Genomic DNA, 57,671 nt, shown 5'->3' with positions numbered 1-57,671 from the left:
CTTACTTTAGTGGTAATATTAAGATTTTGTGTAGGTATTGACTATACAATATCGATGTGGGATAATTTTAAGAGTAATAAGAAAACGCTTTATTTCGTTCAATAACGATTGGGTGCGGAGATCATTGAGACAACCCAAGAGACGAACGGACCGTGTATACTTATGCCGGCCCCTCTTTGTTTCTTGTGCTCTCAATGCTCTCCTTTTTGCATCTTTACTGATGGTTGAATGAATACGATTCTAACAAATTGATAGAAGAGAAAGGGGTATTTTAACAATGAAATTGAATAAATGGCTTTCTGTACTCACTGTTTCTTCCATGTCCTTAGGCTTGGCTGTCGGGTGCTCTAACAATGCTGCTGAAAAAACAACGGAGGTCGCTAAAGCTCCAGTAGCAGACAATTCGCCGATTACTATTCAATATTGGCATTCTCATGCGGAGCCACAGATTGCTGCCTTAAACTACATGATTGCAGAATTTCAGAAGAAGTATCCCAATATTACGGTGGAGCCGGTTTTCCAAGGCGGGTACCCTGATTTACATAAAAAGCTGCAGGCAGCCGTTGCGGCCAAGGATGTCCCTGCGGTGACGAACGTGGAAGTATCCGTTCTTCCGAACTTTGCCGATGGCGGTGTGTTTGCGGATATGACTCCTTACATCAAGCGGGATAAAGTGGATATGAACGATTTCTCCAAAGGGATGCTGCAGGCGTATGCTTATAATGACAAGCAATATGGATTTCCGTTGATCGTCAGCACGAGCGTCTTCGTTTACAATAAAACGATGCTGGATAAACTGGGCGTGAAGCCTCCAGCAACATGGGCCGAAATTGAGGACTTCAATAAAAAGGTGACGGTGAAGGAAAATGGAAAGACGTCTCGTTATGCGTTTTCCGTACCGGGCTGGGATACATGGTATTATGATCCGTGGGTTTCCAATGGCGGCGGAGCTATCCTAAGTCCAGATCACAAAAAAACATTGCTCGATCAGCCGGACAGCTTGAAATGGATTCAAAATTTCCGTAAATGGATGCAGGATGGTTCCATGCAAATGGGCTATGGAAAAGGTGCATCGGATACGATGAGACAAATGTTCCTTGAAGAAAAGGTAGCCATGGTACAGCATTCCTCTGCAATTATTAAAACATACTTAGAAAACGCCAAGTTTGAAGTGGGAGTTTCGTTCATTCCTGGGGATAAAGAAAGAAAGTCGCATATCGGCGGCGCGGGAATTGTTATGATGGAAGGCGCACCAGCTAAGCAAAAGGAAGCGGCCTGGAAATTTGTTAGCTTTATGACAGGCGTTGAAAACAATATCAAATGGGCTGAGGGAACCGGATATTTGCCAACTCACAAGTCGGTTGTTAATACAGATGAAGGTAAGAAATACTTTGAAAAGCTGCCACAATATAAAGCCGTGTTCGAAAATTTCGACAATGTTGTAGGACGTCCGCAGCATCCGGCTTACCCGGAATTCAGCAAGCAATACATGGAAGTCGTTGGTAAAATGATTCTTGAAAATGCTGACCCGGTACCGCTTATGAAAGATAGCATCAAAGAAATTAACAGAATCATAGCAGATCAATAAAAATAATCTTTAGTCCGTAATGCGGGAGCTTAAAGAACCCGCATTACGGTTCATTATCGTAAGTGAGAGGGGAGTCGCGATGAAAGCGACGGACAGCAATTTACAGGTTGAAGTAGTCAACAAGACCAGCCGAAAGGCTCCATCAAAGTTTATGGAAGGGTTCAAAGATTTCGCTTTTGCTTTACCCGCATTAGTTATTTTAGTTTTATTTATTTATTATCCATTATTTAACTCACTTTACCTTAGCTTCACAAATTGGAATATGACCAAGCCAGTGAAGAAATTCGTTGGGTTTGATAATTACACTTATTTATTGACCAGTGATACATTTTACAATGTATTAAAAATAACGTTTACCTACACCGTTTTTGATGTATTTCTCACCTTAGGAATTGGACTTTTGCTGGCGTTGTTGTTCAATTCCGTTTCAAAGTTCTATAACGTGTTGCGTATGGTTATCTTTATGCCGCACTATATATCCATGGTTATCGTATCTATGATTTTCATATGGATTTTCAACGGGCAATTTGGATTGATGAATGAGCTGCTCAAGCTGCTGGGAATCGAGCCAGTTCTATGGTTAACCAATACGCGCACGGCACTATGGGTGCTTATACTGGTATCCGTCTGGAAAGGCGTCGGCTTCACAATGATCATTTTCATTGCAGGTCTGAGAAGTATTCCGGTTGAGTATTATGAAGCTTCCAGTATTGATGGAGCTACCAAATGGACTCAATTTTGGAAAATTACGATCCCATTATTGTCTCCGACCTCGTTGTTTCTAATTATTACCAACTTTATTTCGTCCATGCAGGTGTTTCAATCTGTGGATGTAATGACGAACGGTGGACCATTAGAATCAACCAAGGCTATGGTTTACTGGATTTACGAAATGGCCTTCAGTGAATTTAGAACAGGCAGAGCATCGGCCTTGGTCATTATATTCTTTATTATCATTATCATACTAACAAGCATTCAATTGTACATATCGAAGAAGAAAGTCCATTACGAAGGGTAGGTATATAAATAAATGAAGAGTCCAGTTTTAAAAACTACCCGTTTGATAGTCGCCATAGTTATCACGTTGATCATGTTCTTCCCGATCTATTGGATGATTGTGACGGCGCTGAAGACGCCTGCCGAATTAAGGTTGGCGGTTCCGAGCTTTTGGCCTGAGAAGCTGATGTGGGAAAATTTTGCGACAGCATTCAAAACAATTCCTTTCTATCGCTTTACAGTTAACACAGTTATTCAAACGGTTGGGATAGTGTTTCTGCAAATCAACATTGGCATTATGGCAGCCTATGCTTTTGCAAAGGGATCATTTATTGGAAGAGATAAGCTGTTTGTGCTTGTTCTAGCTGCGCTGATCGTTCCTGAGCAGGTTGTATTTGTTCCTATTTATGTGATGATGTCTGATCTTGGTTGGATCAATACTTATTATGCGCTAATAATTCCTCATGCGGCTTCGGCTTATGGAATTTTCTTATTGCGTCAAATGTTCAGATCTATTAATAATGATGTTATAGAGGCTGCTAAGGTAGATGGCGCGAGTCGGCTTCAGGTTCTATATAAAATCTTGACACCAATGGCAATGCCCACTGTAGTGACATTAATTGTTATTAGCTTTATTCACAGCTGGAACTCTTATTTCTGGCCGCTGGTTATGACCAACTCCAACACCATGCGTGTATTAACGGTTGGCGTAGCGATGATGCGTGACTCGATAGGTGGTAACGAGTCCTTAAATTTCCATCTGCTTATGTCAGCAAGCTTACTGGTGATTCTACCGATTGTAATCGTGTTTGTGTTCGCTCAAAAATATATTGTGGCCGCAATGGCGAATTCTACGTTTAAGTAAACAAGCATAAGAAGGGATGATTCGTAATGGGAACAAATCAAACTTTAGTCATTGCTCATAGGGGGGCCAAAGGCGAGGCGCCGGAAAATACATTAGGAGCTTTTCGGCTTGGGCTGGAGCAAGGCTGTGACGCTATTGAATTGGATATCCATTTAACCAAGGATGATGAAATCATCGTTATCCATGATTCTACTCTGGATAGAACAACAGATATGACAGGCTCCATCTATGATATGACGCTGGAGGAAATCAAGAAAGCTGATGCGGGCCGGTGGTTCAACGAGAAGTATGAGGGTGAACGGATACCGACGTTAGAAGAGGTTTTTGATCTTGTTCCTGCAGATGTGATGATTAATGTGGAAATTAAACATTCCACTCAAGGCATACTGGAACCGCTATTGCTTGAATTGATGAAGAGAAAGGACCGTATGCATAATGTGGTTGTCTCCGCATTTGATTATAGAAATTTGCTTTGTCTCAAGCAATTGGCGCCGGAAACGAAGGTTGGCTTGCTCTACGATGTCAATAATGGAAGCAATTCGGCTTTAATAGATAGCTTCGAAGCTGCAGTATATTCACTCCATCCGAATTATAAGGGAATTGATAAAGAGAAAGTATCCGATGCCATTGCTCTTGGATTACAGGTTTACCCTTGGACAATAAACGATGAAAGCGACATGGCTCAAGCTATTGATTATGGAGTATCAGGGATCATCACGGATTATCCGGGCAGACTGCGGGATTTATTGCAGTTAGCAATTCGGACGGGTGTGGCGGAATGAAGTCATCCTTACTGATGTCGGGGCTGATTTGTACGGTTCTCTTAGCTGCATCCGGCTGCCAAAAACAGCCAGCAGCGGTGGAGGTTAAACCGGATTCAGCAGCGGCTGCTGAATCCAATGCTGTAGTACAGAAGGAAAAGCCAGCAGTGGCTACAACGGGCATTACTCAGGAAGAGGCGGGAATCAAATACCGCGTTGATATGCCGGGGATAAAACCTTTCCTTCAGAAAGCCAAGCCAGGTCCTATTGTTCCGGCGTTATTGCAAAATGCGGTTCCACAGGGCTTGGCTTACATAGAGGATAAAAAGTGGATGCTGGTTTCCCATTACAGGGAGGATGGCAAGCCAAGTCTCTTGTCTGTCATTGATGCTTCTTCAGGTAAAATGGTGAAGGCTATCGAGCTTTACAAAAATTCTAGCACCCCCTATACTGGTCATGCAGGCGGAATTACAGCAAGTAAAAAGCACATCTGGATTTCTTCGGACCAGGATGTTTATTATTTGAATTTCGAAGATATTGTCAAAGCTGAGAATGGTGGTAAGCTCGCTTTTGCCGGTTCTGTGCAAAGTGAGACACGTGCCTCATTTACTGCTTATGAGGACGGGATTCTGTGGATCGGCGAATTTGCTCACGGAACCGAATACCCGACGGATAAGTCCCATTATATAACCAATAGGGATGACGAGCAGCATAAGGCATGGGCAGAAGGCTACAGACTTAACCCGGAGACGGATCTTCCGATGGTGAAGCCGGAGCAGGGTCAAGGCTCGGCTGCCCCGGATTATATTTTATCGCTGCCAGACCGTATTCAGGGAATGAGTGTGGCAAAGGACCATATTTGGCTGAGCCAGTCTTACGGTAGGAAAAATGCGAGCACGCTGTATCGATTTAAAAACATTCTGGCTGAGAAGCCTCATTCCAAAGCTTCTGTAAGATCGACTGAGGTTCCTATATGGTTTTTGGACAGCAAGAATCGAGTAGACCAAATGGAGCTGCCGCCTATGTCAGAAGGAATATTCGAGTCGGCTGGTCAATTACATATTTTGTTTGAATCCGGAGCGACCAAATACAAGACTTCATCAAGCTACGCATTGGACCGTATACAAATATTGCCTTTAAACGAATAGCAGCTTAATTGAAATGGGAGGAGAGACAGAAATGATTCTAGGATTAGCACATAGAGGCTACCCCAAGAAATACCCGGAGAACACGATACCTTCCTTTCAAGCAGCCATCGATTTGTCCATCAGTCACTTGGAGCTGGATGTGCAATTGACCCAAGATGGAGTTCCGGTAGTTATCCATGATCCAACCGTGAATCGTACTACAAACGGTCAAGGTCGAGTTATTGATTTTACGTTTGATGAGTTGCGTAAATTAGATGCAGGGGGAGGTTCGCCGATCCCGACATTGGAGGAAGTACTGAAGCTTGCTAAAGGGCAGGCATTGGTGGACATTGAATTAAAGCAAAGCGGCAATCTGTATCCTGGATTGGAAGAAAAGGTTCTTGAAGTCATTCGTTCCTGCGACGTTCTGGATCAAGTATTTGTAACATCCTTCGATCATTATTCGATCATTAGAATGAGGGAGCTCTCGGATGAGATCGAGCTCGGATTGGTTATCTATGGAGCGACTCCTTCGGTGTTCCCGCTTGCCGAGCAGATCAGAGCGTGCTACGTGTCGGTCAAATACATCTATTTAACCGATGATTTTGTGCGTCGCTGCGAGGAGCAGGGCATACAGTTGATCGCATGGACGATCGATAATGAAGAAGAGATGCGTGAATTGCGGAGCAGATACCCGAACGTATGGGTGTGTACGAATCAGTTGGAATTATGGAAGCAGTGTGTGGAGCAAGGGCAGCAGCTATAGATACCCATTCAGTTGTCCAGAATGGACGGCAAAGTTGGATATCCTGTAAAGGGTAAGTCTACTACTCTACTTACTTACGTCAGTGTCTAAGCTCTGCTGTACTCCATGATGAAAGAAAGCTGTAGCATACATACATATACGGATGCGGTGCAACGGCTATTAGGGAGTTGTACGGAACTGAGAGTTCCGTTATTCCATCTGTCGTTTCCAATTTAAGGCGATAGCGGAAGTCAGATTTCCGTTATTTAGGAAAATATGAGAACTAATACACAAAAACAGAGAGATAACGGAACTAGTAATTCCGTTATCTCTCTGTTTTTTGTGTTTTTCAGTCAATAGAGGAACAAGGACTTCCGCTATTGTCCTCCATTTCAGTTTTAAGTTGAATAGTTGATTAAGATTATCTAATGTCACTGAACAATATCGTTAGCTTTTCGATTATGCTCGGGTCTCCATTTGCTAAGGAAACTAAATAATTGTACATACCTTTAATAATGATTTCATTGGGCTGCTCTTTGTGGACCTCTTGAATAATGGCATCCAAGGATTGGAGCATCGCTTCGGCAGATTTTGAAGGATCAGTCTGATGAGCTTCAATCCAGTCCCTTACCGAATGAGCTTTTTGTAGCCAGGTTTCTTTAGTGAACGCTGGGGCAGGGTCGGGGCACATAAGAGCCGCATATAAAATTGGTGCCGTTGGCTTAGCCATAATTCCTTGAGCGATATCATCCAGTCGGTTCATTAAATATTCGGAAAACCGGTTAATGTCAATGGGATGAGCGTAAACAATATGGTAGAAGAAATATTCCTTCAGCATACCGCTTAACATACTGGCACAATCAAATGAATGAGCCTCTATACCCGGACCATAGTGCTCCAGTATTCGTTCTTCCTTCCATTTAACGGTTTGCATGCCATGCTCAATCATCATTTCCTTGACCGTGTTGTTCATAAAAGCAATTCCTTTTAGATGAAGCGAAAGGAAGTCCTGATCACTCATAATATACTGGCATTGGAATTCGATAGCCTTAATCAGTTTATCTCGTGGTGTATATTGACAATTTGTTTGGATCTCGTTCAAATGATTGCTGAGACCATCCATATAATGACGGAATATAGCAATGAGGAGTTCTTCCTTGGAATGAAAGTGCAAGTAGAAAGCGCCTTTGGATACTCCGGCCAAGCTAACGATATCCTGAACGGATGTGGTGTGATAGTCCCGGTCACCGAAGAGCTTGATTGCGGCTTGCATAATCTGCAGTTTTCTGTCATTCATGCCGGCACACACCTCATCATTTCTCCATTCATGATATCGAATGGTAGTAGTAAAGCCATTGTATACTTGGATTTAGATTATGTCAAACATGTGACCGACTGGTCAAATTTAATTAATTGGTCGTATTATGGAAAAAAACAGGTTGATTTGAAAGTGGGTTTTGAATTATATTATTTAAGGAATGACCAGTCAGTCAAAACGTTTGTGTTAAATGATTAGCATGATTCTTAATGATGGGAATGAAACTAACGGGAGGAGAAACCCAAGCGCCTATGTCTAACACCATTGAAGAATTGAAGCTGAATATTAGCAACTTTATGTCCCTTTACTTAGAACATGAAGGCTTTAGTCCGCTCGTCGGTAAGATGTATACATTACTGCTCTTTTCGTCAGAGCCCATATGCCTACAGCAGATGGCAGATGAGCTATCTGTTTCTAAGGCGGCTATAAGCGTTCAAATCCGAACTATGGAGCTAAAGAATCTGTGTCACAAGGTTCCGATCCAGAATGACAGGAAAGATTATTATTACATAACGGATGACTTTGGAGTCAATATCGTTCGTAATGAAATAGGAAAATTTAACTCTGTAAAACAAGCTGTAGATGGAGCATTGGCTGGATTTCCGGAACATTTCAATGTGAAATCAGAGGATAAGGTAGGCTGTCACGTCATTAAACAAAGATTCAAAGAAATGTCTATGTTATGTGAAATGTACATTTCACGTATGAGTGATCTGAATGAGGAATGGCAGCTGAGAAGACAGCTACCGTAAATGTTACTGAACCTAATATTCATAGACTACATATTTACAGTTGGGTTTGATGTAATTTGATGGAGGAGTAGAGAGATGAACAAATTTACTGATTTTTCTTTGAAAAATGTCGCAGCGATCATCATTATAAGCCTCATATTATTCGTTGCCGGCACCTTCTCCGCTACGACACTGAAACAGGAGAGTATGCCTGATATTTCTTTGCCTGTCGTATTTGTTAGTACGGTGTATCCTGCCCCTCCTAAGGATGTTATGGAAAATGTGACCAAGGTTCTTGAGAAGCGGATTGTTGGGATTGAGGGAATGAAGAAGGTATCTTCTACTTCCAATGACAATTTCTCAGCTATTACTGTTGAATTGGTGAATGGTCGCAGTCCTGATGATGCAAAGCGAGACATCGAAAGTGCCATTAAAGATATTAAGCTTCCTGTCGGTGCAAGCGAACCTAAGGTTTCCAAGTTCGGAAGCAGTGATTTCCCGGTTTACTTTGCCGCAGTTCATGGCAAAAACAACATGAACCAAGAAGAGCTTAATCGTATTTATGAGGATGTTATTGAGCCTACGTTAAGCGCAATGGATGGAATCGATCACGTGGATTCGGTTGGACAGCAAGAAGCAACGTTGAAGCTGAAGCTGAATATTAACGCGATCAACAACTATGGTTTGACTCCCGCTCTCGTATCGCAAAACATCCAAACTGCTCTGGCGACAAGCCCAGCAGGGAAGGTTGATTTTAGCGGCAGCTCACAATCGGTTCGAATCGAGAGCGATTTGAACACAATCTATGGCTTGGAGAACATGAAAATTTCCTCACCCAAAGGGGATACCGTACTGTTGAAGGATATCTCCAAGGTCGAAGCCATTTCGGACTCCAAGTATATTGCCCGACTTGACAGCAGTCCAGCGATCGGTCTGACTTTATTTAAAGGGAAAGATGCCAACACAGTAGAGTTCGCTGATGAAGTTGACCAATTATTTGCCGGATGGACGAAGGAGTATCCAAACTTACAATTTACACCGGTATATAATGCGGCTAATGATGTTAAAAAATCAATCAACGGCATGCTAAAGGAAGGTATTCTGGGGGCTATCCTAGCTTCCGTAATGATACTATTGTTCCTAAAAAATGTACGTATGACGATAATCGTATTGGTTTCCATTCCATTGTCGATCCTAACCACACTATGTGTTATGGCTTCTCTGGATATTACCCTAAACGTAATGACATTAGGTGGATTGACGATAGCCGTCGGCCGGGTCGTTGATGACTCCATTGTTGTTATTGAGAATATTTACAGCGAGCTGCAGCAAGCGCGTGATCGCAATGAGTCCGTTATTAAGCTGGCGACCTCACGGGTAGCTTCAGCTATAACATCCTCTACTCTTACGACTGCTGGTGTATTTTTACCGATAGCATTTGTCGGTGGTGTTCTAGGCGATATTTTCCGGCCTTTTGCTATTACACTTGTTGTCGCGCTATTGTCTTCTTTAATTATAGCTTTGACAGTGATTCCAATGCTCGCCATGCTGCTAGTTCTTAACAATAATAATATCAAGCACCATGATGAAGAGCATGTGGGCAAGTTCACTGCCAAATACAAGTCCGTCTTGAGCTGGTCATTAAATAACCCGAAGAAGACGGTTTTGATTGCATTTCTTGCGTTTGTCCTTTCGATTGGAGGAACGGTTCCTTTCCTTCCATTCGCCTTTATGCCTGACAGTGAATCCAACAAGCAGGTGCAGTACACCTTGAAGCTTCCTCAGGAAACTTCTATAGATTCAATGGATTTGAAAGTTAAAGAAATTGAGGCGCTACTAAAGGAAGCGAAGGATTCTACGGGTCAACCGGCCTTTGATTATTTTGAGTCAATGGTAGGCTATGATATGCAGAGCACAAGCGGGGAACGGGTTGCTTATCGTGCAAGTATTATTGCTTCTGTTTCCAAAGCATCTGACGCCAAAAAGATGGCTGCCGAATACAAGGAAATTATGCTGGGTATGGTTCCCAAAGGATCGGAAGTTGAAGGGGCGCTGCTGGCAGGTAATATGGGCGGCTCGTCGGCGGATTTTTCCTATCTGCTTAAGGGAGAAGACTTGAATCAGCTAATTGCCGGAGCTGAACTTATTAAACAGAAGATGAAGGAATTTCCGGAGCTTGAAGATGTTAAAGACAGCTTGAGCGAAAAGAAAACTCAGGTCGTGGTTAGTGTGGATCAGAATAAAGCTCGTGTCTATGGGCTGTCTTCCGCACAAATTACAGATACCGTTCGGATGTGGCTAGCAGAAGCATCGATTGGTGACATAAAGTTCGATAATGTAACCTTTGCTACGCAAGTTATGGTAGACGATGATTTCAAAAATTCCATGGATAAGCTTGGACGGATTACGATGACAACTTCCACAGGCGTAGTGGTAGCTTTGAATGATATCGCAAAAGTCCGGCAAGTTGAGGCTCCAGCAGCTATTACTCGTGAAATGCAGGAGCAATACGTTAAAATTACAGCAAAAATCGAAAGTAAAGATAAAGGCGGTACGAGTACGAAAGTAACAGAAGCCTTAAAGTCGGTCGAGCTTCCAGGTGGTATTCGTACGCAAGTGCAAGGTGTTAATGAAGACATTCAGGAAAGCTTCGGTCAAATGGCAGTAGCAATGGGTGCTGCGATCTTTCTCGTCTTCTTGATCTTGGTTATCGCATTCGGGAATGCGAGTGCGCCATTCGTTATTTTATTCTCCTTACCGCTTGCCGCAATTGGCGGATTTCTCGGATTATTGGTCGCAGGAGAATCGATTAATATTACCTCTCTAATTGGATTTTTGATGCTGATCGGGGTTGTGGTAACGAATGCTATTGTATTAATCGATCGGGTGCAGCAGCTGCGCAGTGATGGTCTGGATATGCGCGATGCCGTGGTTAAAGCTGGTTTAACAAGACTGCGTCCTATTATAATGACGGCGGGAGCTACAATCTTGTCTTTATTGCCTCTGGGGCTTGGGTTCTCGGAAGGTTCTCTAATTTCCAAAGGCTTGGCCGTTGTTGTTATAGGCGGCTTGGTTACATCAACCTTGCTTACACTAGTTGTAGTGCCTGTTATTTACGAAATTATCGATAGAATGAAGTCCCGAATTTCCCGGCTAGTCAATAAAAAGGGAAAACGTGTAGCGGCCGCTAAAGCTGCAAGTACCTTGCATTAAGTTGGGTCAGTAGATTAGAAAGATACGTAAAAAGGAGAAACGTCCAATGAAACCAGAAAATGCGAACAAGGTTCACAGAGGTGCGAAGATTATGGGCGCAATCGTTCTCAGCACGGCCCTTATTGCAGGCTGCTCGGCTGCACCTAAAGCTCAGCCTGCTCAAGCAGACGAGGTACAGATCAAGCAGGTTAAGGCTTCTAAAATTGAGAAGAAAAAGATTAGCGAGCCATTGGAGCAGGTGGCTGACATAGCATCGTCCATCCAGCTAGATGTACCTGTAAAGGTTGGCGGAGATGTGATTGAGCTATTGAAGAAACGCGGTGATATGGTAGAGAAAGGTGAAATCATCTTTAGATTGGATCCGACCGATATACTGATTTCCAAAGAAAAAGCGCAAATCAGCATCTCTGGTACAGGGCAGCAGCTGGCTAAAGCGCGTGAAGATTTGGTGAACAGCAAGCTGGACCTACAGAATGGCATCACTAAGCTCGAATCTTCTATTAAGGAAGCGGATAAAAATTACAGCAAGCTGCGCAATGATTATGATCTCGGTTTGGTAACAAAATTTCAATTGGAGCAAGCAGAAACTCAGTTGAATAACCAACGTCTTGATCTTGCAAGCAATCAACAGAAGCTGAAGACGCTGGAGACGACTAACTCCTTATCGCAGCTGGAGCAGGGGCTGCAAACCTCGGAAGTGTCTATTCGCGAAGCAGACCGGACACTTGAGCATATGGAAGTGAAAGCAAGTGTAAGCGGAGTGCTTACTGATCTTCCGGTAGAAGTCGGCATGACGGTAGCGGCAGGCTTCCGTGCAGCGCAGATTCAGCAGCTGGATCCGATAAAAGTTAAAGCCGAGCTTACGGAGGAAGCAGCGAAGCTGGTGCGCGGTAAGCAAGAGCTCTCCTTTTACATCTCGGGTTCTCCGGAGAAGATGAAAGGGAAAGTAAGCTATTTGGCCGATGTAGTAAGCGCCCAGTCTAAATCCTATTCATTGGAGCTGGAAGTGCCGAATGCAGACCGCAAGCTTAGACCGGGTATGAAAGCTCAGGTACTGCTTACCGAAGACCAGGATCAAATTGTAGTTACCGTCCCTACCTTGAGTGTTGTTCGAGAAGGTGGAGAAACCTTCGTGTTTATTTTGACTGGTGATACTGTGGAAAAGCGTAAGGTTGAGCTTGGCCGTCTCAATGAGACTTATCAAGAGGTGCTTAAGGGAGTTAAAGAGGGCGAACAGCTCGTTACTTCAGGACAACATCAATTGAAGGATAAGGAAAAAGTACAGCTTGCACAATAAATGCCTGATAATAGTTTAAATAGAGAGTAGAGTGGGTGCGCTAAGGTGCAGCTGAAGTTGCAATTTGAAATTCAGCTGCACCAATAAGCCCCGCTTGCTTGCAACAGGAGGAAATTAAATGAATAAGAAGTTGACCGTTACTTTAGCAACCCTTGTACTCTCTACATCGATCTTGAGCTACGGCAGTCAAGCCTTTGCTGATGAGGCAATTAGCGTTAGCCCCGTGCAAGCAACGGCAGCGGCCGTAGAGGCTGCAGCAACGGTTTATCCGTTAACTGAAACGTTGAATGTTGAAGTGAAAAGTGTACTGAATGAACGTATATTAGAAGGAACTAGAATAGGCGTAGTTGTAAAAATGGGGAATAACGGAGCTGCAGTAACCCGAGTACCGGAGTATGAGCTTCGCGCTGTAACAAGCGATGGAATTATGTATACTTTACAGCCGAGCGCATCCAATCCGAAGGCAATTCAACCAAAGGCAACGACGGATTTAAGCTATATGGTTGTATTGGACCGAACTGACAAGGTGACATTAAGCGAGGTTAATTGGACAGATGTGGACTATTACGTTTATCCCAAAAAAGAAACGTTGATCACCGCTGTACCGGTTACCATGCAACCATGGAGCGGGATTGATACGCCAATTACCGATCCGACAGCTGTTCGCAAGTGGGCGGACTTCTTCCGAATTCCTTCACTGGTGTCACCCATTCAATATACACCGGTTGATATCCATAAGGAATCTACAGCTCAAGGGAATGTGTTCGTAGTTCAACTGCTTGCCCAAAACCCGTCAGAACAACGGGAGACGATTCCTGAATTCAGGATCGATGGTAAAACAGAGGCTAAAGTTTTCTCAGGTAAAAGAGTAGAAGAAGGTGCTATCGCACTGGATGCTAAGGAAGAAAAGTACATCCATTACGTAATTCCAACGGATCAGGATACAGTGTTATCAAGTCTGAATCTACTGACGACAGAAAGCTTTGCTCAATCGGGAGCAGCTGCTACAAATCTTGTTCAGTATCAAGTGGGCCGGTTGAACATTTTACTGCCAGGAACAGCATCCGCTCAAACCTATCCATCCTATGTACTTGGCAATAATATGAATTTCGATAACCGCAGCGAATTGATTCATCCTGATATGCAGGTGTCGCTGGTTGAATTCCAAATGAGCGACAACGAAGATGAGGGAAGCAAGCAGGTAACAGCCAAATTCAAGCTGTATAACCGTAGTGATCGCCCATTAGCAGTTCCGGTATTTCAATCGGAGTTGGTTAGCTCAGACGGCTATCAATACAGTGGTAAGCGCCAAACGATGACGACTACTTCGGTGCTGCCGAATTCCGGAATTACCGTGAATTACGCTTATGTTCTGCCTTCCACAGAGACAGGTAATGGGTTAGCGTTAAAAATCCAAGATACAACTGGAACTACAGCTAATGGCTCCGCAGCTTTCAAATCAACGATTGCTGCTTACGGAGTTCAGCTTCAAGCACCTGCTGCTGAGGATAAGTTCAGTATTTATCCGTTTGATGTAGCCGTTGAGCATTGGGATATCTCGTATTTGTTCAATACCTCAACTCATCAATATACTTATAAAGGTAAGTTCTTGCTCGATATTCAGCGTCAAAAGGAGACTCAAGTGGATGCTAGCTTCCCGCGTCTTCAATTTGAACTGTATGATGCAACGGGCCGACTTGTAGCGACAGCTGCAAAATCATTGATAGGTCAAGAGCGGTTGGTTTCTGGTGAGAATAATCTCTCCTTTGTCGGGAATTCCGAGCAATTTGATACGCCACTCACCTTAAAGATCTATGAAGTGTTTACGACAGAGAGCGGCGATGCTAAGCGATTGGTGACCGAGTTTAGCAGGCCTTTTAAATAAGCTTAGTAGGATAAAAGCGGCAAAGAGCCTCGAAGGTTTTTAAATGAACAGTAGAGAGATTCTTTGTTCTCCTGCTGCCTCCAAATTAAGTCGATAGCAGATTCAGAATGCCCCGCTATTATGGGGGAATAGAAGCACTATACACATATTCAACATAATCAAAAACAGAGAGATCGTGGAACCAACTGGTTTCGCGATCTCTCTGTTTTTTCTAAAATTTATATGTATTGGGGTGAGTCAAGCTTTTCCTTGTTAAGTTTATGATCTTAAACTCTTAGAGTGGCATCCACTTTATTGTTCTAGCTGCTAACTATTATTTACTAGCCCGAACCTTTTCTTTTGTTCCTCTGATGGGAATGGGGAGGGAAGGGGACGAGAACTGGAAAGGGAACGGGAACGGGAACGGGAACGGGAACGGGGAAGAGGAACCGGGAAAGGAAAGGGAAGGGATGGAAAGGGAACCGGAACGGGGAAGAGGAACGTGGGTACGCTATTTTGCTATGAACACGTGCTCATTCAAGTTGAAGGGAAGTACGATCCTTTATTTCCATCAAAATGTGGCTTTAGGGGAGGTTGGAGACGAAATAGCGCATCGTAGTTCCGAAAAATCATGAATTCGATAGGATACAAGCAAATAGCGAACTGACGTTCTGTATAGCTAAGAGTAGAGTAGAGTAGAGTAGAGTAAGAGTAAGAGTAAGAGTAAGAGTAAGAGTAAGAGTAGAAGTAGAAGTAGAAGTAGAAGTAGAAGTAGAAGTAGGAGTAGGAGTACAGGAGAGATCCTCCAAGCTAGCAACTGTTTGGTGAAAGTTTTAAGTATGTCATCGTCCTCAAGGTAGAAACATTCCATTGAACGCGGAAGATACAAAAAAAGGGTGTTGGATATGAATACTGGATCGAAGAATGGTTAAGAAGTATGGGAGCAACGCAAAGTACTGAGGGAACCGAGGGCATGGGTGTGGGTTGGAGGACGCTCGCGTCCGCCCTAGTTGTCAGCTCTGGTGACTGCTCGGTAATCCAATCTCACTTGAAGTTGGTGCTCCCACTGTTGCAAGCTTACCATTCAAAGGAACACGACTTTAGCAACGGCCGGAATCCCACACGCATCCCAGCCCAAGAAGCAACCCAAGAGTGAAACCAAGAGGTGCCGCACCCACACACGCAGCCCTCCCAAGACCAACCCAAGACAACCCAAGAAGCAGCCCAAAAAGTGGCCCCATACACACACTCGGCCCCGTAAGCAGCCCCAGCCCCTCACGCGCCCTCCCTGCGCGCAAATGAATAAAGACCTAGCGGCGATCTGCTAGGTCTTTATCGACATTAATCTGTTTCTGAGTTTAGGGTAAGCTACGCTCGCCCCTTAGTTGTGCTTTCCTACTCCCAAGCCACACCTGCGTTATCAAGCAGCAGCTTTAAAGCCTGAATGGCTGTGACGACACGCTCTGGATTGCTGGCATCAGGCAAATAGTGAGTCAGATGCGGCTCTACGGAGAGAAAGCCTGAATACCCATTCTGCTTTAACTCATCAATAAGCTCAACCAGCTGTCCATCGCCTAAGCCTGCCGGGACAAATTGGCGTGGTTCGGCTGTTGCATCCTTGACGTGAACATAGTCGATATACGAGGAAACCTTAGGATAAGCCGCAGTCATCGGGATGACCTCGTTCATTATATAGTTACCTGGATCAAAGGCTGTTCGCAGATGCTCCGATTGGCAGTGTTTCAATATCTCAAGGCATCGATCATCCGTATTCCCGTACAAGTTACTGTCGTTCTCTAATAGCAGAATGATCTCTTCTTTGGCCGCAGCCTCCGACAACTCACGCATTCTACGAAGTACTTCCTCACTGTAGTTTTCAACGGGTTCATCTTTTGGCGTCCTAAATGAAAAAATACGAATATATGGCGTTTCGAAAAAATGGGCTGCAGCAATAGCACGTTCCAACGCCTCCAGCTGAGGCGCAAAAGGGTCCGTGATCTCATACTTACCAATAGGTGATCCTATCGATGAAATCCGAAAGCCGCGCTCCTGCAGCTTGACCCTTATCAGCTGCTGATCCTCCACTGTCAGATCCAGCACATTTTTGCCCCAAACGCCCCGAAGCTCCAGATAACGCAATCCTTCTTGCTCCAATACGGACAATTGTTCGTCCAATTCTGGTGAGATTTCATCAGCAAAGCATGTTAGTTTAACCATTCCTAGTCCTCCGTTCTATTTCTTGCTGGTGCTGAATGACTTGGTGAAATCACCGTTTTCCGTTTGAGCTGCTGCATTTGCTTGTGGCTTCACAAACTTGGAGGTACTAATCAAGTCCTTGAGCTTGCTTTCATATTCATCCGTATCGAAGGGAACTGCAACGGTTTGCTTTTTGAAGGAGGACAGCATAATACCATTGGCAAGCGTAAGGGAATTAACACCTTCTGTACCATGAGCAATCAAATCTCCTGACCCGGTCAGTATCCGCTGTACGAACTTCTGAGTTACCACTTTATGTCCTGATGGTGCGTTCGTATTTACCGGTATTTCGGTATACCAATTCTCAAGCTTTTCAAAGCGGTTTGGCGTTTCTTGGCTGTATTTAAGCATCGAAATGCGGTTGCGATAAAAGATGAGCTTCTCATCTTCATAGACTAGCTTGCCGTTTTCTCCGATAATTTCCATTCGGTTAGTGCCTGGGGATTCGGCAGTCGTGACGATTAAATGGCCGATCATTCCGTTAGCATGTTCAAAATATGCGGTAACCTCGTCCTCAACTTCAATATTATGATACTTACCGATATGCGCATGACCCGTAATTTCTTCAGGTAGGCCAAATAAGTATTGATACATATCCAAAGTGTGCGGACACTGATTGGTTAAGATGCCGCCGCCTTCTCCCGCCCAAGTAGCACGCCAATCTCCACCGTCATAATAAGCTTGTGAACGGAACCAGGCTGTATGAATCCATGTGGCTCTAGTAAGCTGTCCCAGCTCTCCGCTGCTTAATATTTCTTTTATTTTCATATAAAAAGGAAGGGTACGCTCTTGAAACATCAAGGCAAACTCAATATTCGGATTGATTTGTTTAGCGGCTTCGTAGGCGTCAATCGTCTGATAAGCATCGTTGAGATGAACGGCCAAAGGTTTTTCACACATAACATGAAGCCCGCGTTGAAACGCATCCACACTAATCGGCGTATGATCATAATGAGGAACTGCAATAATGACGGCTTCGAGGCCGGATTGGTCAAACAGCTCCTGATAAGTGTAGTAAGCGGTTGTGTTAGCCTGGGCTGCAGTTGAATCCGCTTTCACCTTATTCGTGTCACACACACCAACGAGCTCGATATTGTCCATTGTTCGTAAATATTGAACGTGATGGCTTCCGATGCTGCCCAAACCGATCAATCCGACTTTTAGCTTTGCTTGAACGCTCATGTGTATTCCGCCTCCATAATAGTGCTGATTTGATTTTCAATACTTAACAGAATATATTATAATTTATGCTAGTTCCTTGTCTTTTTTGATATAAATATTGTATTAATTGGTTTTATATTGACTGAAGTTAGAGAGGAGCAGGTACCCACTTATGTTCGCCGCCTATTTAGATAATATCGATCAAAACATCAAATATACGCATGTCCAACGTCAAGTATCCAAAATCGATTTTCATCTCCACCGCGGGTGCGAAATTTATTTCTTGCTGAAGGGGGATGTCAAATATTTCGTCGAAAAAACAATCTACCCGCTACAATTCGGGGATTTAATCATTACGAATGAGCACGAGATCCACAAGCCCGCGTTTTCCTCGGATGCGCTATATGAACGAATAGTGATTGAATTTAATCCTGCCATGGCTGCCTTGTTCCAGACCGCTGGTTTCGACCCTCTGGAATGCTTTTATAACCGCGCTAATGGAGAGCAGAACAAGATGTCGTTAACCCAGAAGGAAATTGCAGCGCTAGAGAGCCTTTTTATGAAATATGAATATGTACAAAAAAATCCTTCTGCCGGGTCGGATTTGTTGAAATTCAGTTGTTTTATGGAAATGCTTGTGTTAATCAATCAGATGTTTTTGAATCAAAAGCATTCGGATACCGGAATTAACATGCACCAAAAGCTATCGCCCATATTGGACTATATTGAACAAAATCTAGATCAGGACCTGTCGCTAGATCAGCTGGAAAAAGAGTTTTTTATCAACAAATTTTACTTGATTAAGCTGTTTAAGAAATATACGGGCAGCACAATTCATGAGTATATCATTTACAAACGAATCTCTTTGGCCAAAAAATACCTTTCCCAAGGCAGCAATGTAACGGAGGCGTGTATGAAGTCGGGCTTTAACGATTATTCCAGTTTTTTGAGAATGTTTAAGAAAAGAATTGGAGTAACGCCAAGGGAGTATCTTAAAAGCACGGAAAGTACGGTTTTCTAGAAAATACAATCTTTCCCATAGGGTCATCTAAAAAAAACACCAGCTATCCCTCGATAAAACGCTTACAATGGGCTTGGACGGTACGTGCGTACGTGAAAAGCTTAGCAAAAAAAGAATTGAGGGAGTGGTACTATGAAGTTTATTAGTATTAGAAGGCAGCTGCCTGTTCTGCTGTGCTTTGCTATGGTTATGTCGCTTGTGGCAATGCCCACATTAGGTCAGGCCGAGGCAGTTGAGATGGACGTTGGGTGGGTATTGCCGATAGATGATGCTTTGATTTACAGTAAGGCTCCAGCAGTTAATTATGATACTTGCTCTAATTGCCTGGGCGACGAGAATAATGCGCCAAAACCTAATAACATTGGGCTGTGGAACATCAGTACGTCGGGCTCAGACCAAAAGATTGCTTTTCTAAAATTTGATGTTTCGACTTTAAGTGATAGCTCGTATAAGTACTACCTGCAGGTCGCAGCCAAACAAGGGAGTGCCAAGAAGGATGTAACTTTTAATGTTCTTGGTTATCCGGACAGTGACTGGAGTGAGCAAACGATCACCTGGGAAGCTCCGGCCAAGGATATATCTCAAGCCAGCCTAATCGGGACTTATACCGTTGCTACAGCTGCAGCTGCGCCATATACAGTGGATATTACAGATTATGTAAGAAATCATCTATCTGAGGGAATGGTCACTCTGCTAATAACGGATTCTTCTACGGCAGGGGTAAGCACGGATCTGTATTCGAAAGAAGCTAAAGCTCAGAATAGACCCCAACTGATTGCCAAGCGTATCACTTCTGCTGAGGATGCACCCGCGATATCTAGCAATGATTCTCAGCCTCCAGTTTCCTCCCTTCCTGTGAAAGAGGTTAACGCTAGCAGCAATGACGGCAATGTGGAGAGCAACCTGTTGGATAATAATATGTTCAGCCGCTGGTCTGCTTCCGGTGATGGACAATTCGTAGACTTTGACCTGGGGGAAACCAAGCGGGTGGGTTATCTTGGAATCGCTTTTTATAAAGGAAATGAACGGACTACGGCTATTGATATCCAAACCTCGCTTGACGCTGTGACATGGACGAATCAGTTCAGCGGCAACAGCAGTGGTGCTAACGGCAATATGGAAGCATTCGATATCCTGGACACCGATGCCAGGTTTGTAAGGATTGTCGGACACGGGAATTCGATCAATACGTTTACCAGTATTACGGATGTGATGATTTATGAGCCTTATGCTTCTGGAGATACGCCGGTGGCTACTGTGCCTAATATTGTTCCTTTGGCGCCAGAGGGCACGCTGCCATTCACTAAGCCGGGTTTAACAAACCCTGATGGCACGGCACATGCTGTTCACACTCCAAATCCTGTAACAGGTCGAACCATTAATGTGACCAGCTTCGGGGCCGATCCGGCAGATAACAATAAAGATGATCGCATAGCGATTCAAAATGCTATTAATGCAGCTCAAGCGGGAGATGAAGTTTATTTACCGAATGGTGTGTATAATCTGTTATCGTCTCCAGACGGTTTTGTAAATCTCAAGCTAAAAACGGGTGTCAATTTCCGCGGTGAAAGCCAAGCAGGCACTATACTGAAATCATCCATTGATGATATTAAGAACAGCTCGGTTGTTAAGTCGTCGAGTCAACATGATATTTTAGTATCCAATATGACAGTCAGCTCTACCTGGGACCGGACTTTTACAACTGAGCATAGCACCAACAATCCCGAAGCCGGGGGTCCAGATAATGGAATTACTGTAGCTAACACAGGTGAGACTCCTTCGTATAACGTAACAGTCGATCATGTAACCGTTGAAAGGTTCAGACGGATCGGAGTTCGTATTGAAAATAGTCACGATGTTGTGGTACGCTATGCCACATTCCGCAATGCTACAGATTTGGGTGGCGGGGGTGCAGGCTATGGCACATCCATTCAAGGTATGCCCAAAGTCGACCGTCTAGGCTTCGCCAATGACACCTATTGGAATCTCGTTGAACATTCCAGCTTTGAAGGACCTTATCTTCGCCATGGATCTTTGATTCAGAATGTGGCCCATAACAATGTACTGCGTATGAATAAGTATATTCAGACGAAGCTCGATTCCATTGATCTGCACGGAGAGTTGGAATATTTGAATGAAGTTTATGGAAATGAAATTACTAATATTTTGACCGGCGGGGGCATCGGACTTGGCAATACTGGTGGTACGGCGCCTAGTAATCACAGTAAATCCGGCCCTTTCAACTACATTCACGACAATGTAATCAGCAACTCACGCGAGGGCATTATTGTGACTATGGGAACGCCAGATACGATTATTGAGAATAACATCATCGAGAACTCCACGACTATCAACAATGGAGTTGGCATCAATATTTTAAATGGTCCAAGGACAATCATACGGAACAATACGATACGGAACAATACGGCTCCTAATTATTGGGGGATCATGCTGGAGCATGACTCTGGTGATAAGAACGCCAAAAATATTGGCCAAGGTGACCCCGATAAGGTAGAAATATGGAACAATATGATCATTGGAAATACGAACGGGATCCTATTGGAAAGCGGGACGAATATTACCGTTCAAGATAATTTGCTGGACAATTTGGAGACGAATTATTCTGTAACAGAGGGTGTTACTGTAACGGAGGATGTTACGGAATAGATTAACCCGACTAATCCCAAGAACAGCGATGCCGATTATCCTTGATAAGCAGGAAATTATAAATACTGGATTTATCTTAAAGAGGTACATGCTAACCGCATGTATCTTTTTTTGAACATTTTTTTCATAAATTCGATTGAATTTGAATAACTATTGATTGAAATGATCGTTATGATGTTTTAGAATGAGGGGGAAGTTGTTGAAGCAATCGAGTTATGAAAGGAAAGTGGCTGTCCATGAACCAAGATTTAGGTTTATCTAAAGGTGAGAAGCGCCGGCAAAATATAATCAACGCGCTCAAACTGCGAGGTAAAATATCCATACAGGAAATTGTTCAATTATTCGATTGCTCGGAAGCTACGGTTCGTCGTGACCTTGATCTTTTGGAGAAAAAAGGGGCGCTTATCCGTAATTTGGGCGGGGCGGTATTGGATCAGCAATCGATAGTAAAAGAGCAGTCCTTTCAAGAGAAAAAGGAGCTGCTATGGTTCGAAAAGGAGGCAGTTGCACAAGAGGCTGCATCCCTTGTTGAAGAAGGCGATAGTATAGGCTTGACCGGAGGTACGACAACCTTTTTGATTGCACGGGCCCTTAAAAAGCATGAAGGAATAACGGTTGTTACGAACGCCGTCAATATTGCTATGGAGCTTGCAGACAGTGATGGGGTGCAGGTGCTTTTAACCGGGGGAGTGATGCGGAGAAAAAGCTACGAGCTTTGTGGACCCTTAGCGGAAAAAATGCTGGAAGGCATCAACATTAACAAAATGTTCATGGGAATCGACGGGATAGCTGCGGAACAGGGTGTGACCACGTACTCCGAGTTGGAGGCGGAAATTGCCAGATTAATGATTAAGCGCTCTTTACAAACTTATGCCGTATTTGATTATACGAAGCTGGGCAGAACCTCCTTATTTCCTATTGCTCCATTGTCTTCACTTCATGGCTGCATTACTAATGCGGGGGCAGATCATCCACTGATGGATCAAATGCGTGAGCAGGGAATGGAGCTTCATTTGACCAAGGGAGGACCGGAATGATAGAGATAGCGATATTGCTTGTGCTAGGCTCCGGTTTGCTTCACTCTGTCTGGAATTTGTTTACCAAGAAAAGCTTAAATAAAAATGTGTTTTTATGGACCATTCATTTGTTTTCATCAGCCCTGCTGCTGCCTTATTTGTGGACTGAGTTTGATCGTCATCCGTTAGAACCTGAAGGATATACCTTGCTGGGTATCTCCTTTATGTTTCAGATTGGTTACATATTTCTGCTGTCCAAAGCGTATCAGTACGGAGAGATGTCGCAGGTATATCCGATGATGAGAGGGCTGGGAGCTCTGCTTGTGCCTGTTTGCAGCGTACTACTGTTTCAGGAATCACTATCGGCTATAGGCTGGTTCGGGCTCGGATTAATTGTACTCGGATTATTTACGATAGCCTTTTACCGTATGGATCCTAAGAATATGCCTGTTAAAGCGATTACAGCGGCGGTAGGTGTAGGAGTATGCATTACCGGTTACACATTGACGGACAAAACGATTATGGAGCAGGGACATATGACTCCGCTTGCACTGCTCGAGATATCGAATCTTTCTTATGTAATTGCTTTGTTGATTCCAGCACTCACCTCGCGGCAAATCAAACAGGAGTGGGTTCGCAACTGGAAGCTAATTTTGGCTGGAACTTTTTGCTCTCCAGGCTCTTACTTCCTCTTTCTTTTATCTATGAACATAGCGCCATTATCACATATTTCTCCAATTCGTGAGATTGGTACGGTATTTGGTACCCTGTTTGGAATCTGGCTGCTTAAAGAGCAACAGGGATTCATGCGTGTTACGATGTCTGCGTGCATTGCATTGGGAATCATATCGATAGGAATATGGGGGTAGCGGATTATTAGCTGAAGCGGTTGGAAGTGGCGCATGGATACTTAAGTAAAGCTATGATGTATGCGCTTTCAAATATAGAAAAATGTATTCAATAAAAATATTGAAATGAGGCTGATTAACATGGGAGAGGTAAACCGGGTAATTGTGATTGGTTGGGATGGTGCAGGGAGCTTTGTGCAAAGTTCGGAGACACCGCAGCTGGATGCTTTTTTTCGTAGGGGGGCAAGTTCATTGACAACACAAGCTGTAATGCCAACCATCAGTGCTCAGTGCTGGGGTTCGATGTTCTATGGGGTTACACCGGATAAGCATCAGCTTGATAATACTCGTGCGGAAAAAGAGCGATTCCCTGACGGTTCGCCTTACACATCCGTATTTAAACTAGCTCGTCAGCAATGGCCGGATGCCAAGCTCGCATCGTTTAGCAGCTGGGAGCCGATTAATTATGGAATCATTGAGACCTCGGCAGGGGTTCATACCGTCTCAATGCCGGATGCGGAGCTGGCTGCTGCGGCAGGTGCGTACATTCAGCTGAATCCGGATGTTAAGCTTATGTTTGTTCATTTCGATCTGCCGGATGCAGGCGGGCATCGGCACGGCTACAACACGCCCGGACAATGGGAAGTGATTGCACAAACGGATCGGCATGTTGCAATTATCATGCAAGCCATTGAAGAAGCGGGGCTGCTTCAGGACAGCCTGATCATCCAGCTTACGGATCATGGTGGGGGCGGTGCGGCGCCAACTGATCACGGCAGCGATCACCCGCTTGACCTCACTATATTCTGGAGCTGTGCAGGTCCGGGCATTGAGCCGGGTTCCGAGGTTCCTGCTGAACTCGGTTTAATAGATACAGCCGCCGTCATCGCACATGCTCTTGGGTTGATGCCTTCTGATTCCTGGGATGCCAAGCTTCCGTTAGGCTTGTTTAAGTAATTATTAGATTTAATTAACGTTATTTCAATAATAAAGATTGAAATAATCAAAATAATGATTGAAATAATCATTTAATCGCGATATTATAAGTTTGACAAAGAGTTTAACAATCATTTTTGTGGAGGTAATGAACATGTCATTAGGAAAATTGACTATTTCTGAAATATCCGCTCAATCCGCTGCATTATCTGCTGCTGTGGAACAGCTTCAGCTTCAAGGTGATTGGGTAGAACGTTATCTGAAAGCGGAACAATTCGATGAAGTGATCTTTATCGGATCAGGCTCATCGTATTATCAGGCATTAACGATGGCGTCAACCTACAGGAACTGGCTCGGGCGAAGCGCTACAGCTCTGCCTTCCTCAGAGCTGTATTTATTCCGCGGGCAAAATACGGCTGCCAACCGAAATTATTTGGTTGTCGGGGTATCCCGTTCAGGAGAGTCCACGGAAGTCATCCTGGCATTGGAGTCGGTTCGCAATCTACCCCAATATACGATCTGCGGTATCACTTGCTATGAGCAGAGCACGATGGCTAGGTTGGCAGAGTGCCTGGTTTCCCCGCTTGGGAAGGAAGAAAGCACAGTGATGACCAAATCATTCAGCAGCATGACCTTTATGATGCAGGCGGCAATCGCATCTGCAGCTGAGCATTCGGGATTGCAAGCGGAATTGGATGCTGTGGTCGAAGCTGATGCGGATGTTGTCAAACGTGCCGATGTTTTCATTCAAAGCTTGGTTCAAAAGGAACAGCTGCATAAATATATTTATCTCGGTATGGGCGCCTATTTCGGAATTGCACAGGAAGCATGCCTGAAAATAAAAGAAATGTCTTATGTGTGGACCGAAAGCTACGGCACGCTCGAATTCAGACATGGACCTAAGTCTGTGGTTGAGCCAGGCACGCTCGTATGTGTACTTCTCTCAGAGCAAGCTAGAGCATATGAATTAAAGGTTGCCCAAGAAATGCAAGAGTACGGGGCTTATGTGCTTGTAGTAACTGCGGAAGCAGGAGAGGACACGGCATTTGCCGATGGTGTATTTGAAGTTGGCGGCAAACAGCTGTCGGATGAAGCGCGAACCGTATTGTACCTGCCGGCTTTGCAATATCTGGGATATTACACTGCTCTTGGCAAGGGAGTCGATCCTGACTCGCCGCGCAATTTAACTCAAGTGGTGAAAATTTAAATTGTTATTTGGTAGTGAGGACTTATACGGCTTGCTCATACGACACAGGATTTTACGATAATAACAAATAAGGAGTTCATTCATATGCCTCTTGTCTCGTCTACCTTTATGCTGCAGCATGCGCGGGAACATGGATACGCAGTTGTTGCTTTCAACGTTCATACATTAGAGATGCTTCAAGGTGTTGTAGAGGCGGCGGAGGAAGCTCAAGCTCCTATCATCCTGCAGTCCACTGTAGGTACAGTTAAGCATCTGGGGCCTGACTACCTTGTAGCGGCAGCGACTGTAGCAGCGAACCGTTCTCAAATTCCAATCGCCTTGCATCTCGATCATTGCTCAGATTTTGATCTAATTGTGAAGTGTATTCGTGCAGGATATACTTCGGTCATGATTGATGCTTCTCATCAGCACTTTGAGGAAAATGTTAGACAAACGGCCAAGGTCGTTGAAATTGCCAAGGCTGCAGGCGTTAATGTTGAGGCCGAGCTTGGTAAAGTCGGCGGAGTGGAAGATGATATCGTCGTAGCCGACCACGAAGCGCTGATGGCCGATCCGGATGATTGTGCTCGATTTATTGAACTGACAGGAGTCGATACTCTTGCACCCGCCATTGGTACTGCTCACGGGATTTATAAAGGTGAGCCCAAAATCGATTTCCAGCGAATTGAGCGGATTGCAGCCAAAGTGGACGTACCCTTGGTGCTGCATGGCGGCTCTGGCATTCCGGAAGCTCAGGTCAGACAATGTGTTTCACTCGGCATGGCCAAAATGAATGTGGCTACGGAACTGCGAATCGTTTTCTCCGATGCCATTAAAGCTGTGTTTGCTGCAAATCCGGAGGAGAACGATCCTAGAAAATATATGATTCCAGCTAAAAAAGCGCTGCACGCAGCCGCTATTGAAAAAATGAGGCTGTGCGGCACTATTGGCCGCGCTAAAGGTGGGGCATACAATGATCACAACAGTTACACTAAACGCAGCTATTGACAAAACGTATTATGTTCCCTTATTCACTCAGGATAGTGTGATGCGTGTCCAACGGTTTTATGCGGAAGCTGGCGGGAAAGGCATCAATGTAGCCCGTGTTATTAGTCAGCTGGGTAAATCGGTTCTGGCAACCGGCTTTGTGGGAGGGTTTAATGGCCGATTCATCCGTCAAGAGCTCGATCGACAGCGGATTCAACATGATTTTGTAGAGGTCGCCGGTGAATCGAGGCTTTGTTTAAATATCATCAATGAATCGGATGGTGGCTCCACAGAAATTTTGGAGCCGGGACCCGTCATATCTGATGAGGCTATGGAGCAATTCGGTGAGAAACTTAAGATGTTGGCCAAACGGTCTATTGTTGTTTGTTTTTCGGGCAGCCTGCCAGCGGGTGTACCCAAGGATTTCTATGCGGTGCTTGTAAGTATGGCGAAGCGGGAAGGTGCAATTGTGCTTCTCGATACAAGTGGCGAAGCCTTGCTGCGGGGAGCCGAAGCAGCACCTTTTATGATCAAGCCGAATGAGCAGGAAGCAGCGCAGCTAATAGGCGAGACATTAAGTAATGGCTTGGAAATTATGAAGCGATTGGCGACGCTGGAGCGAATGGATATTCCTTGTATCACCGTTTCTTTGGGCTCGGAGGGTTCACTTGTTTATTTCCAAGGAGCTTATTACCGGGTTCAGCCCCCTCTTATTGATGCTGTAAACACAGTGGGCTGCGGAGATTCATTCATGGCAGGTATGGCTGTATGTATAGCTGAAGGAAAGTCAATAGAGGAGTCACTCAGCTATGCTACGGCGGTCGGAAGCGCTAATGCTTTGAATGAAAAAGCGGGCTACGTTAATAAAGTCGATGTGGACGAATTGTTGAAGCTAGTTCAAATCGAGCGGTTGTAGTCGTGGGATTGATTATGATTTTGCATAAAAATAGTGTTGATTTATCCAAAAAAGTTAGGATCGTGCAAACATTTCTTTGAAAAGGTCATTTGAACCAACTGCTCTTTATTTTAAAGTTTAAGTAGGCAATATTAACTTACACCGTATGAGGAGTGTGTCTGGTTTTGAATGAAAAAGAAAGATTGCAATGGTTCAAGGATGCCAAGCTAGGGATGTTTATACATTGGGGGCCGTATTCCTTATTAGGCAGATGCGAATGGGCTTTCCGATTGGACGGGTATAAAGTAAAGGAATATGAACGGCTGGCCGATGCCTTCAGGGGAGAGGGGTTCGATGCGGAGCATATGTGCAATACAGCGGTGCAAGCCGGTATGAAGTACATCGTGCTAACTGCTCGACACCATGATGGTTACTGTTTGTATGACAGCCAAGTCAGTGACTTTACATCGGTAAAAGGAACGCCCAGACGAGATTTTATACGTGAATATACCGATGCGGCCAGACGTGCGGGGCTCAAGGTTGGATTGTATTATTCCTTAGTGGATTGGAGATACAAGGGTGCTTGGGATCATTACCGGTATCCGGAATCGGTATCTGCTATGGTACAGCAAACTCATGATCAAGTAAAAGAATTGATGACTAATTACGGACAAATTGATTTGCTGTGGTATGACGGAGCCCAACAAACGAGCTGGAAGTGGAGAGAAGATGAAGATGTTGCAGCTTTTTGGAGGAGCCGCGAGCTCAATGACAGTGTGCGTTGCCTCCAGCCTCATATTATCATCAACAATCGAGCCGGAATAGAAGAGGACTTCGCGACACCTGAACGCAAAATTGAAGCGACTCAGAGCGATCGCTGCTGGGAAAGCTGCCTGAGTATGGATCCGCTGAGCTGGAGCTATGTGCCGTACAGTCCTAATCGTAAGAATGCGCAGGCGCTCATTCGCGATATTATCGAAATAGCTTCCGGTGGCGGCAATCTGCTGCTGAACACAGGACCGAAGCCTGACGGCTCCTTGAATGAGACGGAGCTAGAGCCAATCATAGAGGCCGGGAAATGGGTTGCGCGAAATGCTGAAATGGTCAACAATGCCAGAAAAAGCCGTCTCAGCCAATTCGGTCCGCATGGCCCTAATGGATGCTTCGGCAGATGGATTGGTACCGATGATCCATCCGTTCATTACTTGGCCGCGCTTGGCTGGACAGGGAGTGAATTTTGGAGTGTGAGAATTGACGGGGAGGTCGAATCCATCCATGTCCTCGCATCCGGCGAGAAGGTAAACTTTCGAAGAGATGGATATGGACGGCTTATTCTGGAGCAGCTTCCGGAAATGCCTACGGAGCCTCATTTTACTGTGTTCAAAGTTATTTTTAAAGCGCCGCCAGAAGTGCTGGATGCCCCAGACATGGCAGATTGGATTGAAAGTGACTTGTAGAACGTATCCTTTTCAAGGAGGAATAACTCATGAAAGGAAATACAGTACAGCATATTTTCCAAGACAGAGTGGATGAGTCGACAGGCAGAAAGGTCAGACAGCTTACTTCGACCCAGGGAAACCATCATCACCTATATTTTACAAGCAGCAGCTTTACTCTAGACAACAATTGGGTGTTATATATTAGCGCTGAATATGAGGGAAGCCCGAATATTTATAAGCTTTCTTTGGAGAATGGAGAGGCTGTTCAGCTGACGGATAATAGGGATGGAATTCTAAAAAGCTATGTTTATTACGAAGGCAATCCATATCGTGGCCTAGGCAAAGCAAGTCCCAGCTATAATCCGCATACTAAGCAACTGCTGTATATTCAAGGTAATGAGGTCCGGCTGCTGCAAATTGATTCTTTGGAGGAAAAAGTCATTTATGAGCTTCCTCCTAACAATATGACTGGCTTCACTCATTTATCTATGGATGGAAAGTATGCATGTGTTCCGTATATTTCGAGTGATGCTTTCGAAGTAGGAGAGGGAAATCCGTTTACACTAATCCGAGATAAGGTTCAGGCGGAGCAGTTAGAGTCTAAAATGCTGGTGATCGATACAGAAACTGGAGTGGGAGAGATTCTCTTTTCTCAGGTTGGCTGGATTACTCATGTTCAGTTTCATCCTACAGATCACAGGCAAATATTGTACAATCACGAAGGTGGCATGGTGGAGCAGCGTATTTGGCTGTACGACAATGGGCACATACACAAAGTGAGGGATCAGTCAGCTGCAAGCTCGGACCTATGGATATGCCATGAAATGTGGCTGCGTGACGGAGATGGAATTCTTTATCACGGAAGCAAGGGGCTTCCGAATGATCCGTCGATGCAGCTAGGAAGACAGAGGCAGGGACATACCGTTAGCTTTATTGGCTGTAAATTACACACAGGTGAACCGGTAGAGCTGGAGTTTCCGGCGAATATGGTGGACTACGGACACTTTACATCGGGAAATAACGATCATCTACTGGTTACTGATGGCATCATTGATTCCTATTCGATTCATATTTGCAACGCGGATTGGTCGAAGAGGGAACTTTCGTGGGAGCGTCTATGTCAGCACAACAGTAGCTTCTTGGTGCAGGATGTTCATCCTCATCCCATCTTCAGCCACGATGAAAGGTTCATTCTATTCACCTCGGATCAGCATAACAGCCCAACGCAAGGGCATATATACTTGATTGAAGTATCCGAGTAATATCTATCTTATAACCTGAGAAGCCCTTCTGTAAGCGGAAGGGCTTATTTGCGTAGGTTGAGAAAATAAGCAGATGAAGTGACGTTGATAGTGTGCTGATAGCCTCAGTTTTCAGATATAAACGATTGCTTTTACAAACTAATGCTCGTTAATGTAAATAAACCTAACATTATTTCTGGAAAAAAAGAAAAGCCAGGAAGATATCCTTAGATATCCTCCCGGGCTTTTGTCCCTCCGTGTACACAGCGGATGCTGTGCGTTCTCTCTCGGACCTGGCCGGATCATAATCTCCGCGGAACCCTAGAAAACATGTGAATTATATAATTGATAATGCAAATTCATTTTCATGTTAGATATAGAAGGCGTAATTCGTGTTTAACGTGATTCATGTAATGTAATATAACGCACATTCATGAATTTGAAAAGTGTTGTTATTAAATGCAACATTTATCGGTGATGAGGAGGTTTTCGCTATATTGGTGGGAGGTTATTGCTTATAAAGCAGCGGCTTTGTTAGCTGTGTTTGTCTTGAACTGATCTAAAATGTGCCCCAGAATAAGGAATGATTGGCTGCTGCGATAGGATTGATCAATCATTTGTTCCCGCGTCTGAATGTAAGGAGCCTTCACAATCTCATAGTGCCACTGCGTTAACATAGTCTCCATACAGGTTGGGGTGGTTTCCAAATGGAATTGCAATCCAAGCACCTGTTCTCCGTAAGCAAATGCCTGTACCCTGCATGCTTCTGAATACGCAAGAGGAACAGCATCTTCGGGTATATCGAAGCAATCTCCGTGCCAATGAAAGGATTGGAAGATGTCGGGAACGCCGTCGAATAAGGGATGTTGCATTCCCGTTCTCATAACAGGGTGCCATCCGATTTCCTTATGAGCATTACGGTCAACTCTGCCTCCAATGACCTCCGCAAGCAATTGGGCTCCAAGACAAATACCCAGCACATTCTTTCCGGCCTCAATTGCTGATTTTATAAACCGTTTTTCATCTGGCAGCCATGGAAACACTTCATCTTGATAGGCACTCATCGGACCGCCAAGAATAATTAACATATCGAAGGAATCCAACGACGGTGCTGTGAAGAAGTCGGGTGGATATATAATTGAAACCGTGTGCCGCTTGTGTGCCGCCCAGTAAAGAATAAACGACGGGTCATCGAAGTCAAAGTGCTTCAGTAGTAACAAACGCATAGGGATGACACCTCCTTGAAAATATAGGGTTGATTTAAGGCTGTGACCGTATTTTAAATCGATGTCAGGTTATTTGTCAATATAGCTAACATGAAAAAACCTGAAATAGGTTCATTCCAGGTTTAATGTAATTCGATATATTTTTCTGGGCCTGCCACGAGGATGGGGGTTATCTTCCCCGATTATCTGAGCCAAGCCGGAGGCTTCCAGTTGAATTAATATTCTGCGAGCGCTGCGGGGCAGGATTTGCATATGCTGGGCCAGCTCGTAAGCATTAATTTCGTCAGTTGCTCTTTTTCTGAGGATAAATTGAATTTTCCCAAGTGTGGCGATGCTCAATGAGGATGCTGCGCTAATTTTCTGCAAATCATCCGAAACGTAGGAGTAGGAGAGCTGTTCAGGTTTTCCTAACGGTCCTGTAATGGTTTTATCCTCGAAGAAGACCATCCAGGCTCCGTCTTTATATGATCTTGTATGGAGCAATGCTTTACCGGCCAATAGTTCGGCTTCATAAACAGTTCTTCCTATTCCAATCCCACAATTCGTAAGCTGGCTTTCAAGTTGTTTTAGTTCGGCAAAGTCTGGAATGGTCGTGAAGTTACTTGTTAATTCCCGAACAATTCCACGTGTGGTGAAAATGGCAAATCGGCCTGTACCTGCGTGCTTGAGTGAGCCTTGGACTTTCTTCGCATACTGAAGTAATTTCTGTGTTAAGGCCATTTCCATGTTGAACAGCTCGTCTGATGAAAAGAGCTCTTGCGAAACTCCGTTGTATGGATCTGTTTTTATTATCTGAACGGCTACTTGAGCATCCATGAACTGCAAGGTTTCATGTGCTCGCAATGCTGTATTTAATACAGCTTCAATTGACGATTCCGTCGGCCTAACCCGAAATACCGGAACACCCAAGCTTGCCAGCTTTTGCTGAACAATCCATACACAAGTTACGGCAGCTTTGGTCTTGCCTTCTCTCCATAGCTTCAAATGATATTCAACTAAATCATCATCTGATCCCGAATATTCCTTATTGTAAATTGGACAGTCCTTTATGCTGAATTCTGAGAATATTTGCTGTAGCTCTGCTTGTGATAAAATGTCAAAGCTAAGCTCATTTATGAGAAGTTTCTGCTGATATAAAATTTCACATAAAGTACGGTATAAGCTTGTACCCGTATATGGAATAAAGAATAAAGGTTTTGATGTTTTTCCTGATTGTTGAGCTGCTTCATAAGGAAGAGGGCCGGAGAAAAGCCATAGGTCTACTTCACCGGAGTGTTGTTCCAGTAGATCATCAATTTCTTCAAATCGGGTATGGGTATAAGGATAACACTCATAATCTGGATATTTCCTAATAACAGCGAGTACCATTTCCATGGTATCTTCGACTCCGATATAGCCTAATCTAATTTTCATAGCCTTTCACGGTTCCCTATATCAAATTAGTATTCTGTTGCGGTAAGACAATTAAGCCTGATTTTTAGTATAGCATAACGGAAAACCTGCTGTTTGGCTTCATGCGATTTATGATACAATGTGAGAACTAAAAGGTAAGAAATCGCTTCCAGACGAACAGAGAGAAGATAGAGGGTGAATATGAATTACATGAATAAACGTCCTCGCCGCTATTATTTTAAATTGGTTTTATTATGCTTTATCATTACCTCGCTGCCCGTTATTTTTCTGGGTATTTTTTCATATGCCAAATCATCAGGTGTTGTTCAGCAGAAAGTTAACGAGGAAAAATTGCTCAGCCTTCAGCAAACGCAAATGAATGTAGAGCATATGTTGAAGGTTGTGGATCAGGCTGCTACCCATTTTTTGGGGTCAAAAATCATTCTAAACGCTTTGAATGAACCGTTGGGTCCTGAACAATTTCAGCTTTTCACCCAAGTCAAAACGGAATTGAACAGTCTCCAGAGATTGGATAACGGTATTAGCGATATTGTGCTGTTGAGTAAGCGGAGCAATTGGTTAATCAACAATGATGGACTATATCGGTTGGATGCCTGGATGAAAAGCAATAAAGGTTTTATGCTGCCTGAACCTGAGCTGCCATCGGTCTGGGAAGTGACAAGCAGTGTGGCACCTTCCGTTTCAACCAATAACCCGCCTACTGCTCCGCCCTATGATTCATGCCAGCTCAATATTAGTTTAATCAAAAAGCTTCCCTTAACCTCATATCGAAGCAATGGGATGGCCATGATCCAAATTCCAGCTTGTAATTTGAGCGATTTGTTCTCGGTGAATACAGAAAGTGAGTCAGTATTTGTGTTCGATGAGTCCGCCCATCTGATTGTGCGCAAAGGCTTTATGGAGGAAGAAATTAGTGATTCTCTGAAGCCTTCTCTATCCCAGTTCATACAGCAGCCATATGCATCCGGACAATTTTACCTGGAGAACAATCAGAAGGCATATACCGTTACTTATAGGAAATCCGACTATAATAACTGGATTTACATCTCACTAGTAACGCTAGATCAATTAACGAAGCAGTCTCGAGAAATTGGTTGGTACACACTATACATATGTATAGGGCTGCTGCTGTTGTTCTGTCTATTGTCCTGGTATGGGTCCAAGAAGTTATATCGTCCTATAGATCAAATTTATAATGAATTTGTAGCCCGTCAGCACATATCAGGTTCGAAAAAGCCGATAGACGAAGTCCAATTTATCGGGGAACAGGTACATAGCTTATTTGCTACTAAAACAGAGCTGGAAACCAGGGTTTACAGTCAAAATGAACTGCTGCGGACCTTTTTAATGATCAAGTTGTTTCTCGGCGGTATGAAAGAGGAGGAAATCGAGGAGCGGATGGATAGCTTCGGCATGCGTAGTGATTTCTCTCAGTTCTACGTTCTGGCTGTGCAGACAGGAAGCCTTGAGCCTACCCGTTTTGCCGATAAGGATATTGATCTGCTGTTGTTTGCTATAAACAATATGATAGGTGAGTTGTTACCAGCTGAAAGACGGCTGCCGCCTATTGTGCTTGGACGCTCTCAGTTGACTGTAATCACGGGAGCTATGGAGAGTGAGAATTCTTTTTCTTCAGAAGTGCTTGCTTTCGCACAGCTTATTCAACAGAAAGTCTCTGACTTGCTAGGCTTAAACATCTCTATCGGGATTAGTCTACCCTATACTAATTTTGTAGAAATTCCGAGAGCCTATGAAGAGGCGGTAGAAGCGCTTAAGCGGCGTACATCCCTTGGCGATGAAGCAATCTTGTATTTTGGAGACTTGGGAGACAATTTCTCACTCCACTATGCCTATCCCTTTGACTTGCAAGCGGAGCTATTCGATGCGGTTAAATTAGTGAACAGAATTCAAGCGATAACGCTATTGCGGCAGTTGCTTCAGGCGTTAGAATTCAGCAATCCGAACCTTCATGATCTGCAATTCAATGCGATACGCCTATTGATGAATTTGCTCGGTTTAGCCAATGGGCTCGCTGTTCAATCCATTCCGATGCAGCGGCAGCAATCCTTATTTGACGAGTTGTTTCATTTGAACCTTTTCGATGAGGGGGAGAAATGGTTCATCAACAAAATAATCGATCCGCTTATGTCTGAGATCGAAGAGAGGACGGAGGCTAAGCATCTAACCATTACTAAGGAGATGGTTGAGATGATTCATAAGGAATTCGACACAGACCTCTCTATAGATTCTTGTGCCGATCGTTTACATTATAACTCTAGCTACTTAAGCACTATTTTCAAAAAAAGTATGGATATTTCATTTAGCGCTTATTTGGCTCAATATCGACATCAGTTTGCTTTGAAGTGGCTTGAGGAAACGGACATGCCTATTAAAGATATGGCAGAGAAGCTTCGTTATAATAATCCGCAAAACTTTATCCGTTCATTTCGTAAGCTGGAAGGTATCAGTCCTGGGAAATATCGGGAGATACATGCTAGTAAGTCCAGTAGAGACCAGATAACGGAACAAGGAGGGGACAAGCCATGAACTTAAAATCGAATATGCTTAAGCCTGTCACTGCGTGGATGAGCATTACGATGCTTATCCCCATACTGACAACGGGCTGTTCCTTTGTTTCCAGCATAGGAAAGACGGACAGGGGCTCGGCCCAACAGCAGATGGAGGAAACGCCTGAGATCGGAATGATGCTGGTTTTGAACAGTGCTGAGTTGCCTCGGGATACTATCGTTAAAACTTTGGAGGAGAAGACGGGGACCAAACTGTCGTTTACATGGGTTCCTGACAACATTTATACGGATAAAATGGTTTCAGCTATAGCAGGCGGTACTCTCCCAGAAGCCGTACAAATCAAGTCAGTGGATATGAAGCATCCGTCTGTTGTGAATGGCATCCGTTCGGGAATGTTTTGGGAAATAGGACCGCTTCTTAAGGAGTATCCCTATATTAGCAAATATATGAATCCGATGATCATGGACAACGGCTCGTACTTCGGTAAATATTACGGGCTCTACTGGGAACGCCCTTTATCTCGACAAGGAATCCAATACCGCAAAGACTGGTTGGAACGGCTCGGACTGAAGGAGCCCCAGACGATAGAGGAGCTGTATACGGTTTTAAAAGCATTCACATACGGCGACCCGGATGGCAACGGTAAACAGGATACATATGGACTTATCGATCGTAACGATCTTGTGTATGGAGCTTTTAAAAATTTGGCCTCCTATTTCGGTACACCCAACAATTGGGGACTTGTAAATAAGCGGCTGATCCCCGATTTCATGACCATGGAATATTTGGAAACGACGCGTTTTATGAAAAAATTGTATGATGAGAAAATAATAAATCCCGATTTTACAATCACCAGTAAGGTGCAGCAGGAGAATAGATTCGTTAATGGAGAGGCTGGCATGATGATTAGCAACGTGGTAGCTGCATCAATTCGAGACCGAATCAAGAAAAGCAATCCGGCTGCAGATATTGAAATCCAAAATCGGATACGGGGACCAAAGGGAGATAGGATATGGGGTGGCAGTGGTATGGGAGGACAGTTTTTGTTTCCCAAAAAGAGCGTCAAAACCGAAGCCGAGCTAAAAGCTATTCTTTCCTTTTTTGACCGAACCTTATCTGAGGATGTTAATAATCTGATCACTTACGGACTGCAAGACCGTCATTATAACCTCATCAATGAGAAAACAATTAAGATTATGCCAAATACGAAGACACTGCGCGAGGTAGAGGTTGAGCCCTACGCTAATGCTCTTAGAACGGCAGATATCCGCTATTTGCAGCTGGGTGAGAACGGCTCCTTTCAACAGAAAATCAATGCTATGACTCAGGACAATAATAACATTGTCGTACAAGATCCGACGGCAGCATTAGTCTCCCCGACTCAAGCAGAAAAGGGGACGGAGCTACAGACGATCATTACGGATGCAACCTATCAATTTATATTGGGGAAATTGGATGAAACCGGGTTTAATCGTGAATTAGACAAATGGCGTCAAAATGGCGGAAATTTGATCATCGATGAGATGAACAGTGAATACGCAGCATTCAACAAGTAAATGTTTGGAAAGCCTTAATACCCCGTTGGGAGCCATTTCCCTGTGGGGTATTTTTGCAGTTGAGGTTGCAAAAGGATGTCCAAAATACCTATTGAATAAATCAATTTCAGGTGCTAAGATTGGGTAAAATTTACAGTAATTATCAGAGCTGCCAGTCACCGTTCCCCTAAATTGCAGGAGGTTGATTGTGATGAAGATGAGCTGGTATTATCGCATGCTTTTGTCGTATACGCCAATTTTTTTCGTTGTCATATCCGTGTTGATCTTTTCTTTTTTTGCTGTATTAAACGATTCCGCACAAAAGCAGATAATGAACACTAAAAAGGTGATTGCAACCAAGGTATCACAGGTTATTGATGCCAATATGAAAACTGCGGAGCGTATGACGATTAAGGAAATTTATACGAATGCCGCATTGAAGGAATACTTTGGGGAATCTGGCGATAAGGTTTTATACGATTACTTCAGAATATCCCAAAAAATGGACGAACTCTCCTCAGGACTCCCCTTTTCGAACTCTATTTACTTATACAATGCCAATTCAGGAAAAATATTATCAAGAAGCGGACTTTCTCCTTTGAACCAATTTGGTGACCGTGACTTCCTGCTCTCTGCTTATTCTTCAGATTCAAATCCATTAGTATGGACCAATCCTAGACCATTCAAAGAATTTAGTCATGAATCAAGTAATGAGCGTGTAGTAACGATGGTTAAGTTCTATCCGGATACTGGGGAAAAGCAAGGAGCCATCGTGGTCAACATTCGTGTACAAGCGTTAGTTGGGTTCGTTAAGGATTTAACCCGGTTAGACGGGGGCCCCATCTCACTTCATACAGCTAATATGGAACCGTTCGATAAAAATAGCATACAACCTGCCATCACGGCCGATAAGTCAGAGCAGTCATCTTTGTATATCACATCCGATTATACAGGCTGGAAATATGGCTCTGGAGAACTAACAGATAAACGGTTAACACTGGCATCACTTTTCAATGATTTTTGGATGCTTGTTGGAATTGCGGCTATCGCGACCGGACTCATCTGGTTTACTTACATCACTCATCGCAATTACAAACCGATTCAAGCCATAGCCGGACGCATTCACAATTACACCAAACGTAAAAGCGGTGAGCTAGTGAAATCAGCCGTTTTCCGAGATGAACTTAAATACATCGAAGCGGCAATTGACGGACTGTTGGAAAGGGCGAGTCAATTCGAGCAGCTTCATAAGGATGGTCTGCTAATTCGGAGAAAGCAGATGTTATTGGATTGGCTGGAGGGACATAAGGTAATGAATGCAGCGCAGTGGAAGAACGAAATGACCGAGCTACAGATGCCTGTCGATTATCAGACGTTGATGGTTGCAGTTATAGAGATCGACCGATTTACTCATTTTACTGAAATTTATAATTCACGTGACCAATATTTGCTTAAATTTGTTTTGAGCAATGCGCTTCAGGAAATGGCTCAAAACGATAACATGATTATATGGAATGAATGGTTCGAGCCCCAGCAAATGGCGGTTGTTGTTTATTTAAACTCCGATTCGAATACGAACCAAGCTTTGGCCATCGGGGCCATGAAGAAGCTGCAGGACTGGATTTTGAACAATCTCAATTTCACAGTTTCCATAGGGATAGGGTCAGAGGTACACTTTCCATTGGATGTGGCTCAGTCCTACTCGGAGGCGAAGGAATATGTTTCTTACAAGCCCGTATTCGGAGTAGGCACCATTATCGGGAGTGGGGAGATTCATTCCAAAGCGGAGGGGCGGATATTCCCCCATCTGCAACTGGTACGAACTATAGCGAAGTCGTTCCGGCTTAGTGACGGCCAGTGGCAATTTCATTATACCCAGCTGTTTCAATCGTTGAAGAGAGGGCGTATATCGCAATCGGACATCGAAACCATGACCAATTATTTGATGTATCATTTACATAAAGAGATGTCGGAAATGACCGAGGAGGTTAGCAGGCTTTGGCAAAATGAATTTGCAGTAAAGTTTGAAGCCATTGCTAATAGCTCCGAAACCTTGGAGGAGTGGCGCGAAAGGCTTAACACACTACTTCTACAACTAGAGAATGAAATCCGCTCTTTGCGGTCAACCAAAAACAATTATGCACTCATTCGTCAGGTGAAAGAGTATATAGAGATCCAATATACGGACCCCAACCTGTCACTCAACCAGATCAGTGAACGATTCAAGATGAATCCGCGGTATCTAAGCAAGCTGTTTAAGGAAGAGTTTGGCGAAAAGTTCATGGATTATATGTTGAAAGTACGGTTGGAGGAGGCACAGAGGCTGCTGCTTACTACGCGATTGCCTGTTCAGGATATCGCAGAGCGGGTTGGCTATGTGCATGTTATTTCCTTTCACAGGGCGTTTAAGAATATGTATGGGTTACCGCCAGGAGACTACCGGAAACGAGCGGAAGGCGGTTAAGTACCGTCAATGGTACCAGGGATTACCTATATAGCGTGGATGAAATTCGTAAAAGTTAAGTGTGAGAAAAAGATAAGTGATTCCAAGGAATCGCTTTTTTCACTTTTTGATAAGTAGGCGATTCTTGTAAATTGACCAATTGCTAATAAGTGAATTACGGTAAAGGTACCATCTAAGGAAAAGGAGGTATACTATGCCTGGCAAGGAGCCTGTAATTGAAAATACGTATTCCCCCAAGCCTTTGGTACGAACAGCCGTAAGGAAGAACATCTTGCGTTCCTTCGGACAGGACTGGCAGTTATATGCGTTGCTGTCCGTACCGATGCTGTACTTCTTGGTATTTAAGTATATACCGATGTATGGTGTGACGATTGCCTTCAAAGAGTTTAATATGTTCAAGGGAGTATGGAGCAGCCCATGGGCGGGGGTTGATGCATTTCGTGAAATTTTTCAAATGAAGGACTTTTACAAGGTGCTGCGCAACACGCTTTTGCTAAACCTATTGGATTTAATAGTGTCCTTCCCGACTCCCATTATTTTGGCTATATTATTGAATGAAATTCGTCTGAAGTGGTTTAAGAAGAGTGCTCAAACGATTCTATATTTACCTCATTTTATTTCATGGGTTATCATCGGCGGGATGGTCTACCAGCTATTGTCCACCAATACTGGTCTCGTCAATCATCTATTTAAAATGGCAGGAATGAAAGCGGTTCCATTTCTTACAGATCCTCTGTATTGGGTCACAACCTATGTAGGAGCAGGGGTTTGGCAGAATGCAGGGTGGGGCACCATCATTTACCTTGCTGCGTTGACGGGAATTAATAGGGAGCTGTATGAAGCAGCGGAAGTGGATGGAGCTGGGCGGATGCGGAAAATATGGAATATTACACTGCCTGGTATTAGGCCGACGATTATGATCCTGCTTATCATCAACATCGGGAACATGGCGAGCATTGGATTTGAACGGCCGTTCGTGCTAGCTAATCCGCTTGTTACCGATTATTCCGATGTTATAAGCACCTTTGTATACAAGTTAGGCGTCCAATCCGCCAGATTTACTATCGCTACAGCCATTGGACTTTTTCAAGCTGTTGTAGGTTTAATCTTCTTACTTTCTGCCAATTACATCTCCAAAAAAGTTACGGGCCAGGGTATCTGGTAGAGAGGGGGCCTCAATGAAAGCAAGCTTGAATAACAGATTGATCGATACGTTCATCATACTGGTTGTAACCCTTGCATCCTTCCTATGCCTTGTTCCGATCCTTCATCTAGCTTCCGTCTCATTAAGCTCTAATGCCGCTATCATTTCGAACAAAGTAACCCTGTTTCCGGTGGAATGGAGTACAACGGCCTATAGAATGGTGCTATCCGATGGCAGGATGATAAGCTCGCTGCTGTTCACCATTTTGCTGGTGGTTGTTTTTACGGTGATCTGTATGGTCATGACGATTTGCGCTGCTTATCCGCTAACTAAGAAGAAGTTGAAGGGCAGAGATTTTTGCTTGTTAATGATTTTATTTACTATGTTTTTCAGCGGAGGCTTAATACCTGAATACTTGCTGGTCAAATCATTGAAGCTGACCAATACAATCTGGGCCTTAGTACTCCCAGGCATGGTTAATGCCTTTTATTTGATCATATTGAAATCGTTTTTTTCCTCTATTCCTGAAGAGCTGGAAGAATCGGCACGTATGGATGGCAGCTCCCATTTTGGAACATTAATTCGAATCGTTCTGCCGCTTTCCATGCCCGTAATCGCCACATTAAGCTTATTTTATGCGGTAGGGCGTTGGAATGGGTTTATGGATGCACTGTTCTATATAACGAGTCAGGATTTGTATCCGATTCAATTGAAGCTCTACCAGCTCGTTATCAGTAATCAGATGAGCGATTCTACGGCGACAGAAGGTATGAATGCAACCGCACCTATCCCAGAGAGCTTGAAGGCGGCCAGCATTATGTTTGCCACGATCCCTATTCTGTTGGTATATCCGTGGCTGCAGCGTTATTTTATATCCGGTATGATGATCGGCGCTGTAAAGGGTTGATTGAATCAGGGCTTTTTCGACCCAAAACACAAGAGTCAGGAGCAGGTATAAGCTAGACCCAAAATAGAGCCGAAGGAGATGAATAAGATGCATCTAAAAAAGTCATCTGTCCAAACGATTAGTTGTTCTCTAGCTGTTACCTTGCTTGCCGGCACGCTTGCAGCCTGTTCTGGAGGGGAAAGTCCTAGTGGGGGTACACAGGATGGAGGCAAGAAGGGGGCTCCTGTTACACTTAAGATTGAGCTGTTTGATCGAGGAAATACACCGCCTGGGGCTCCACCGCTTACAGAGAGCTATTTTGTGAAATATATGCAGGAGAAATTTGGCGATCCCAATAATATTAAGCTTGAATTTGTAACGGTGCCGCGGACGGAGGAAGTGCCTAAGCTGAATGTGCTAATGTCGGCTAACGAGGCGCCCGACCTCATATTTACATATAGTGACCCCGCAGTTCAAAACTGGGTGAAGCAGGGCGGACTTACCGAGATTGGTGATTTACTTAACCAGTATGGGCCTAATTTGAAAAAATATTTGGGAGATCAGCTGCTCAGCTACGGCGTCATCAGCGGCAAACAGTACACGATTCCTGCTAAGCGGATCATAATAGCGTCCCAAACACCCATGATCCGTAAGGATTGGCTTGATAAGCTGGGCATGCAGCCGCCTAAGACGACCGATGAATTTTATGCGGTATTAAAAGCATTCAAGGAAAAGGACCCAGGGGGAACCGGAGGGAAGGTCATCCCATACGGAATCAGATATAACAATAATCTGGATCCTCTGGTAAGGTCGTTCTGGAAAAAGATGACGGATGAGGAGTACAATTCTTTACCTGATTTGATGAAGCCAGGCAATAAAGATGGCTTCAAGTATTTGAACAAGCTTTACAATGAAGGCTTGATCAGTCCAGATTTCGCACTTGATAAGGATGGCAAAAAATTTCAAGCAGACTTGGTAAATGGTTTGATCGGATTTGCTATAACGAATACTAATGAACCTGTTTATCAGGCGTATTATTCGACCTTACAGAAAAATGTTCCCAGTGCCGTACTAGCGGCGGTTGATCCGTTCACTAATTTCGAAGGGAAACACGTTAAAAGCATTTACCACCCGTTATCAGCCCACATAATGATTCCAAAATCGAGTAAAAGAGCGGTGGAGGTCATTAAGTTTTTAAACTGGATGTCGGATTACAAGGTTATTTTCGATTTGCAAAACGGTACAGAGGGTGTTACCTATAAGAAGGGCGAGGACGGTATTCCCGTAATCATGGATTCGGATGAAGCCAAGAGAGTGATGTACAATTATTTGGATTACAGTATGCTGATCAATGGTAAAGACATGGGTGATCCTGAAAAAACATTAAAAGCAAATGCAGCGGACCCTAAGTATAAGCAATTTACAATGGATAGCATTAAGGTGGGGGATCAGGATGGGCAGCTGCAGCCTCGGTTTGACAGGCCAATTGAAGCGCAAATTAAGTATAATCAGACGCTTGGCGACAAGGGGATAGAAATATTAGTGAAGACAGTAACTGCGAAACCAGCCGATTTTGATAAGATTTATGATGAAATGGTTGCAGACTACATGAAAACCGGCGGGAAGGAAGTTATGGATGAGCAGCTGAAGGCGTTCCAGGAGATGAAGAAGAAATAGCCGACAATAACATTTAAAATCAGATATAAGTATGAAGAAGCCACCCTCATTTTTTGAGAGTAGGCTTCTTTTAGAGTATAGTTATCCTACGGGTTAATGGAGGAACAATCAGCAGAATGAATGCCTAAAAGGAACAGCCAATAGATAAAAGGGATGTTTGCGATGTGGGGAAAAGGGGTAAAGATAGTAATCAGTTGTTACAGCTTTTATTGTTGTACCGCATTCTTAAGATAAGGTGGCAGGTTCCTTGTTCATTACATTCATAAAAGAATTGACGAAGCGGCTCAATCATGACGATGCTTTCGGACTTTCTGCACAATGCAGCTATTATTTTCTTCTCTCGTTGTTCCCGTTTTTGCTTTTTCTTATGAGCTTGCTCGGCTTTCTTCCGATAACTACGGAAGATGTAATTGGGCTGGCCAAAGAATATGTTCCGGCAAGCGTTACATTAGGGTTGGAGGAGCAATTGCGAAGTTTGCTTGATTCAAGGAGAGGCGATGCGTTGTCATTCGGTCTGATTTTTTCCTTGTTCACTGCGAGTGCTGCTATGGATGCCATCGTCCTAGCCGTCAATAAAGCTTATGGACTGCCGGCTCGGAAAAGTTACATCCATTCCAAGCTGCTGGCCATTGCGTTAACGATGGGGATGCTGGTTGTTGTTTTCTCAGCTCTTCTCCTCAGCGTATTCGGACATTTAATCGGCGATTGGATGCATACGGAGCTGCACCTTGAGATGAAGCATGTCCAGCTATGGAACGTACTACGTTGGATTTTGAATATTGTCATTTTGTTCCTTATCTTTATTGCCATCTATTACATTGCACCTAACACATGCCTCAATTGTAAGGACGTACTTCCGGGAGCGGTATTCGCGGCGGTGGGCTGGCAGCTGACGTCATATGGATTCTCGTTTTACTTGAGTCAATGGAATCATTATAACGTGACCTACGGAAGCTTAGGTGGTGTAATCGTGCTTCTGACCTGGTTCTACTTATGCGCCTTGGTCATTATCATCGGAGGCGAGATCAATGCGATGGCTTATATGTTTCAAACACGAAAAAAACATCCAGTGTAGCGCATAGTCCCAGATGAAGACGATAACAGCCGCACCAGCTTTGTAAAAAAAGCTGGCGCGGCTGTTATCGTAGGTTAAGAGTAGACGCGGATCTCAATCAGCTCGGCACTCGGGCTGCCGTTGGTCGCCTCTGCAACAACCCGCAGCTTGGATGCCTGTACAGCACAGTCCAAGCGGTGAACGCGCTTGCGCTTGTGATTGTCTGTCTCCCGGTGCAATACACTCCACGCAGCATCACCTTCAACCCATGCTTCAATGCGGTAATCGCGCACCAGCTCAGGAATGACCTCGAAGGCTGTTCGATGGTGATGCAGATTGATCAGATCCTCATTTACATCATCGTTAAATGTCAGATGGATTTCACCAACGGGCACTGAATCCTGCCATGTCAGCTCAACCCAAGCCTCCTGTCCAGACGCGAGAGGCTCAGACATCCATAAATGCGGGCCTCCATAAGGGCGCAAATAGCCATCGACAACGTTCTCAGCAGCAAACGCGGTGGTCTGAGGGTAAACTCTGAAGCAGAAAGGCTTGCGTACCAGCCTCCTCATGCTCCACATTACAACTGGCTGATCGTGAAGGTGATCCTCCAGTTGTTTCACTGTCCGTGCATCAGCTCCACGCTGGAATCCGAGGACACCGCTGAGCGGAGCTTCAGAGAGATACAACGAAATTGCGGGGTTTGCTTTGATTACGATGAATGCATTCTGTGATTTCTCCGTCTTCCAATTCAAGGGCACTGAGACCCATTGTTTTTCACCAGAGAGGACCTCGGCTGAGCCGCTGACCTGGAACGTATGCGGGACATAGTTCTCCGCGCGCCCTGTGCTCCATACTTCGACCTCCAGTGTACCATCTACTGCAGCATCAATTAACAGCTCCAGCGTCTCCAGCGCCGTAGAAACCGGTACCAGCAAGCCGGCATCGTTGTCCAATGAATAAGCCTCTACAGGCTCTTCCACTGAGAGCCGCTGCCGCGTGCTTGACGCGGTAACAGACGAGGCCGTCCGCGCCAAATCGCCAGCGTCAGCACCCGCGAGACCGAGCACGGATGCATCCTGCCGCAGCAGCGTTTGGTGCAGCTCCGCTAAATGCTGCTGATACACGCCGCGTGGCGTTGTGCCGTGCTGGACGGCCAGCGCCGCTCCTGTGCCTGCGGCTTCACCGATTACGGCGCATGTTGCCATAACTCGCGTTGTTCCGAACGCGACATGGGAAGCGCTGATATTGCGCCCGGCAAATAGCAGGTTGGATACGTTGACCGAATACATCGAACGGAAGGGGATGTGGTAGCTGCCATCCATATGCATGTGCTTGGAGCCGCTTTCCGTCGAATACATCCCTTGTGGGGGATGCAGGTCGATGGACCATCCGCCGAATGCGACTCGGTCTTCGAATTCCCGCTGAGCGATGATATCATTCTGATTTAATACATAATCACCAACAAAACGGCGGTATTCACGTTTCCCAGGGAGAGCCCCAACCCACTCCAACGTCATATTGCCGGCTTCGAAATCTCCTGAGTTTTTGATATAATTCCAAATTCCATAGATGACGGACCAGAGCTCATCGCGGATTCGTTCATTCTGGTGCACCGTATCCAGCTCACCGCCCCATTCGATCCACCAATAGGCGCAGCCGTTATCGCCGCTGCGTATAACGCGTTTAATCGGAATACTGGTCTTCGTAATATCCTTGGCGAAGCTTGGAGGAACATATTTGACTGGATGACCGACATCCTTGCTATAAAATAAAATGCTGCTCCCGAGCGTAATGTCATCCGCAATTTCCGGCGCCCATTCTTCATTGTATTCATCTCGGGCTTCACGCCCCAGACGGTATTCGGCTCCCGCCAGAAACCCGACGAGTCCGTCACCGGTGCAATCGAGGAACATCTCGCTCTCAAACCGAATGCGCCGCTCCGATCCCATCATCCAGCCGGTTACAGCTTCGATACGCCTGTCATCCTTGCTGCCACCGGCTTCCACTTCATGCACATCTGTGTTCAAAAACAGCTGAATATTTGGCTCTGCCCGGACGGCTTCGAGCACTACGAGATCCCAGAAGTACGGATTGCCATCCGGGTTCTGGAATTGGTTCTCGATGAACAATTCACCCATTATTCCAGTTTCACGGGCATAACGATGCGTACCGTGTGCTGTCGCTCCGCACACCCATACACGTACCTCGCTGCTGGAATTGCCCCCCAGCACCGGCCGGTTTTGTATCAATGCGACTGTTCGCCCTAATCGAGCGGCGGCGATAGCAGCATTGACCCCGGATAATCCACCGCCGATGACCGTAATGTCCGTTTGGATAGTTTCAGTTCTCACCCTGCAGCACACTCCTACTCATGTAATAAATTTCATTCCTTATTGATTTTTTGCTAAATCGCTTTCATAGCGGGTATTAGCTTTATTTTAATGGATCATATTTACTTTTTACATGCACTGAATTAACATCAGTATATACAAAATTTCAACGACTCGAAGGGGCTTGATATCGTATGCTTTTGTCATCCTGTTTAGAGCCCTTAGTCATATCTCAAGTATTCTGGAAGCAGAAGAAGGCTTTTCAACTAGCTGAGGATAGGTATGAGGAATGGGTGCTCTTTGCTGTAACGGAAGGCAGGTTCCAATATCGGATTGGAGAGGCCGAGGGGGTTGCGGGATTTGGTGATTTGGTTATATGCCCGCCGTTTATGCTTTTTGAGAGGGAAGTATTGGAGCCGTTATCGTTTCACTTCTACCGTTTTGACTGGAGCACAGCGCCAGAGTCTCAGCTTCCAGTCGTGATTCCGCTTATGGACCGTAGTAGACTGGCATCTAACTATCATTATTTAGAGAGATTATCCGCTCAACCAGCCGATGATGTGAAGCTCGCTCGTATGGGGCACATTCTGAAAGATTTATGGCAGATGGCCATGATAGAGGCTGATCAGGTTCGTACCAAACATCGAAGTCTAATTGAAACGGACGCTTGTATAGAGGCGGCTGCACGCAAAATTAGCGAAAAGGCTTTTGGCCGGGTGGTATTAAAGCAGTTATCCGAGGAGCTGGGACAGAGCCCTGTTCAGTTCACACGCCGCTTCCAAGCAGTTTACGGGCAGACTCCAATGGATTATTTGACTTCTCTTCGGTTGCATAAAGCACAAACCTTACTGCTTGAAACAGAGCTGACTTTGGAGCAGATAGCTGAGCAGTGCGGGTATGAGAATGGTTTTTATTTCAGCCGGATGTTTAATAAGAAAATAAAGGTTTCCCCTTCGGCTTACCGTAAGTCGCACCGTATCTAGCTTGTTGTTATTAGATGTTCTAAAAAAACAAGGAAGAGGGATCGTTATGGAATATCCAAAAGTGATAATAATCAAGCAGAAGCTGCAAGGTCCGATGATAGCCGTGGCGCATATCGAGAGAACGGTAAGTGAGGAAATGCAGCGAATAGGGATGAGATCACACATCACCCCAGGTATGCGTATTGCTCTTACAGCAGGAAGTAGAGGCATAGCCAATATACATCTTATCATTCGCGCTGTTGTAAGCCAGCTTAAGGAATGGGGAGCGGCTCCTTTTATAATTCCCGCGATGGGCAGCCATGGGGGAGCGACGGCGGGAGGTCAGATAGAGGTGCTGCACGGTTATGGTGTGACAGAGGCATTCTGTGGAGCGCCTATTGTTTCGTCAATGGAGGTTGCCCATATCGGAAGTACTCTGGCAGGAGTAGCTGTATATACGGATCAGCATGCTTGGGAAGCGGATGGGATTATTATTATTGGTCGCATCAAGGTGCATACGGATTTTCAATCTCCACATGGATTTGAGAGCGGTTTAATGAAGATGGCCGCAATTGGAATGGGCAAGCATAAGCAAGCGTTGGCACTTCATCATCATGGTGTCATTGGTATTCGGGATATGATGCCGGAAGTGGCCAAAGTCGTGTTGGAAAAGGCTAACATTTTATGCGGCATCGGGATCGTAGAGAATGCATTGGAGCAAACAGCCCTTATCGAAGCCATTCCTTCGGAACTAATCCCTGTGCGTGAAGCAGAATTACTTAAACTATCGGCAACTTATATGCCAAGCTTGCCTGTAGAAGACTTGGATATTTTAATGGTTGACCATATTGGCAAAAACTACAGCGGAACCGGCATGGACACTAATATTATTGGCAGAGTGAGGATTCATGGAGTAGATGACTTTGATAAACCGCGCATAAAATACGTGATTGCGGGTGATTTGAGTGAAGAAAGCCATGGCAATGCTCTGGGGATCGGCTTGGCTGATCTGACCACCAAGAGACTTTTTGATAAGATAGATTTCCAGAAAACTAATGAAAATGTTATTACGAGCACTTTTTTACATCGAGCGATGATTCCTATAATTTTGGATAACGATAAGGAAGCTTTGACTGCGGCATTAAAGGCTAATTGGGGAGTAAAGCCGGAGCAGGCGCGATTTGCGAGAATACACAGCACCTTGCATTTGGAGCACCTCTATGTATCGGAATCGTTGATTCCGGAAATTCGGCAGCGGTCCGATATAGAAATTATGGGTGCACCTGAGCGGATGAGCTTCGATGAACAAGGAAATTTTGCGTCTTGGCATAACTGAGCTCATGTGATTTAACCAAATGAAAGACAATTGAATGATTCCGCTTCTGAGTGTCTCTGTCATAATCCAACATATTTCGACTTTATTTCCTCGTTGTCTGCTTGGAGGAAGTCAATTACAATGAAATCAAGCTTCAACGCATGGAGGGAACCTTGATGTGGAATGTGAAACGTAACAGGACCGGTAGTAAGGGGATTTTCTTGCGCCTTCTGGTGCCCAACATGTTGTTATTGCTGCTTCCGCTCCTGGTAGGTTGGGTTATCTACAATAAAACACTGATTGAAATGGAGAAGGAAGTCACGGCTTCTAATATGAATCTGCTCCAGCAAAGCAGGGATATTATGGATCGGAGATTGTCTGAAATAGCCTCTATTGCGGTGCAGCTTGCGGGCGATACACGAATTATGCAGTTCACCACCATCACAGAGCCATTCGAAGGGGCTAATACTTACCGCATTATGGAGACTCGCAAAAGCATTTATAATTACAGCTTATCCAATAACTTTATTTTCAACTATTTCATTTTTTATAAGAATAGCGGCATTGTATTGGCTGATAGCTCTACCTACTTACTGCCCGATTTTCAAAAATATTTTAAATACGCCAATATGGACGCGCAAACGTGGAAAAATTTATTTGTGGGTGACCAATATCACCGCAGGGTGCTACCCGCACAGGAAGTGACGGTCAATGGAATCCGTTATTCTTTACTTACTTATATACAAACCTTGGGTTATCCCGGTTTTTCACAAGGGTCGGTGGCGATCACCGTTGATAATCGAGAGGTTCAAAAGCTGCTTGGAGGCCTTGAATTGTCCGGTGGCGGGTGGGCGTATATCATTAATGAGACCGGTGATGTAATAAGCAGCGTTTCGTCTGGAGATTCTTCCTTTTGGATCGACAGGAGCAGCTTAGCTGGGAAGCATGGAAGCGTCATGCAGGATATTGGCGGGCAGATGATGATGGTTACCTATACAACCTCCAGCTATAATGGATGGACCTATTTGGTTGCTCAGCCTGCTTATGTAGTGTTGAAGAAAGTGTTGTATATTAAAAAAATTACATTTACATTTGCCTTTGTCTTTTTGGCTGTGGGACTATTAATTGCTTATTTAATTGCATACAGGAACAGCCGCCCTCTAAGGAACATTATGGAAACGATAGTGGAGAAAACGAATGGCGATGGCTATTATGGTTCGGACGCATACCGATTTATTCGGGATACCGTTTCCCAGCTGATTGATAATAATCAAGAATTGCAGAAAAAGATGGAGAAGCAAGCCCCGTTGGTGCAGGCTGCGCTCTTTGAGAGGCTGCTGAAGGGCGAATATGTGGCTCACAAGGAAATTTCTATTTTGCTGCAGCACGTGGGTATTGAAATGCGTGGAAAATATTTCTTGGCTGCCATTCTTCAACTAAGGGGATATGATAGCGGTTTGGACCGTGATGTGCTGGAAGAGCTTGATGTCAAACGGATCATGGTCAAAGATATTTTGCGAGATGAAATGGGTGCTAATGTACATTGGCATGATGTTGCCGAAGATCAGATTGCTCTCTTGATTGCGTTCAATAGTAACAACCCGGAGGATCGCCGCGCTTATATAGAGGAAGTAATTGGCAACGTAAGTGACATAATTAGTACCCGTTTAAATATGACGACTCGATTCGGAGTAGGAGATACGCATGAGGATCTGCTCAATGTTTCACGCTCTTATGAGGAAGCCAAGCGGTCCTTGGAATATTTATCCTGGAGAAATATGAACGGAATTATGCGCTTTGAAGAACTGCCTCAAGAAAATAACGGTTACTACTATCCTTCAGACCTAGAGCACCGGATGAGCAATCTAGCTAAAGCGGGAGAACAAGAGGCAGTTGCATCACTGCTGGAGGAGCTTCATGAAATTAATTTTGAGGAGCGTCGTTTATCGGTACCCATGCTTCGGCTGTTCATGAATGAAATGTGGGGAACTGTTGTTAAGCTGCTGCCACAGGTTGGTGTGGAAGAGGGCGCGGCACTGGAACAGATGAAGCCTTTCTCGGCAGACACAGCCTCCTATGATGGGTTAGAGAAAAACTACCGTTCACTCGTGTCCGTTTACTTTCAAGTTTGTGAGTTCGTCAATGACCATAAGAAAAGTCAGAATGTACAGCTTCAAGAAAAGATTCTCGAATTGCTCCACGAATCTTATGCACAGACTGAGCTATGTCTAGATTCCGTTGCCGAAAAGATGAATATTTCAAAGGGATATTTGTCTCAATTTTTCAAAGAACAAACCGGTGTCAATTTCTCGGACTATTTAGAGGAGCTTCGTATGACTCATGCGAAGAAGCTGCTGTCGACGACGCAATTGCCTGTTTATGAAATAGCCCAGCAAGTAGGATATAGCTCGTCTAATACTTTCTGTAGAGCTTTTAAGCGTATAAACGCGGTCAGCACATCGGAATACCGCCGTTTATAAGTAAAATGTAAGCGCATTCTTAACGAATGCACATTATAAACTCAACTGCACATCGTTTATCTGAAAGCCTGCACATAAAACTGCAGGCTTTCACATTTACAGGATTCGGTTAACCGCTTATCGTAGGATTAGAAAGGACAGAGAGGGGCAAACAATACGCCTTGGCTCACAAGCAAGATCATTAAAGGAGGTGAATTTTTGGAAGCGCTTAAACAAACAACAGGAATTCAGACGAAAGCTAGTGTAAAAACCAGTAGTAGTACTCCACTAAAGAAAATGAGAAAAGTGTGGCGTCTGTATGTGCTGATCGCCCTACCCGTCCTGTACATTATTATATTTAAATATATACCGATGTACGGCGCCCAAATAGCCTTCAAAAACTTTATAGTAACCAAAGGTATTTGGGGGAGCGAGTGGGTAGGCTTTAAGCATTTTCTGAGGTTCTTCGATTCCTACGAGTTTTGGAGGCTCATGAGCAATACAATAGTTTTAAGTGTTTACAGCTTGTTTGCCAGCTTTCCGTTTCCAATTATTCTCGCACTCAGCTTGAACTATGTAAAAAACCAATTTTTCAAAAAATCGGTTCAAATGATCACTTACGCTCCACACTTTATATCTGTCGTTGTAATGGTTGGTATTATTCTGGAATTGCTTGATCCGAGAAACGGGATCGTCAATTCAATTATTAAAGGACTAGGCTTCGAGCCGGTCAGCTTTATGGGGATACCTGAATATTTCAAGTCTATTTATGTCTGGTCGGGAGTATGGCAAAGCGTTGGTTTTTCCTGCATCATCTATTTGGCCGCTCTTGCCAGCATTGATCCATCTTTACACGAGGCAGCTGTTGTCGACGGTGCGAACAAGGTACAGCGGATGTGGCACATTGACATTCCAGGGATTATGCCGATAGCCATTATTATATTAATTCTAAATACAGGCCATATGCTCGATATCGGCTTTGAGAAAGTGCTGCTCATGCAAAATCCACTCAATATTCGGACATCGGAAGTTATCGATACGTACGTCTATAAGGTCGGATTGGCATCACAAGCTATGAATTACTCGTATTCCTCAGCAATTGGCTTGTTTAAATCCGTTATCAACCTTGTCCTCCTTGTGGCTGTTAATAAGATCGCCCAGAAGACAAAGCAGGAGAGCCTATGGTAAGAGGGGGAATGGAAAGGAGAGCACAATGGATCATTCGTCAATAAAAGAATCGCAGATGGACCGGCTGTTTACAGTCCTCAACTATATAATATTATCCTTGTTTTTGGTAACCATTCTTTATCCGCTGATCTATATTTTAAGCGCTTCCATAAGCAGCTCAGAAGCTGTTGTCTCTGGAAGAGTATGGCTGTGGCCAATCGATCCGACATTGGATGGGTATTATGCAGTTTTTAAGCATAGGTTGATTTTGAGCGGGTTCATGAATTCATTCTATTACACGGTTGCTGGAACCTTGATTAACGTTATAATGACGATTCTGGCAGCTTATCCTTTATCCAGAAAAGATTTTTACGGTAGAAATATTTTTATGTTCATGTTTGTATTTACACTGATGTTTTCTGGGGGATTAATTCCGACCTACTTGCTGGTCAGAGATCTGGGTTTGCTCAATACAACCTGGTCGATGCTGCTGCCTGGTGCGCTAGGCATATGGAATATGATCATTACCCGAACCTATTTCCAAACTACTATTCCTGATGAGCTGCTTGAGGCAGCCCAATTGGATGGTTGTACAGATTTTCAATTCGTATGGAAAATTGTGCTTCCATTATCAGGTCCGATTACAGCCGTTATAACTTTGTTCTATGCTGTTGGCCATTGGAATTCATTTTTTAACGCATTAATTTATTTGAAAAGCCAGAATTTATATCCTTTGCAGCTAGTACTAAGAGACATCCTTGTGCAGAATGATGTGGATTTGAACATGCTAGTTGATGTGCAGGAGGCAGCGAAAAGAGAGGGTCTCCGTGAGCTCTTGAAATATTCGCTAATTATTGTAGCTACTGCACCGCTAATGATTGTTTACCCGTTTGTACAAAAATATTTTGTCAAAGGGATCATGATTGGTTCCTTAAAAGGGTAGTTTTCCAACAGAAAACTTTAAGGAGGGGTTCATTTGAAAAAAGTTACACTCATTAGTTTATCTTTGGTATTAGGTTTGGGCTTGGCTTTAAGTGCTTGTTCCAGCGGGACAGAGCCAGTAGTGAAGGATGACGGCAAGAAAGCGACTTCCAACGTCAATCCGGCAGGGCAGTTCCCGATTACGAACGAAAAAACTACAGTCAAGATATTGGTGAAAGGAAGCGCTTCGGTTGAAGACTTTTCCACCAATGAATTTACCAAATGGCTGGAGCAGAAGACAAACATAAAAATTGATTGGGAAGTAGCACCTGAGAAGTCTGCCACGGAGAAATTGAACCTTGTTCTATCCAGCGGAGATTATCCGGATGTCATTATGGGCTTCGGTGTTTCACCAACTCAGATGATGATTAATGGCAGTCAAGGCGTGTTCCTTCCACTGAACGATTTAATCGAAAAGTATGGCGTAGAAATGAAAAAGATGTTCAGTGAAAACGCGATCTACAAGGATTTGATCACAGCGCCTGACGGGAAAATCTATGCGCTCCCGCAGGTTAATGAATGCTATCACTGTATGTATAAACAAAGAATGTGGATTCATAAGCCATGGCTTGATAAATTAGGCCTGAAAATGCCTACAACCACCGATGAGTTTTACGAGGTTTTGAAAGCTTTTAAAACCAAGGATCCTAACGGTAACGGTAAGGCTGATGAGATTCCACTTTCCGGCTCAATTCAAGCAGCAGCAAGTAATTTATTCGAAACGCAAATGCTGGACTCCTTCATTATGAATGCGTTTACTTATGATCACGACTCAAGAAAATTGTATTTGGATAACGGAAAAGTTACAGTGCCTTATAACAAACCTGAGTGGAAAGAAGGGTTAAAATATTTACGCAAGCTATATGCTGAGGGTTTGATCGATCCACAAGCTATGACGCAGGATAATAATCAGTTGAAAAAATTGGGTGAGAATCCGGATACCGTAATCCTGGGTGCCTCTTCCGGACACAACATGGGCTCATTAACCACATTAGGAGCGAGCAGCGGCAGATGGCTGACTTATGAAGCAGTACCTCCTTTGAAAGGACCCAACGGTTTCCAGAATGCAGCCTACCATCCTTATGTAGTAGGAAATGGACAATATATTATTACGAAAAACGCAAAAAATCCAGAAGCAGCGTTCCGTTTGGCAGACTTCTTGTTTAACTCGCCGGATACGGCTCTTAGATGGTATGCAGGACGTGAAGGTACGGAATGGAGATATGCAGAGAAAACCGAAATCGGCATTAACGGTAAGCCTGCGATTTGGAAGCAGCTGACACCTTGGGGTGGCGTACAAAATGTGAACTGGGGCCAAACAGGTCCGAGCTACCGCTCGAATGATTTCCGTTTAGGTGAGGCACAAAATCCGGATCAACCGTTAGAGGTCATACTCTATAATCAAACGAAGCAAAAAATGGAGCCTTACCAAATGAAGATCGATAAAGTAATGCCGCCTGTGTTCTTTACTGCGGATCAGGCGTCAGAGATAGCTGATTTGGAGAAGACCATTCTGGATCATGTAAAAGAGATGATGGCCCGCTTTATCACAGGAGACTCCGATATTGATAAGAACTGGGATGCTTATGTTAAAAACCTTGACAATATGAACATCAAGAAATACTTGGATATTTATCAAGCAGCTTACGATGCGAAGTTCAAGAAAAAATAAGGATAAAGCTTGTAGTTGAATGAAGCAAGTTGATAAAGGTTGCTCTCCAATGAAACCTTGTTGGGGGGCGACCTTTATTTGGAAAATTTCTTCGGAAAAACCACTGCTTACGATGCAAGCTTTCCTAAAGGGAAGCTAATAGGAGGAGAATCCATGATAACAAAATTTAAGGATGATCGTGATGTGTTCTTTGAAAGAAGGTTCGGGTTGTTCGTTCATTGGGGACTGTATGCGATTCCTGCATGGCATGAGCAAATATTATGGCGCGGAGACATGAAGCGGAAGGATTATGAGAAGCTCATTCATGAATTCAATCCGGTGGAATTTAATCCGGATGAATGGTTGGATATGGCAGAGCAAGCAGGTATGCAGTATTTATGCTTTACAACGAAGCATCACGATGGATTCTGCATGTGGGATACCAAGCATACGGAGTACAATGTCATGAATTCCGCTTACGGCAAAGATATATTGGGGATGCTGGCAGAGGCTTGCCATCGGAGAAATTTTCCGCTGAGTTTATACTATTCTTGCCCTGATTGGCATCATCCGAATTATCCGAACCAAGGAAGGCATCATGAAATGTTTGGCCCTCGTGCAGGCGATGATCCCGATATTGATAAATATTATGATTATGTTCGGAACCAGCTGATTGAACTATGTACGAAGTATGGTAAGATTTATCAGCTTTTTTGGGATGTCAATGTGGCTGAGCATGAGGATCCGAGCTTAAATGAGATGATCCGTAAGCTCCAGCCGGGAATTCTGATTAATGACCGAGGTCCTGGTAAAGGTGACTACAACACCCCAGAAAGGCATGTTCCTGAGGGGGGCTCCTTTAATAAACCGACTGAAGCTTGTCAGGCGTTAGGCCGTGAAAGCTGGGGCTATAAGGAGGATGAGGACTACTACAGCAATAAGTTCATTATGCAGAGCATCGATAAGATTCTGGCAATGGGCGGCAACTACTTGCTGAATGTGGGGCCGAAGCCAGATGGCAGGATTGCTCAGGAGAATATAGAGGCTTTAAGTAAAATAGGCGAATGGTACCACAGCGTGAAGGAGTCCTTCGAGGATGCTATTCCTGCATCGGATATGATATTCCGGGATGAAATTACGATGGAAGGATCCGCACGGCGAATGGTCCGAGATGAAGCTCTGGCGACTCGTCGGGGGAACACCCTCTATATTCATCTTCATAAAGATACACAAAGTAATTCGATCGTATTAAAACCGTTGAATAAGGCTCCTAACAAAGCAACTTTGCTTAATGACGGCAGGGAGCTGGAGGCGACTGTAGATATGATTCCGTGGGCTTGGAGGGAGAGACCTTACTTACGAATCAGAAACCTGCCGGTCAATGAGCTTGCCGGTACAGTGATGGTCCTTAAGCTTGAGTTTGATGAAGCGGTTAGCGAGTAAAATGATTGGAATTGGATGAACCGATGGTAAGAAAAGGAGACGAATTTATCATGAAAAAGATAAAAGTCGGCATTATCGGATTGGGCGAGGTCGCTCAAATTATTCATCTCCCTATACTGGAATCATTATCGGACCGGTTTGAAATTGCCGCTATATGCGATATTTCGGAGCAGCTGCTGGAGGCAATTGGGAAACGGTATCAGGTAAGCGTCAGCAACCGATATACGCAGGCTGATGACTTAACGAAGCAGGATGATTTGGATGCGGTGTTTGTTCTAAATAGTGATGAGTATCACGCAGATTGCACAATATCAGCCTTAAAAAACAAGAAACATGTTCTGCTAGAAAAGCCGGTATGCTTAACACTTGAAGATGTAGAGGCAATCATCCACGCGCGAGACGAGGCAGGCGTGCAGGTGATGGTCGGCTATATGAGACGATTCGCTCCTGCTTATGTAAGTGCTGTTGAGGAAGTTAAGCAGTTGGGTAAAATCAATTACGCTCGAATTCGGGATATAATTGGCGCCAACCGCTTATTTATTGAACAATCGAGTCATGTGCTGCGTCCTACTGATATACCTGAGGAATCGGTACGTGATAAGCAGGAGCGCGCTGGACGAATGGTACAGCAAGCAATTGGCGATGCCCCTGCCGCGCATAAAGCTGCGTACCGATTGCTTTGCGGCTTGAGCAGTCATGATCTGTCGGCGATGAGGGAAATTATCGGATTTCCTAAGAGAGTCGTTGCCGCTTCTCAATGGAATGGCGGAAGATTTATGAACGCAATCCTTGAATTTGACGGATACAATGCTACGTTTGAAACCGGAGTAGATAACATACGGAGATTTGATGCTCACATACAAATTTACGGCGACCATAAAGCGATTACTATACAGTATGACACCCCTTATATCCGTCATTTGCCGACAACGAAAATAATTGAGGAGTCAGTAGGTGAAGCCTTTACTAAAACAGTGGAGCGGCCGAGCTTCAAAGATGCATACACCTTAGAGCTGGAATATTTCCACGAGGTTGTGACGACTGGCACTCAGCCAAAAACAACATTAGAGGATTCCAGAGAAGATCTGAAGCTGTTCAAAATGATTATTGATGCATTTGAATAAACCGATTGCCAGATAAACTAACAATAGTTTGGAACAGGGGGATAGCTCTTAGAATTCCCCTGTACAACATTTAAAAAAGCTGACCTAATCCTAGGAGGGCACTGAAAAACATGCATCCTTCTAAATCAACTTAATGCTTTACAGAAAAAG

42 protein-coding genes and 1 riboswitch are annotated in these 57,671 nt (G+C 44.3%); of the genes, 35 read left to right on the top strand and 7 right to left on the bottom strand.

The features are described from left to right. The first annotated feature begins 277 nt into the window (after positions 1–277). The 6 genes from GC093_RS16720 to GC093_RS16695 all read left to right on the top strand — a co-directional run bounded on the left by GC093_RS16720 (position 278) and on the right by GC093_RS16695 (position 6,103). Complete coding sequence (locus GC093_RS16720) at positions 278–1,588, top strand: ABC transporter substrate-binding protein (protein ID WP_171653035.1); 1,311 nt, start codon at positions 278–280, stop codon at positions 1,586–1,588. A gap of 151 nt (positions 1,589–1,739) precedes the next feature. Next, positions 1,740–2,606, top strand: coding sequence for a carbohydrate ABC transporter permease (locus tag GC093_RS16715; protein ID WP_171653075.1), 867 nt, complete (start codon positions 1,740–1,742; stop codon positions 2,604–2,606). 12 nt (positions 2,607–2,618) lie between these two features. Then, on the top strand, positions 2,619–3,449 hold the full coding sequence (locus GC093_RS16710; RefSeq protein WP_171653034.1) for a carbohydrate ABC transporter permease: 831 nt from the start codon (positions 2,619–2,621) through the stop codon (positions 3,447–3,449). A 26-nt stretch (positions 3,450–3,475) separates the two neighbouring features. After that, positions 3,476–4,231 carry a glycerophosphodiester phosphodiesterase gene (locus tag GC093_RS16705; protein ID WP_171653033.1) on the top strand — a complete coding sequence of 252 codons (756 nt, stop codon included), beginning with the start codon at positions 3,476–3,478 and terminating at the stop codon, positions 4,229–4,231. After that, positions 4,228–5,358: a hypothetical protein gene (locus GC093_RS16700; RefSeq protein ID WP_171653032.1), complete on the top strand. Its 1,131-nt coding sequence runs from the start codon at positions 4,228–4,230 to the stop codon at positions 5,356–5,358. The genes GC093_RS16705 and GC093_RS16700 overlap by 4 nt, the downstream gene beginning before the upstream one ends. Positions 5,359–5,389: 31 nt before the next feature. Beyond that, the gene (locus GC093_RS16695; RefSeq protein WP_171653031.1) at positions 5,390–6,103 is read left to right on the top strand and encodes a glycerophosphodiester phosphodiesterase; all 714 of its coding nucleotides are present in this window, start codon (positions 5,390–5,392) and stop codon (positions 6,101–6,103) included. A 400-nt stretch (positions 6,104–6,503) separates the two neighbouring features. Here GC093_RS16695 and GC093_RS16690 read toward each other — a convergent pair whose 3' ends face one another. Beyond that, a complete protein-coding gene (locus tag GC093_RS16690; protein ID WP_171653030.1) occupies positions 6,504–7,379 on the bottom strand; it encodes a TetR/AcrR family transcriptional regulator in 876 nt (291 codons plus the stop codon). A gap of 272 nt (positions 7,380–7,651) precedes the next feature. Here GC093_RS16690 and GC093_RS16685 point away from each other — a divergent pair, with 272 nt between their 5' ends. The 4 genes from GC093_RS16685 (at position 7,652) to GC093_RS16670 (ending at position 14,526) form a co-directional block, all read left to right on the top strand. After that, complete coding sequence (locus tag GC093_RS16685; protein WP_171653029.1) at positions 7,652–8,152, top strand: GbsR/MarR family transcriptional regulator; 501 nt, start codon at positions 7,652–7,654, stop codon at positions 8,150–8,152. Positions 8,153–8,227: 75 nt separating this feature from the next. After that, positions 8,228–11,344 carry an efflux RND transporter permease subunit gene (locus tag GC093_RS16680; RefSeq protein ID WP_171653028.1) on the top strand — a complete coding sequence of 1,039 codons (3,117 nt, stop codon included), beginning with the start codon at positions 8,228–8,230 and terminating at the stop codon, positions 11,342–11,344. 46 nt (positions 11,345–11,390) lie between these two features. Next, positions 11,391–12,641 carry an efflux RND transporter periplasmic adaptor subunit gene (locus GC093_RS16675; protein ID WP_216624668.1) on the top strand — a complete coding sequence of 417 codons (1,251 nt, stop codon included), beginning with the start codon at positions 11,391–11,393 and terminating at the stop codon, positions 12,639–12,641. 118 nt (positions 12,642–12,759) lie between these two features. Next, positions 12,760–14,526 carry a hypothetical protein gene (locus GC093_RS16670; RefSeq protein WP_171653027.1) on the top strand — a complete coding sequence of 589 codons (1,767 nt, stop codon included), beginning with the start codon at positions 12,760–12,762 and terminating at the stop codon, positions 14,524–14,526. A 1,079-nt stretch (positions 14,527–15,605) separates the two neighbouring features. Here the strand turns inward: GC093_RS16670 and GC093_RS35500 are convergent. From GC093_RS35500 to GC093_RS16660, 3 genes are all read right to left on the bottom strand, one after another. Then, the gene (locus GC093_RS35500; RefSeq protein ID WP_216624667.1) at positions 15,606–15,746 is read right to left on the bottom strand and encodes a hypothetical protein; all 141 of its coding nucleotides are present in this window, start codon (positions 15,744–15,746) and stop codon (positions 15,606–15,608) included. Between the two features lie 154 nt (positions 15,747–15,900). Further along, positions 15,901–16,722, bottom strand: a complete 822-nt coding sequence (locus GC093_RS16665) for a sugar phosphate isomerase/epimerase family protein (RefSeq protein ID WP_171653026.1) — start codon at positions 16,720–16,722, stop codon at positions 15,901–15,903. Positions 16,723–16,737: 15 nt separating this feature from the next. After that, entirely contained in the window at positions 16,738–17,943 is a 1,206-nt protein-coding gene (locus GC093_RS16660) for a Gfo/Idh/MocA family protein (protein ID WP_171653025.1), read from the bottom strand. A 151-nt stretch (positions 17,944–18,094) separates the two neighbouring features. Here GC093_RS16660 and GC093_RS16655 point away from each other — a divergent pair, with 151 nt between their 5' ends. From GC093_RS16655 to GC093_RS16610, 10 genes are all read left to right on the top strand, one after another. Then, positions 18,095–18,943 carry an AraC family transcriptional regulator gene (locus tag GC093_RS16655; protein ID WP_171653024.1) on the top strand — a complete coding sequence of 283 codons (849 nt, stop codon included), beginning with the start codon at positions 18,095–18,097 and terminating at the stop codon, positions 18,941–18,943. 132 nt (positions 18,944–19,075) lie between these two features. Further along, complete coding sequence (locus GC093_RS16650; protein ID WP_171653023.1) at positions 19,076–21,610, top strand: CBM96 family carbohydrate-binding protein; 2,535 nt, start codon at positions 19,076–19,078, stop codon at positions 21,608–21,610. A 215-nt stretch (positions 21,611–21,825) separates the two neighbouring features. Next, the gene (locus GC093_RS16645; protein WP_246314611.1) at positions 21,826–22,647 is read left to right on the top strand and encodes a DeoR/GlpR family DNA-binding transcription regulator; all 822 of its coding nucleotides are present in this window, start codon (positions 21,826–21,828) and stop codon (positions 22,645–22,647) included. Then, complete coding sequence (locus GC093_RS16640) at positions 22,644–23,495, top strand: DMT family transporter (RefSeq protein WP_171653022.1); 852 nt, start codon at positions 22,644–22,646, stop codon at positions 23,493–23,495. Before GC093_RS16645 ends, GC093_RS16640 begins: the two co-directional genes overlap by 4 nt. 120 nt (positions 23,496–23,615) lie before the next feature. Beyond that, complete coding sequence (locus tag GC093_RS16635; RefSeq protein ID WP_171653021.1) at positions 23,616–24,431, top strand: alkaline phosphatase family protein; 816 nt, start codon at positions 23,616–23,618, stop codon at positions 24,429–24,431. Between the two features lie 127 nt (positions 24,432–24,558). Then, entirely contained in the window at positions 24,559–25,617 is a 1,059-nt protein-coding gene (locus tag GC093_RS16630; RefSeq protein ID WP_171653020.1) for an SIS domain-containing protein, read from the top strand. 84 nt (positions 25,618–25,701) lie between these two features. Continuing rightward, positions 25,702–26,604, top strand: a complete 903-nt coding sequence (locus GC093_RS16625; protein WP_171653019.1) for a class II fructose-bisphosphate aldolase — start codon at positions 25,702–25,704, stop codon at positions 26,602–26,604. Next, complete coding sequence (pfkB, locus tag GC093_RS16620; RefSeq protein ID WP_171653018.1) at positions 26,570–27,499, top strand: 1-phosphofructokinase; 930 nt, start codon at positions 26,570–26,572, stop codon at positions 27,497–27,499. The genes GC093_RS16625 and pfkB overlap by 35 nt, the downstream gene beginning before the upstream one ends. A 164-nt stretch (positions 27,500–27,663) precedes the next feature. Further along, positions 27,664–28,935, top strand: a complete 1,272-nt coding sequence (locus GC093_RS16615) for an alpha-L-fucosidase (RefSeq protein ID WP_171653017.1) — start codon at positions 27,664–27,666, stop codon at positions 28,933–28,935. Positions 28,936–28,964: 29 nt separating this feature from the next. Next, positions 28,965–30,179: an oligogalacturonate lyase family protein gene (locus tag GC093_RS16610; protein WP_171653016.1), complete on the top strand. Its 1,215-nt coding sequence runs from the start codon at positions 28,965–28,967 to the stop codon at positions 30,177–30,179. Positions 30,180–30,392: 213 nt separating this feature from the next. Continuing rightward, positions 30,393–30,494, bottom strand: a riboswitch (guanidine-I (ykkC/yxkD leader). 179 nt (positions 30,495–30,673) lie between these two features. Here the strand turns inward: GC093_RS16610 and GC093_RS16605 are convergent. Next, on the bottom strand, positions 30,674–31,384 hold the full coding sequence (locus tag GC093_RS16605; RefSeq protein ID WP_171653015.1) for a type 1 glutamine amidotransferase: 711 nt from the start codon (positions 31,382–31,384) through the stop codon (positions 30,674–30,676). A gap of 111 nt (positions 31,385–31,495) precedes the next feature. Next, positions 31,496–32,797, bottom strand: a complete 1,302-nt coding sequence (locus GC093_RS16600) for a helix-turn-helix domain-containing protein (protein ID WP_171653014.1) — start codon at positions 32,795–32,797, stop codon at positions 31,496–31,498. A 189-nt stretch (positions 32,798–32,986) separates the two neighbouring features. Between GC093_RS16600 and GC093_RS16595 the strand changes: the two genes are divergently transcribed. From GC093_RS16595 to GC093_RS16565, 7 genes are all read left to right on the top strand, one after another. After that, positions 32,987–35,344, top strand: coding sequence for a helix-turn-helix domain-containing protein (locus GC093_RS16595; protein WP_171653013.1), 2,358 nt, complete (start codon positions 32,987–32,989; stop codon positions 35,342–35,344). Further along, positions 35,341–36,882 carry an extracellular solute-binding protein gene (locus GC093_RS16590; RefSeq protein ID WP_171653012.1) on the top strand — a complete coding sequence of 514 codons (1,542 nt, stop codon included), beginning with the start codon at positions 35,341–35,343 and terminating at the stop codon, positions 36,880–36,882. Before GC093_RS16595 ends, GC093_RS16590 begins: the two co-directional genes overlap by 4 nt. A 190-nt stretch (positions 36,883–37,072) precedes the next feature. Further along, entirely contained in the window at positions 37,073–39,325 is a 2,253-nt protein-coding gene (locus tag GC093_RS16585) for a helix-turn-helix domain-containing protein (RefSeq protein ID WP_171653011.1), read from the top strand. A gap of 322 nt (positions 39,326–39,647) precedes the next feature. Beyond that, complete coding sequence (locus GC093_RS16580; protein WP_246314625.1) at positions 39,648–40,490, top strand: ABC transporter permease; 843 nt, start codon at positions 39,648–39,650, stop codon at positions 40,488–40,490. A 13-nt stretch (positions 40,491–40,503) separates the two neighbouring features. After that, a complete protein-coding gene (locus tag GC093_RS16575; RefSeq protein ID WP_171653009.1) occupies positions 40,504–41,376 on the top strand; it encodes a carbohydrate ABC transporter permease in 873 nt (290 codons plus the stop codon). 87 nt (positions 41,377–41,463) lie between these two features. Beyond that, on the top strand, positions 41,464–43,032 hold the full coding sequence (locus tag GC093_RS16570) for an extracellular solute-binding protein (protein ID WP_171653008.1): 1,569 nt from the start codon (positions 41,464–41,466) through the stop codon (positions 43,030–43,032). Between the two features lie 247 nt (positions 43,033–43,279). Continuing rightward, positions 43,280–44,107 (top strand): YihY/virulence factor BrkB family protein, encoded by an 828-nt coding sequence (locus GC093_RS16565; protein ID WP_216624666.1) that lies wholly within the window; start codon positions 43,280–43,282, stop codon positions 44,105–44,107. A gap of 74 nt (positions 44,108–44,181) precedes the next feature. Here GC093_RS16565 and GC093_RS16560 read toward each other — a convergent pair whose 3' ends face one another. Continuing rightward, a complete protein-coding gene (locus tag GC093_RS16560; RefSeq protein WP_171653007.1) occupies positions 44,182–46,440 on the bottom strand; it encodes an FAD-dependent oxidoreductase in 2,259 nt (752 codons plus the stop codon). 173 nt (positions 46,441–46,613) lie between these two features. Between GC093_RS16560 and GC093_RS16555 the strand changes: the two genes are divergently transcribed. The 8 genes from GC093_RS16555 (at position 46,614) to GC093_RS16520 (ending at position 57,521) form a co-directional block, all read left to right on the top strand. After that, positions 46,614–47,402 (top strand): helix-turn-helix transcriptional regulator, encoded by a 789-nt coding sequence (locus GC093_RS16555; protein ID WP_171653006.1) that lies wholly within the window; start codon positions 46,614–46,616, stop codon positions 47,400–47,402. Between the two features lie 46 nt (positions 47,403–47,448). After that, the gene (locus GC093_RS16550; RefSeq protein WP_171653005.1) at positions 47,449–48,717 is read left to right on the top strand and encodes a nickel pincer cofactor-dependent isomerase, group 22; all 1,269 of its coding nucleotides are present in this window, start codon (positions 47,449–47,451) and stop codon (positions 48,715–48,717) included. Positions 48,718–48,872: 155 nt separating this feature from the next. After that, positions 48,873–51,176: a helix-turn-helix domain-containing protein gene (locus GC093_RS16545; RefSeq protein ID WP_171653004.1), complete on the top strand. Its 2,304-nt coding sequence runs from the start codon at positions 48,873–48,875 to the stop codon at positions 51,174–51,176. A 276-nt stretch (positions 51,177–51,452) separates the two neighbouring features. Next, complete coding sequence (locus GC093_RS16540; RefSeq protein WP_171653071.1) at positions 51,453–52,343, top strand: ABC transporter permease; 891 nt, start codon at positions 51,453–51,455, stop codon at positions 52,341–52,343. A 25-nt stretch (positions 52,344–52,368) separates the two neighbouring features. Then, positions 52,369–53,265 (top strand): carbohydrate ABC transporter permease, encoded by an 897-nt coding sequence (locus tag GC093_RS16535; RefSeq protein ID WP_171653003.1) that lies wholly within the window; start codon positions 52,369–52,371, stop codon positions 53,263–53,265. 33 nt (positions 53,266–53,298) lie between these two features. Continuing rightward, positions 53,299–54,975, top strand: coding sequence for an ABC transporter substrate-binding protein (locus tag GC093_RS16530; protein ID WP_171653002.1), 1,677 nt, complete (start codon positions 53,299–53,301; stop codon positions 54,973–54,975). Positions 54,976–55,128: 153 nt separating this feature from the next. Then, the gene (locus GC093_RS16525; RefSeq protein ID WP_171653001.1) at positions 55,129–56,397 is read left to right on the top strand and encodes an alpha-L-fucosidase; all 1,269 of its coding nucleotides are present in this window, start codon (positions 55,129–55,131) and stop codon (positions 56,395–56,397) included. Positions 56,398–56,447: 50 nt separating this feature from the next. Then, positions 56,448–57,521 carry a Gfo/Idh/MocA family oxidoreductase gene (locus GC093_RS16520; protein ID WP_246314609.1) on the top strand — a complete coding sequence of 358 codons (1,074 nt, stop codon included), beginning with the start codon at positions 56,448–56,450 and terminating at the stop codon, positions 57,519–57,521. Positions 57,522–57,671: the final 150 nt, after the last annotated feature.

Origin of the sequence: Paenibacillus foliorum, assembly GCF_013141765.1 — a bacterium.
Taxonomy (GTDB): Bacteria; Bacillota; Bacilli; order Paenibacillales; family NBRC-103111; genus Paenibacillus_S; species Paenibacillus_S foliorum.
This window is presented reverse-complemented; position numbering and strand designations above follow the sequence as displayed.

What these genes read in the sequence shown, in the direction of transcription:
- GC093_RS16685 (WP_171653029.1), top strand. Translation starts at nt 7,652, where the DNA reads ATGTCTAACACCATTGAAGAATTGAAGCTGAATATTAGCAACTTTATG.
- pfkB (WP_171653018.1), top strand. Translation starts at nt 26,570, where the DNA reads ATGATCACAACAGTTACACTAAACGCAGCTATTGACAAAACGTATTAT.
- GC093_RS35500 (WP_216624667.1), bottom strand. Translation starts at nt 15,746, where the DNA reads ATGGGGCCACTTTTTGGGCTGCTTCTTGGGTTGTCTTGGGTTGGTCTT.
- GC093_RS16680 (WP_171653028.1), top strand. Translation starts at nt 8,228, where the DNA reads ATGAACAAATTTACTGATTTTTCTTTGAAAAATGTCGCAGCGATCATC.
- GC093_RS16710 (WP_171653034.1), top strand. Translation starts at nt 2,619, where the DNA reads ATGAAGAGTCCAGTTTTAAAAACTACCCGTTTGATAGTCGCCATAGTT.
- GC093_RS16695 (WP_171653031.1), top strand. Translation starts at nt 5,390, where the DNA reads ATGATTCTAGGATTAGCACATAGAGGCTACCCCAAGAAATACCCGGAG.
- GC093_RS16655 (WP_171653024.1), top strand. Translation starts at nt 18,095, where the DNA reads ATGTTCGCCGCCTATTTAGATAATATCGATCAAAACATCAAATATACG.
- GC093_RS16550 (WP_171653005.1), top strand. Translation starts at nt 47,449, where the DNA reads ATGGAATATCCAAAAGTGATAATAATCAAGCAGAAGCTGCAAGGTCCG.
- GC093_RS16700 (WP_171653032.1), top strand. Translation starts at nt 4,228, where the DNA reads ATGAAGTCATCCTTACTGATGTCGGGGCTGATTTGTACGGTTCTCTTA.
- GC093_RS16545 (WP_171653004.1), top strand. Translation starts at nt 48,873, where the DNA reads ATGTGGAATGTGAAACGTAACAGGACCGGTAGTAAGGGGATTTTCTTG.
- GC093_RS16625 (WP_171653019.1), top strand. Translation starts at nt 25,702, where the DNA reads ATGCCTCTTGTCTCGTCTACCTTTATGCTGCAGCATGCGCGGGAACAT.
- GC093_RS16635 (WP_171653021.1), top strand. Translation starts at nt 23,616, where the DNA reads ATGGGAGAGGTAAACCGGGTAATTGTGATTGGTTGGGATGGTGCAGGG.
- GC093_RS16665 (WP_171653026.1), bottom strand. Translation starts at nt 16,722, where the DNA reads ATGGTTAAACTAACATGCTTTGCTGATGAAATCTCACCAGAATTGGAC.
- GC093_RS16520 (WP_246314609.1), top strand. Translation starts at nt 56,448, where the DNA reads ATGAAAAAGATAAAAGTCGGCATTATCGGATTGGGCGAGGTCGCTCAA.
- GC093_RS16645 (WP_246314611.1), top strand. Translation starts at nt 21,826, where the DNA reads ATGAAAGGAAAGTGGCTGTCCATGAACCAAGATTTAGGTTTATCTAAA.
- GC093_RS16675 (WP_216624668.1), top strand. Translation starts at nt 11,391, where the DNA reads ATGAAACCAGAAAATGCGAACAAGGTTCACAGAGGTGCGAAGATTATG.
- GC093_RS16720 (WP_171653035.1), top strand. Translation starts at nt 278, where the DNA reads ATGAAATTGAATAAATGGCTTTCTGTACTCACTGTTTCTTCCATGTCC.
- GC093_RS16555 (WP_171653006.1), top strand. Translation starts at nt 46,614, where the DNA reads ATGCTTTTGTCATCCTGTTTAGAGCCCTTAGTCATATCTCAAGTATTC.
- GC093_RS16610 (WP_171653016.1), top strand. Translation starts at nt 28,965, where the DNA reads ATGAAAGGAAATACAGTACAGCATATTTTCCAAGACAGAGTGGATGAG.
- GC093_RS16575 (WP_171653009.1), top strand. Translation starts at nt 40,504, where the DNA reads ATGAAAGCAAGCTTGAATAACAGATTGATCGATACGTTCATCATACTG.
- GC093_RS16605 (WP_171653015.1), bottom strand. Translation starts at nt 31,384, where the DNA reads ATGCGTTTGTTACTACTGAAGCACTTTGACTTCGATGACCCGTCGTTT.
- GC093_RS16535 (WP_171653003.1), top strand. Translation starts at nt 52,369, where the DNA reads ATGGATCATTCGTCAATAAAAGAATCGCAGATGGACCGGCTGTTTACA.
- GC093_RS16670 (WP_171653027.1), top strand. Translation starts at nt 12,760, where the DNA reads ATGAATAAGAAGTTGACCGTTACTTTAGCAACCCTTGTACTCTCTACA.
- GC093_RS16630 (WP_171653020.1), top strand. Translation starts at nt 24,559, where the DNA reads ATGAACATGTCATTAGGAAAATTGACTATTTCTGAAATATCCGCTCAA.
- GC093_RS16640 (WP_171653022.1), top strand. Translation starts at nt 22,644, where the DNA reads ATGATAGAGATAGCGATATTGCTTGTGCTAGGCTCCGGTTTGCTTCAC.
- GC093_RS16660 (WP_171653025.1), bottom strand. Translation starts at nt 17,943, where the DNA reads ATGAGCGTTCAAGCAAAGCTAAAAGTCGGATTGATCGGTTTGGGCAGC.
- GC093_RS16580 (WP_246314625.1), top strand. Translation starts at nt 39,648, where the DNA reads ATGCTGTACTTCTTGGTATTTAAGTATATACCGATGTATGGTGTGACG.
- GC093_RS16590 (WP_171653012.1), top strand. Translation starts at nt 35,341, where the DNA reads ATGAACTTAAAATCGAATATGCTTAAGCCTGTCACTGCGTGGATGAGC.
- GC093_RS16585 (WP_171653011.1), top strand. Translation starts at nt 37,073, where the DNA reads ATGAAGATGAGCTGGTATTATCGCATGCTTTTGTCGTATACGCCAATT.
- GC093_RS16650 (WP_171653023.1), top strand. Translation starts at nt 19,076, where the DNA reads ATGAAGTTTATTAGTATTAGAAGGCAGCTGCCTGTTCTGCTGTGCTTT.
- GC093_RS16715 (WP_171653075.1), top strand. Translation starts at nt 1,740, where the DNA reads ATGGAAGGGTTCAAAGATTTCGCTTTTGCTTTACCCGCATTAGTTATT.
- GC093_RS16595 (WP_171653013.1), top strand. Translation starts at nt 32,987, where the DNA reads ATGAATAAACGTCCTCGCCGCTATTATTTTAAATTGGTTTTATTATGC.
- GC093_RS16525 (WP_171653001.1), top strand. Translation starts at nt 55,129, where the DNA reads ATGATAACAAAATTTAAGGATGATCGTGATGTGTTCTTTGAAAGAAGG.
- GC093_RS16705 (WP_171653033.1), top strand. Translation starts at nt 3,476, where the DNA reads ATGGGAACAAATCAAACTTTAGTCATTGCTCATAGGGGGGCCAAAGGC.
- GC093_RS16690 (WP_171653030.1), bottom strand. Translation starts at nt 7,379, where the DNA reads ATGAATGACAGAAAACTGCAGATTATGCAAGCCGCAATCAAGCTCTTC.
- GC093_RS16540 (WP_171653071.1), top strand. Translation starts at nt 51,453, where the DNA reads ATGAGAAAAGTGTGGCGTCTGTATGTGCTGATCGCCCTACCCGTCCTG.
- GC093_RS16570 (WP_171653008.1), top strand. Translation starts at nt 41,464, where the DNA reads ATGCATCTAAAAAAGTCATCTGTCCAAACGATTAGTTGTTCTCTAGCT.
- GC093_RS16600 (WP_171653014.1), bottom strand. Translation starts at nt 32,797, where the DNA reads ATGAAAATTAGATTAGGCTATATCGGAGTCGAAGATACCATGGAAATG.